Origin of the sequence: Pedobacter sp. UBA4863, assembly GCF_002399615.1 — a bacterium.
Lineage (GTDB): Bacteria > Bacteroidota > Bacteroidia > Sphingobacteriales > Sphingobacteriaceae > Pedobacter.
Genome location: NZ_DHDZ01000015.1, coordinates 16,980 through 74,650, shown reverse-complemented (window position 1 = coordinate 74,650; position 57,671 = coordinate 16,980). Strand labels below are relative to the sequence as shown.

44 protein-coding genes, 1 tRNA gene and 1 pseudogene (1 of these 46 only partly in view) are annotated in these 57,671 nt (G+C 36.7%); 15 read left to right on the top strand and 31 right to left on the bottom strand.

Annotated elements, in window-relative coordinates; genetic code table 11:
• A protein-coding gene (gene topA, locus B3I52_RS02130; protein ID WP_293298106.1) for a type I DNA topoisomerase crosses the window boundary here: on the top strand, positions 1-1,850 show its 3' portion. The gene continues 691 nt to the left of window position 1, outside the view; only the last 1,850 of its 2,541 coding nucleotides appear in the window; its start codon lies off the left edge, out of view; it ends in the stop codon at positions 1,848-1,850.
• Positions 1,851-1,938: 88 nt separating this feature from the next.
• Positions 1,939-2,343 carry a hypothetical protein gene (locus B3I52_RS02125; RefSeq protein ID WP_293298104.1) on the top strand — a complete coding sequence of 135 codons (405 nt, stop codon included), beginning with the start codon at positions 1,939-1,941 and terminating at the stop codon, positions 2,341-2,343.
• A 35-nt stretch (positions 2,344-2,378) separates the two neighbouring features.
• On the opposite strand, the gene B3I52_RS02120 is transcribed toward B3I52_RS02125, so the two are convergent.
• Positions 2,379-2,924: a lipocalin family protein gene (locus B3I52_RS02120; RefSeq protein ID WP_293298102.1), complete on the bottom strand. Its 546-nt coding sequence runs from the start codon at positions 2,922-2,924 to the stop codon at positions 2,379-2,381.
• Positions 2,925-3,138: 214 nt separating this feature from the next.
• Between B3I52_RS02120 and B3I52_RS02115 the strand changes: the two genes are divergently transcribed.
• Positions 3,139-4,539 (top strand): sigma-54-dependent transcriptional regulator, encoded by a 1,401-nt coding sequence (locus B3I52_RS02115; RefSeq protein ID WP_293298100.1) that lies wholly within the window; start codon positions 3,139-3,141, stop codon positions 4,537-4,539.
• 59 nt (positions 4,540-4,598) lie between these two features.
• Here the strand turns inward: B3I52_RS02115 and B3I52_RS02110 are convergent, their stop codons facing one another.
• The 4 genes from B3I52_RS02110 to B3I52_RS02095 form a co-directional block, all read right to left on the bottom strand.
• Positions 4,599-5,141 carry a hypothetical protein gene (locus B3I52_RS02110; protein WP_293298098.1) on the bottom strand — a complete coding sequence of 181 codons (543 nt, stop codon included), beginning with the start codon at positions 5,139-5,141 and terminating at the stop codon, positions 4,599-4,601.
• Between the two features lie 176 nt (positions 5,142-5,317).
• The gene (locus B3I52_RS02105; RefSeq protein ID WP_293298096.1) at positions 5,318-6,919 is read right to left on the bottom strand and encodes a two-component regulator propeller domain-containing protein; all 1,602 of its coding nucleotides are present in this window, start codon (positions 6,917-6,919) and stop codon (positions 5,318-5,320) included.
• A 176-nt stretch (positions 6,920-7,095) separates the two neighbouring features.
• Complete coding sequence (locus tag B3I52_RS02100; RefSeq protein ID WP_293298094.1) at positions 7,096-9,756, bottom strand: valine--tRNA ligase; 2,661 nt, start codon at positions 9,754-9,756, stop codon at positions 7,096-7,098.
• Between the two features lie 270 nt (positions 9,757-10,026).
• A complete protein-coding gene (locus B3I52_RS02095; protein WP_293298092.1) occupies positions 10,027-11,607 on the bottom strand; it encodes a L,D-transpeptidase family protein in 1,581 nt (526 codons plus the stop codon).
• A 265-nt stretch (positions 11,608-11,872) separates the two neighbouring features.
• Here B3I52_RS02095 and hisG point away from each other — a divergent pair, with 265 nt between their 5' ends.
• From hisG to hisIE, 9 genes and pseudogenes are all read left to right on the top strand, one after another.
• Entirely contained in the window at positions 11,873-12,724 is an 852-nt protein-coding gene (gene hisG, locus B3I52_RS02090) for an ATP phosphoribosyltransferase (RefSeq protein ID WP_293298090.1), read from the top strand.
• Between the two features lie 70 nt (positions 12,725-12,794).
• Positions 12,795-14,081, top strand: a complete 1,287-nt coding sequence (hisD, locus tag B3I52_RS02085) for a histidinol dehydrogenase (RefSeq protein ID WP_293298088.1) — start codon at positions 12,795-12,797, stop codon at positions 14,079-14,081.
• Positions 14,082-14,166: 85 nt separating this feature from the next.
• Entirely contained in the window at positions 14,167-15,219 is a 1,053-nt protein-coding gene (hisC, locus tag B3I52_RS02080) for a histidinol-phosphate transaminase (protein WP_293298086.1), read from the top strand.
• Positions 15,219-16,352 (top strand): bifunctional histidinol-phosphatase/imidazoleglycerol-phosphate dehydratase HisB, encoded by a 1,134-nt coding sequence (hisB, locus tag B3I52_RS02075; protein WP_293298084.1) that lies wholly within the window; start codon positions 15,219-15,221, stop codon positions 16,350-16,352. Before hisC ends, hisB begins: the two co-directional genes overlap by 1 nt.
• Before the next feature lie 303 nt (positions 16,353-16,655).
• On the top strand, positions 16,656-17,267 hold the full coding sequence (gene hisH, locus B3I52_RS02070; protein ID WP_293298083.1) for an imidazole glycerol phosphate synthase subunit HisH: 612 nt from the start codon (positions 16,656-16,658) through the stop codon (positions 17,265-17,267).
• Between the two features lie 79 nt (positions 17,268-17,346).
• Entirely contained in the window at positions 17,347-18,096 is a 750-nt protein-coding gene (gene hisA / locus B3I52_RS02065; protein WP_293298082.1) for a 1-(5-phosphoribosyl)-5-[(5-phosphoribosylamino)methylideneamino]imidazole-4-carboxamide isomerase, read from the top strand.
• Positions 18,097-18,170: 74 nt separating this feature from the next.
• A pseudogene (locus B3I52_RS02060) lies at positions 18,171-18,563 on the top strand (endonuclease domain-containing protein); the annotation flags it as partial.
• Between the two features lie 9 nt (positions 18,564-18,572).
• Complete coding sequence (gene hisF / locus B3I52_RS02055; protein WP_293298353.1) at positions 18,573-19,376, top strand: imidazole glycerol phosphate synthase subunit HisF; 804 nt, start codon at positions 18,573-18,575, stop codon at positions 19,374-19,376.
• Between the two features lie 50 nt (positions 19,377-19,426).
• Complete coding sequence (gene hisIE / locus B3I52_RS02050; RefSeq protein WP_293298081.1) at positions 19,427-20,050, top strand: bifunctional phosphoribosyl-AMP cyclohydrolase/phosphoribosyl-ATP diphosphatase HisIE; 624 nt, start codon at positions 19,427-19,429, stop codon at positions 20,048-20,050.
• Between the two features lie 98 nt (positions 20,051-20,148).
• On the opposite strand, the gene B3I52_RS02045 is transcribed toward hisIE, so the two are convergent.
• The 8 genes from B3I52_RS02045 to B3I52_RS02010 all read right to left on the bottom strand — a co-directional run bounded on the left by B3I52_RS02045 (position 20,149) and on the right by B3I52_RS02010 (position 26,176).
• Positions 20,149-20,853 (bottom strand): lycopene cyclase domain-containing protein, encoded by a 705-nt coding sequence (locus tag B3I52_RS02045; protein ID WP_293298079.1) that lies wholly within the window; start codon positions 20,851-20,853, stop codon positions 20,149-20,151.
• Complete coding sequence (locus tag B3I52_RS02040) at positions 20,850-21,332, bottom strand: sterol desaturase family protein (protein ID WP_293298077.1); 483 nt, start codon at positions 21,330-21,332, stop codon at positions 20,850-20,852. Before B3I52_RS02040 ends, B3I52_RS02045 begins: the two co-directional genes overlap by 4 nt.
• A gap of 2 nt (positions 21,333-21,334) precedes the next feature.
• A complete protein-coding gene (locus tag B3I52_RS02035; protein WP_293298075.1) occupies positions 21,335-21,799 on the bottom strand; it encodes an SRPBCC family protein in 465 nt (154 codons plus the stop codon).
• On the bottom strand, positions 21,796-22,323 hold the full coding sequence (idi, locus tag B3I52_RS02030) for an isopentenyl-diphosphate Delta-isomerase (RefSeq protein ID WP_293298072.1): 528 nt from the start codon (positions 22,321-22,323) through the stop codon (positions 21,796-21,798). The genes B3I52_RS02035 and idi overlap by 4 nt, the downstream gene beginning before the upstream one ends.
• The gene (locus tag B3I52_RS02025) at positions 22,323-22,826 is read right to left on the bottom strand and encodes a hypothetical protein (RefSeq protein WP_293298070.1); all 504 of its coding nucleotides are present in this window, start codon (positions 22,824-22,826) and stop codon (positions 22,323-22,325) included. Before B3I52_RS02025 ends, idi begins: the two co-directional genes overlap by 1 nt.
• Positions 22,816-23,670 carry a phytoene/squalene synthase family protein gene (locus tag B3I52_RS02020; protein WP_293298068.1) on the bottom strand — a complete coding sequence of 285 codons (855 nt, stop codon included), beginning with the start codon at positions 23,668-23,670 and terminating at the stop codon, positions 22,816-22,818. The genes B3I52_RS02025 and B3I52_RS02020 overlap by 11 nt, the downstream gene beginning before the upstream one ends.
• Before the next feature lie 3 nt (positions 23,671-23,673).
• A complete protein-coding gene (locus tag B3I52_RS02015) occupies positions 23,674-25,158 on the bottom strand; it encodes a phytoene desaturase family protein (RefSeq protein WP_293298065.1) in 1,485 nt (494 codons plus the stop codon).
• 136 nt (positions 25,159-25,294) lie between these two features.
• On the bottom strand, positions 25,295-26,176 hold the full coding sequence (locus B3I52_RS02010) for a MerR family transcriptional regulator (protein WP_293298350.1): 882 nt from the start codon (positions 26,174-26,176) through the stop codon (positions 25,295-25,297).
• Between the two features lie 145 nt (positions 26,177-26,321).
• Between B3I52_RS02010 and B3I52_RS02005 the strand changes: the two genes are divergently transcribed.
• Positions 26,322-27,221 (top strand): WD40 repeat domain-containing protein, encoded by a 900-nt coding sequence (locus B3I52_RS02005; RefSeq protein ID WP_293298061.1) that lies wholly within the window; start codon positions 26,322-26,324, stop codon positions 27,219-27,221.
• A 34-nt stretch (positions 27,222-27,255) separates the two neighbouring features.
• Here the strand turns inward: B3I52_RS02005 and B3I52_RS02000 are convergent, their stop codons facing one another.
• Positions 27,256-28,335, bottom strand: a complete 1,080-nt coding sequence (locus B3I52_RS02000) for a serine hydrolase domain-containing protein (RefSeq protein ID WP_293298058.1) — start codon at positions 28,333-28,335, stop codon at positions 27,256-27,258.
• Positions 28,336-28,496: 161 nt separating this feature from the next.
• Positions 28,497-30,860 carry a hypothetical protein gene (locus tag B3I52_RS01995; protein WP_293298055.1) on the bottom strand — a complete coding sequence of 788 codons (2,364 nt, stop codon included), beginning with the start codon at positions 30,858-30,860 and terminating at the stop codon, positions 28,497-28,499.
• Between the two features lie 471 nt (positions 30,861-31,331).
• On the opposite strand from B3I52_RS01995, the gene B3I52_RS01990 reads away from it, so the two are divergent.
• A complete protein-coding gene (locus B3I52_RS01990; RefSeq protein ID WP_293298052.1) occupies positions 31,332-31,544 on the top strand; it encodes a DUF3820 family protein in 213 nt (70 codons plus the stop codon).
• A 73-nt stretch (positions 31,545-31,617) separates the two neighbouring features.
• Here the strand turns inward: B3I52_RS01990 and B3I52_RS01985 are convergent, their stop codons facing one another.
• Positions 31,618-33,993, bottom strand: a complete 2,376-nt coding sequence (locus B3I52_RS01985) for a TonB-dependent receptor (protein ID WP_293298049.1) — start codon at positions 33,991-33,993, stop codon at positions 31,618-31,620.
• A 512-nt stretch (positions 33,994-34,505) separates the two neighbouring features.
• Between B3I52_RS01985 and B3I52_RS01980 the strand changes: the two genes are divergently transcribed.
• Positions 34,506-36,779, top strand: coding sequence for a glycosyltransferase family 4 protein (locus tag B3I52_RS01980; RefSeq protein ID WP_293298047.1), 2,274 nt, complete (start codon positions 34,506-34,508; stop codon positions 36,777-36,779).
• 15 nt (positions 36,780-36,794) lie between these two features.
• On the opposite strand, the gene B3I52_RS01975 is transcribed toward B3I52_RS01980, so the two are convergent.
• The 15 genes from B3I52_RS01975 to B3I52_RS01910 form a co-directional block, all read right to left on the bottom strand.
• Positions 36,795-37,178, bottom strand: coding sequence for a DUF3037 domain-containing protein (locus tag B3I52_RS01975; protein WP_293298045.1), 384 nt, complete (start codon positions 37,176-37,178; stop codon positions 36,795-36,797).
• On the bottom strand, positions 37,156-37,959 hold the full coding sequence (locus B3I52_RS01970) for a HipA family kinase (protein ID WP_293298043.1): 804 nt from the start codon (positions 37,957-37,959) through the stop codon (positions 37,156-37,158). Before B3I52_RS01970 ends, B3I52_RS01975 begins: the two co-directional genes overlap by 23 nt.
• Before the next feature lie 281 nt (positions 37,960-38,240).
• Complete coding sequence (locus B3I52_RS01965; RefSeq protein ID WP_293298040.1) at positions 38,241-40,802, bottom strand: right-handed parallel beta-helix repeat-containing protein; 2,562 nt, start codon at positions 40,800-40,802, stop codon at positions 38,241-38,243.
• Positions 40,803-41,179: 377 nt separating this feature from the next.
• Positions 41,180-42,811 (bottom strand): serine hydrolase domain-containing protein, encoded by a 1,632-nt coding sequence (locus B3I52_RS01960; RefSeq protein ID WP_293298037.1) that lies wholly within the window; start codon positions 42,809-42,811, stop codon positions 41,180-41,182.
• A gap of 2 nt (positions 42,812-42,813) precedes the next feature.
• A complete protein-coding gene (locus tag B3I52_RS01955) occupies positions 42,814-44,772 on the bottom strand; it encodes an OPT family oligopeptide transporter (protein WP_293298034.1) in 1,959 nt (652 codons plus the stop codon).
• A 1-nt stretch (position 44,773) separates the two neighbouring features.
• Positions 44,774-46,378, bottom strand: coding sequence for a serine hydrolase (locus B3I52_RS01950; RefSeq protein WP_293298031.1), 1,605 nt, complete (start codon positions 46,376-46,378; stop codon positions 44,774-44,776).
• Between the two features lie 2 nt (positions 46,379-46,380).
• Positions 46,381-47,565 (bottom strand): dipeptidase, encoded by a 1,185-nt coding sequence (locus tag B3I52_RS01945; protein WP_293298028.1) that lies wholly within the window; start codon positions 47,563-47,565, stop codon positions 46,381-46,383.
• Positions 47,562-48,749 carry a serine hydrolase domain-containing protein gene (locus B3I52_RS01940; protein ID WP_293298026.1) on the bottom strand — a complete coding sequence of 396 codons (1,188 nt, stop codon included), beginning with the start codon at positions 48,747-48,749 and terminating at the stop codon, positions 47,562-47,564. The genes B3I52_RS01945 and B3I52_RS01940 overlap by 4 nt, the downstream gene beginning before the upstream one ends.
• Positions 48,750-48,907: 158 nt before the next feature.
• A complete protein-coding gene (locus tag B3I52_RS01935) occupies positions 48,908-50,371 on the bottom strand; it encodes a RagB/SusD family nutrient uptake outer membrane protein (protein WP_293298024.1) in 1,464 nt (487 codons plus the stop codon).
• 23 nt (positions 50,372-50,394) lie between these two features.
• On the bottom strand, positions 50,395-53,355 hold the full coding sequence (locus tag B3I52_RS01930) for a SusC/RagA family TonB-linked outer membrane protein (protein ID WP_293298021.1): 2,961 nt from the start codon (positions 53,353-53,355) through the stop codon (positions 50,395-50,397).
• A gap of 271 nt (positions 53,356-53,626) precedes the next feature.
• Entirely contained in the window at positions 53,627-54,724 is a 1,098-nt protein-coding gene (locus B3I52_RS01925) for a mandelate racemase/muconate lactonizing enzyme family protein (protein ID WP_293298019.1), read from the bottom strand.
• A 132-nt stretch (positions 54,725-54,856) separates the two neighbouring features.
• Positions 54,857-55,879, bottom strand: a complete 1,023-nt coding sequence (locus tag B3I52_RS01920) for a D-alanine--D-alanine ligase family protein (protein WP_293298017.1) — start codon at positions 55,877-55,879, stop codon at positions 54,857-54,859.
• A gap of 116 nt (positions 55,880-55,995) precedes the next feature.
• Complete coding sequence (locus tag B3I52_RS01915; RefSeq protein ID WP_293298015.1) at positions 55,996-56,880, bottom strand: AraC family transcriptional regulator; 885 nt, start codon at positions 56,878-56,880, stop codon at positions 55,996-55,998.
• Positions 56,881-57,077: 197 nt separating this feature from the next.
• Entirely contained in the window at positions 57,078-57,275 is a 198-nt protein-coding gene (locus tag B3I52_RS15940) for an ISAon1 family transposase N-terminal region protein (RefSeq protein WP_422662124.1), read from the bottom strand.
• A 314-nt stretch (positions 57,276-57,589) separates the two neighbouring features.
• Positions 57,590-57,662 (bottom strand) — tRNA-Lys (locus B3I52_RS01910).
• Positions 57,663-57,671: the final 9 nt, after the last annotated feature.

Sequence of the window (57,671 nt, the reverse complement as noted above, 5' to 3'; positions counted from 1 at the left end):
ACTTTAAGGTAAATAACTTAGAAGTTAAACCTGCTAAAAGAAATCCGGCAGCACCATTTACAACATCTACCCTACAACAAGAAGCCTCTAGGAAATTAGGTTATTCGGTAGCGAGAACCATGCAAATTGCACAAAGGCTATACGAGAATGGTAAAATTACCTATATGCGTACCGATTCTGTAAACTTATCGGAAACTGCCATTGCTGCTGCTGCCGCCGAAATTAAATCGGCGTACGGCAACCAATACCACCAACCAAGAGTTTACAAAACAAAATCTGCAGGTGCACAAGAGGCTCACGAAGCCATCCGCCCTACTTATTTCGATAGACATACTACCGACGGCGATAGTGCCGAGAAGCGCCTATATGAGTTGATTTGGAAACGTGCCATTGCATCGCAAATGAGTGAGGCTGTTTTCGAGAAAACGACCGTAGATATTGGCGTAAGTAGCAGAAAAGAAGTTTTCGGTGCAGAAGGCGAAGTGTTAAAGTTTGATGGTTTCTTGAAAGTATATTTAGAATCTACCGATGATGAAGATGACGAAAACGAGAACAACTTGTTACCTCCTTTATCGGTGGGGCAGGCACTTTCGTTAAAAGAAATGGTGGCAACAGAGCGATTCTCTCGCCCACCGGCACGCTATACGGAGGCTAGTTTGGTGAAAAAACTAGAAGAACTTGGCATTGGCCGACCTTCTACTTATGCCCCAACTATTTCTACCATACAAAATAGAGGTTACGTAGTTAAAGAAGATCGAGACGGAAAGAAAAGAGATTTCCTTGCTTTTTCATTAATTAGTGATAAAATAAGCAAGCAACATAAAACCGAAATTACGGGAGCTGAAAAATCGAAGCTTTTCCCTACTGATATTGGCGAAGTGGTAAATGACTTTTTAGTTGAACACTTTAAAGGTATTGTAGATTTTAATTTCACCGCCAAAGTAGAAAAGCAATTTGATGAGATTGCACAAGGTTTACAAGAGTGGACAAAAATGCTTCATTCGTTCTACCAACCTTTTCATAACGAAGTAGAAACCACCATAGAAACAGCTGATAGAGCTACCGGGGAACGTTTATTAGGCACAGATCCAGAAACCGGAAAAAATGTTTATACCAAAGTTGGTCGCTTTGGGCCTTTGGTTCAAATTGGCGAAATTAGCGATAACGAAGAAGATAAACCACGTTATGCCAGCTTAACTAAAACCCAATCGGTAGGTACCATTACCCTACAAGAAGCTTTAGATTTATTTAAACTGCCTTTCCAACTAGAAAATTATAAAGACAAAGAAGTTGCTGTAGGTTTGGGACGTTTTGGTCCTTATGTAAAATGGGGCGATACCTTTATTTCCATTCCTAAAAACGTTGATCCTTTAACTATAGATTACGATAGGGCCACTGCCCTTATCGATGAAAAAATAGACGCCGATGCGCCAGTAGCACATTTCCAAAACTTGCCGGTAACTAAAGGTACGGGGCGTTTTGGCCCTTTCATTAAATGGAATGATTTGTTTATCAACGTACCAAAGGCCTATAACTTCGATCATCTTTCGCAGAACGATATAAAGGAATTAATTGAAAAAAAGATCGAGAAAGAGAACAATCGCTATATTCAGCAGTGGGAAAGTGAGAAAATTGCTATTGAAAACGGTCGTTGGGGGCCATTTATCCGTTTCGGAAAAGAAATGCTTAAATTAAAGAACAACCCTAAAACCAAAGCAAAATATACCGCAGAAGAATTAGCAGAAATTTCTTTAGAAGATGTTAAGAAATTAATTCTGGAACAATTGCCAAAGGCTTTTGATGTCAAGAAAAAAGCACCTGCAAAAAAGGCTACAGCGAAGAAGAAATAATTTAGAACAAAGCGTAAAGAATAAGGAATAAAGACTGAGACTATTAATCTCTCCACGTCTTGTTCTTTGTTCTTTTATCCTTGCCCCGATGAAAAAAGACTTACCTGAAAATATAGTAGAGGATATTGCTGTTGCTGTAGTTTTAATGGGCGAAACACCCGAAGTAAAAAACTGGACAGTTTATCTCATTAATTTAAAGAAAGAAGCGATTACCAACGTGCTCATTACCTCCAAAGGTTATGGCGAAAAAGATGGCAAGCAAGTAAAAACATCATTACTAAGACATTCTATGGGCGATTTAGCTGCCCAGAGCTATGCGGGTATAGAAGCTATAGATCCTGCGGTTTTTGGATTGACAAATGAATACTGGCTAAGCTATTACATTGGCAATACCATTTACGATAAGAAATTTCTTTTTCTTCCAGAAAGTATTGTAGATGCTAACTTGATTAAAATACCCCTACTGAACAAACCGGGGATAATGATTAAATAATAGCTACTTCTCTATTAATGAGTAAAGGAAAAGTGTTATAAATCGTTATGCTCAATCCAATTTAACCTGCTCACATCGTAACCTGCCTTTGTGGCAATGGCTAAATACGCCTCTTTTGTTTCATCCGGAATGGTAGTTTTCCTACTTAAAATCCATAAATAATCTAAACTTTCTCCAGCAACCAAAGCATACTTGTAATCCTTATCTATGGCTATCACATTATAGCCAGAGTAAAAAGGGCCAAAAAAGGAAACCTTTAATTTCGCTTCATTTTTATCTCCAACAAATTTTGCTTTGCCAATACTATTTTTCCATGTTATTTTTTCAAAATCATAACCCTTATTATCTACTTTAACAGAGCCATCCTTATTTAAAGAATAAGTTGCCGTTACATTATTTAATCCTTCTTCGTGTTTAAAATCTATCCTGGCAATTTCGTACCATTTACCTAAATATTTATTTAAAAAGAAGGGTTTAACAGCAACAGCATTTGGCGGAATTGTGGTTTTACACGAGTTTAAGGTCATTAAAGTTATCACGCTTAATATAGCACTGGCTACTAATATTTTTTTTGTTCTCATTGTCGTAAGTTTTTCAACTATTAACTTTAAGAGAGGATAAAATGTTTTAATTTTAATTTAAAAAACACTTAATCAATAACTTAACCACAAAATAACCCAACATTTGTATTACTATCTGAAAACGTTAAAAACATTAACAAGCAACAAATTGTACAAAAAACTATACATTTAACAAAAAACAATATATTCGCATCAGAAAATATACAACCCACTTATGGCAAAACTGTTAATTATTGACGACGAAAGAGCGATAAGAAGTACGCTTAGAGAAATACTAGAGTATGAAAACTATGAAGTTGATGACGTTGACAACGGTATCGATGGATTAGAGATGATTAAGAAAAACGATTACGACCTGGTACTTTGCGACATTAAGATGAACAAGATGGACGGTATGGAAGTACTGGAAACATCATTGGGCATTAAGCCAGATTTGCCTTTCATCATGATTTCGGGACATGGTACTGTAGAAACCGCTGTAGAAGCCAGCAAAAAAGGCGCCTTCGATTTCATTTCTAAACCACCTGATCTAAATCGCCTACTCATTACCGTACGCAATGGTTTAGACCGCGGCTCTTTAGTTACCGAAACCAAGGTACTAAAACGTAAGGTTAGCAAAACCCGCGATATTCTAGGCAATTCTGACACTATCGGAAAAATTAAAGAAACCATAGACAGGGTTGCCCCTACCGAAGCTAGGGTATTAATTACTGGAGCCAATGGTAGCGGTAAAGAATTAGTGGCAAGGTGGTTGCACGAAAAGTCTAGTCGTTCCTACGGACAACTAATTGAAGTAAACTGTGCAGCAATCCCATCAGAATTGATAGAAAGTGAATTGTTTGGACACGAGAAAGGCTCCTTTACCTCTGCTGTAAAGCAAAGAATTGGAAAATTTGAATTGGCTAATGGCGGTACCTTGTTTTTAGATGAGATTGGCGACATGAGCCTCTCGGCACAGGCAAAAGTGTTGCGTGCTTTGCAAGAACATAAAATTACCCGTGTAGGTGGTGAAAAAGAGATTGATGTAAACGTGCGAATAGTAGCCGCAACCAATAAAGATCTCCTAAAAGAAATTGAAGATGGTAATTTTAGGATGGACTTGTACCACCGCTTAAATGTAATTAATATCCATGTACCACATTTAACCGAACGTACAGACGACATTCCGGTAATTGCACAAAGCTTTTTAGAAGAAATTTGTGGCGAATACGGCATGCCTATAAAGAAAATTACCGATGGTGCCATGGAAGCCTTAAAAAGGTTACCTTGGACGGGTAACGTTCGTGAATTGCGCAACATGATTGAGCGTTTAATTATTTTGAGCGACAAGACCATTACCGAACAAGACGTAGTGGTATTTGCCAACCCAGCAGGAGGCACCAATGTAGGCGCTGCTAGTGCTCAACAAAGTAGCAACGGTAATAATGGAGGTAGCTTTAACTATGACGGCTTTAGCAATTTCCAAGAATACAAAGACTTTGCTGAAAAAGAATATATTAAGTTTAAGTTAGAGAAAAATAACTGGAACGTATCTAAAACAGCTGACGATATTGACATACAACGAAGCCATTTATACAGTAAAATTGAAAAATTTGGACTGAAAAGGGCTGAATAACAAAACAGGGCTTCATTGTGAAGCCCTGTTTTGTTTAACCGACAGCTTAATGCCATCATTTATTTAATTGGAGTAGCCTTTGTTACCGAAAAAACATATTTCCCCAAATCATAGCCCTTAAAGTCGGCTACAGCAATTAGCTTAACATCTTTACGGCTACCTTGACGATACATCATTGCATCAAGATGATATTTACCGTCTATTGTTACTTTTTGTGCTATTTCTGGGGGTAAAATACCATCTATATTAATTTGAATATAGTTTAACAACGAGCCTTTTACACGGGTGTTGTCATTATATCCGGCAAATGTTCCTATTTTAAAATTTTGTCCGTTAAGGGTAGTGTCTCTTAATTCTTTTAATTGCAAAGGCATCCCCTTTAAAAAATCTTGTTCGTTGCTCCAGCGCTTTACTTCGTGCTGAAATTTGTCGGTAATTTCTTCATTCACATGGTCCCCATCGGTCCACTCTGGGTATTTTGCAATAAAATCGGTTACTTTTTGCTCTATAAAAATATTTGACGCAACTGACTTTTCTTTGCTTTGATTATTAGTACAAGACAAGCAAACTACAGCTACAAAAAAAATAAATAATCTTTTCATATTCGAAGTTTTTAATTCTGACGATAAAGAAAGTGAGTTTTAGCGTAAAAATGATACTTTACCTGTAAAAGGGTTGATACAAGACATTTCCTTTTTACTTATTCTCTAAAAAACTATTCGAAGAAAAAATGCTAAACCAAAACGGTTTAGCATTTCCAAACATTTTTAATTGTTTGTTATTTAATTTTAAGGGACTTCACTCCTAATTCTGTTACCGTTCCATCTAAATCTACTTGTTCTAATTTCACATAAACCACTTCTTTTTCTTGTGTTTCTGCTTCGATTTTGTCTTTAGCACAAGCAACTAAAAAACATACACCTAAAAGAAGCATAACCATTTTCATCCATTTATTTCTTTGACGAGGAATAAGCAACAAGCCTAACAAACCTAAACCAGCGTACAAAGTATTTTCTATTGGAAAAGAAACGTGATAATCGCCTGGGGTTGCTCTGGCATCAACCTGCTTTACTTTACTGAATGTTTTACCATCGTAAGAAGTAGAGACCATGAAATGACTATTGTTAGTTTCTGCAGAAGTTTTCCAAGATAGGTTTATCATGTCGTCAACTTTGGTTGCTTTTAAATCAGAAAAAGTTACTGGCAGTGCAGTATTTGGTGCAAAACGTGTAACCCTGTGCCAACTATAATCGGTTACCCACAAATATTCGTTTACGGCAATATTAGAAGTATCAAAAAGTCTATTAGCTGCGTAACCATTTGAGCCATGTATAGGATAATTATCATCTAACAAATTGTAACCAATAACATTTATAGCGTTAGCATTGGCATTATTTGTAATTGTATTCGTGTTATAAATGTTTACCTTACTACCAGTATAAGACTGAGTAGCGGCAACGTACAACCTATCCCCATTATCTGTTGCTATACCTGTTAGGTTAACAAAATTATTTGCATTATTGTCGTTGCCAGTTGAGTTCTTGTAACTCGTTCTGCCCATGGTTACACTTGGTGTAGAAGAATCAGTAAAACTGAGACCATCATCAAATTTTAAGACCCTAAAGTTAAGTGCATCTGCAATCCACAATGCGTTGTTTTTATCTATTGAAACCTGAACTGGTTTATTTAATCTAACTTTACTTGATGGGGTATCATAATGTCCATATACAGGATTATTAGCTGCTACAGCACCAATGTAAGCAATAGGTTGTTTCGTACCGCTAGATGTTAAGTCTCTTACATTATACCTAGCAACAATATGATTTGTTGCATCAGCTATTACCAACACTCCAGATTTGACAAATACGCTACCTTTAAAGTTGGTGTATTCTGCAAGACTCGCATCGTATTTTTTTAATTTAAAAGTTGCAGTAGCTGTACTAGAACTAGTTAACGAAGACGCGTTGGTATATTTATACAAATCGTCGCCATAGCTACCATTTGTTGCCACCCATAAATTATCGTCCTCATCAACAAAAACTGAATTAACAACACCTCTTTCTGGCAAAATTATTTTATCTACAACTGCTAGTTTGGTATTATTTAGATTGGTATAATCTTCGTATATATACAATGCGCTTTTACTATTTACCGTTGTTACCGTACCAATAATTACCTTTTTATTGTTTTTGGTAAACGCAACACTTACTGGCCTAACTAGGTTATCATTACTAGCATTACCTATAGTCATTGTAGTAAAACTATCTTGACCATAAACGGCATCGGCCGCTTGGTTGTTTACCCATTGGGCTAAGGAAGAGTTAACTCCTATTATACAAAGAGCAAGTATGCCTAGGTATTTCGTAAATTTTGTTCTCATATTTTTATTAATTACACATTATTTTTGATGCAAATAAAAAAGATATAACAACCCGATATTTACGAATTAAACAAAACACCTACCTACTTTTACCAAAGTATAGTTTTACTTTATTAAAAAACAAAAAAGCCTACCGATTTGCATCGATAGGCTTTAATTTAATATTAAATTTATGCTTATAAAGCAGCTAGGCTATCTTTAATAATCGTAATTTTCGATTCGGCATCAGCTTGTTTATTACGCTCGTTATCAATAATTTCTGGTTTTGCATTTTGCACAAAACGCTCGTTACTCAATTTAGCGTTTACAGATTTCAAGAAACCTTCTAAATACACTAACTCTTTCGTTAAACGTTCTTTTTCTGCTGCTGCATCCACATTTTCTGCTAATGGAATAAAAAATTCGTCTTTGCCTACCATAAATGCAGCTGCACCAACAACTTTATCGGTTACAAAATGAGTTTCGCTTACGTTTGCTAATTTTGTCACCACATTTAGCCAAGCTTTATAATTAGCCCCAGAGTTTGCGATGATGTTTAAAGCCAAAGCTTCTTTTGGAGAGATTTGACGGGTATTTCTTACGTTTCTAATTTCAGACACCAATCCTTTTACCAGTTCTGCTTCTTTTAACAAATTCTCGTTTACCTCACCTACTACCGGATAATCTGCTACAATACAGCAATCCATTTCGGTACGTTTACCAAACAATTCATCGTGGTAAAGCTCTTCGGTAATGAAAGGCATAAACGGATGCAGCAATTTCAAGATTTGTTCAAAGAAATTCACTGTAGCTATTTTTGTTTCCGCGTCAATAGGATGTTGATAGGCCGGTTTTACCATTTCTAGGTACCAAGCACAAAAATCGTCCCATACCAATTTATAGGTAGCCATTAAAGCCTCAGATAAACGGTATTGCTTAAAGTTATGTTCAATTTCAATTAAAGCTTCGTTAAAACGACTTTCGAACCAAGCAACAGCCTGCTCGTTAGGGTTAACTAAACTCGCATCAACTTCCCAACCTTTTACCAAACGGAAGGCATTCCAAATCTTAGAAGCAAAATTTCTTCCTTGTTCGCAATAGGCTTCATCAAACATTAAGTCGTTCCCAGCAGGCGATGACATCAACATTCCTACCCTAACGCCATCGGCTCCGTACTTATCTATTAAACCAATTGGATCTGGAGAGTTACCTAACGATTTAGACATTTTACGGCCCAATTTATCGCGAACGATACCTGTTAGATAAACGTTGGTAAAAGGTTTTTTGCCCGTAAACTCCCGACCAGCCATGATCATACGTGCTACCCAGAAAAATAAAATTTCTGGCGCAGTTACTAAATCGTTGGTTGGGTAATAATAATTGAAATCTTTATTATTTGGATCTTTAAAACCATCGAAAACAGAAATTGGCCATAACCAAGATGAAAACCAGGTATCCATTACATCTTCGTCCTGTTTCAGATCAGAAGGTTTAAGGTCTAAGGGTTTAGTATCTAAGGTTTGCGCCTCCGCAAATGCCTCCTCCTGCGTTTTTGCTATTATATAAGTTCCATCAGGTAAATACCAAGCCGGAATACGCTGTCCCCACCATAACTGACGAGAAATATTCCAATCGCGAACATTCTCCATCCAATGACGGTAAGTATTCTCAAATTTATTAGGAATTAAGTTTACTTCGCCATTCACCACATCGTCTAAAGCTGGTTGCGCAAATTCTTTCATTTTTACAAACCACTGTAACGATACTTTAGGTTCAATAACCGCATCGGTACGTTCAGAAAAACCTACTTGCGATTTATAATCTTCTACCTTCTCCAAATTACCAGCTTCTTCGAGCATTTTGGCAATTTTCTTACGAGCAACAAAACGGTCTTCGCCAACTAAAATCTCCGCTTTTTCGTTCAGTTTAGCATCGTCGTCTAAAATATCTAAGAAAGGTGTAAGGTTATATTTCAACCCTAGTTCGTAGTCATTGGTATCATGAGCAGGCGTTACTTTTAAGCAACCTGTTCCAAACTCCATATCTACATACTCATCCGTCATCACCTCTATTTCGCGACCAATTAATGGAATACGTACCTTTTTACCTACCAAGTGTTTAAAACGCTCGTCGTTCGGGTTCACGAAAATTGCCGCATCGGCCATAATCGTTTCTGGGCGAGTAGTTGCAATAGTAACATACTCAGCGGTTGGATGTCCAACCCCAGAAATATCTTCGTCAGTAGCCACAAAATATTTGATGTAATACAACTTCGAGTTTATTTCCTTACGGATTACCTCTTCATCAGAAATAGATGTTTTACCCTGCGGATCCCAATTTACCATACGATAACCACGGTAAATCAATCCTTTTTTGTACAAATGGATAAAACTATCAATTACGGCATCAGAAAGATCTTCTTCCATCGTAAAACGAGTTCTGTCCCAATCGCAGCTAGCACCCAGTTTCTTTAACTGCTCCAAGATAATTCCACCGTACTTCTCTTTCCATTCCCAAGCATATTTTAAAAACTCCTCACGAGAAAGGTCCTTTTTGTTGATGCCTTGTTCCTTTAACATGGCCACCACCTTTGCTTCGGTAGCAATAGAAGCGTGGTCGGTACCGGGTACCCAACAAGCATTTTTGCCCTGCATACGAGCCTTACGGATCAATACATCCTGAATGGTATTGTTAAGCATGTGCCCCATATGCAATACTCCTGTTACGTTTGGAGGTGGAATTACAATTGTATAAGGTTCACGTTCATCAGGCTCTGAGTGGAAAAAACGCTTTTCCAACCAATAGCTGTACCATTTATCTTCAGTTTCTTGCGGATTGTATTTTGTAGCTATGCTCATTAATTATTATTGAAAATTTAGTGCAAAAATACGTTTTTTGGTGCAGACTTTAAAGCTAGTTATAAGGGTTAAATCATTTCGAGCACACTGTTGGTACAAAAAACTATTACCCTCCTGCTACACTGAAGAAATCTAGCTATATAGGTAAGGAAGAAGTTTAAAAAATCACTATTAATTGATTGGACCCAATTATAAAACTAAAGCATTATGCCTTTAAAAAAACAAAGCGCTTGGAGCCCATTGCCTATCAATTTGAAACGAATCTTAAAATTATAGGTATCTTTTTACTGCTTCCCATAAAATAGGGTCGTAATCATACACGTCGGGCCTAAACTGTACCTTACCACTACCATCGGCCCAAGCCGTATAATAGGCAATAAACACACCTATACTTTTGCGTGGCGCATACCAAGTAGGTTTTAATTTGAATAAATTAAGTGTATCGGTTTTTTTAGCCAGCTTTTTCTTGAAAATTTCATTCTTCGTGGTATCAATTGGTGGCAAATCTATATCCATACGCAACTTGTCGTATTGGTGTTTATCTTTCACCATTAGCTCTGCAAACTTTAAAGGCTGCTCTATACGAATACAGCCATGGCTAATTGCTCTGTTCGCTAATTTAAAGCCATATTTATTGTTCGTGTCGTGTAAATAGATGCTAGAGCTATTATCAAACACAAACTTAAATTTGCCTAGCGCATTGCCCTCACCAGAGCCTTGTTTAAAAGAAAACGGTAATTTTTCTCTCGGATATTTATCCCAATCAATAGTATCTGGATCATCTACTAACTTCCCATCATGATATACCTTGATATTATTATTAGAAAGATAGAAAGAATCTTTCCTTGCCATCCAATAAATCTCACTTTTAGCAATGCTTACCGGAATATTCCAAATCGGGTTTACCTGTATAGCATTAAAAACACTAAATAATTGGGGCGTTTCATGGTTTTTTGGTTTATCATCTAATTTTCCTGATTTCAAATAAACCTTCATTTTTTCGGCATAGGCAGCTTCCCGCTTACTCCCAACACATACATTCATGTGCGCCAAGGTATCATTCTTTCTAAACCAAGTAAGCGTAAAATCAGGTATGTTCACCTCTACCAACTCTTCTGTTTGTAGAGGCAAACGCCAGCGCATGCGCTCAAGGTTGATTTTTATCGTATTAATGGCCGGAGAAGCATCAGAACCTATACTGTCACGATAATGCTTTAATGCCGTTTTTAGAGCTGCATACGATTTTGTAGCTGGCTGCGCCTTTTTCAATTCGGCCGCCAAATTATCCGTATTTAATACAGAATCCATCTTTAAACTATCAGGGCGCAATACTTGGATATAAAAACGATTAAAAAAATTACGGGGATTAATACTCCCGTAGCCCATAAAGTTGGTATATTTATTTAGCGAATAAGCTGCATTTAATTCTAAATCAGCAATCAAATCGTAAACTTCATCAATAGTTTTAAATTTATTTTTGTTCAGTGTTTGTAATTGTTTTTCGTAAACACTAAAATTAAATATTTCAGGATTAAAGCCATCGGCATTGCTTCTAGCAACATAGGCTTTCAGACTATCCAGCTGTCCGTTCACATAAAACTTGGTGATTAAAACAGGTAGATATTCATTTTTCTCATAGAAAGCAGTAATTACTTTCGGGTTTAAGAAATCATTACGCTGTTCTTTAAGCTTAGCTTTAAAAATAGGCAAATAAGCGGCTGTATCAAATTTATTGTATAGCTTATTATCAAAATGTTCAGCCAATACTACAGCAATCTCCGGCTTTTCCTTAAACCAGCTACAAGCACTAAACATTACACTAAAAAGGGCAAAAAGTAGCGTTTTTTTCAATTCAGAAAGATAAAATTTAACATTTTGTTAATTAAGAGACACATTTAATACAAATTAAATGCCATTATTTTTGGATTGTATAGTAAACTAGTATATATTTGCCATATCTTCCGACAAAATTAAGGAAAAGAACTTTAAATGAATCAATTTTTAAACCATCATTTGCATTTCCACCATCGCCATTGTGGCGATATGTAATGTAATATTCTGTACTTCAGAATGGTTTTTAAATAGATTTTATTTTCTTATCCTATAATTTAACAAAGTGAAAACACTTAAAATAGCTATCCAAAAATCGGGTAGATTAAACGAAAAATCAGTAGAAATTCTTAAAAATTGTGGTTTATCTTTCGAAAACTACAAAAGTTCTCTTATCTCCACTGTTACTAATTTCCCACTAGAAATCCTTTTTCTAAGAGACGATGATATTCCGGAATATGTACAAGATGGCATTGCCGATTTAGGTATTGTTGGCGAAAACGTAATTATAGAAACAGGCGCCAATGTATCTTATCTGCAAAAATTAGGGTTTGGAAAATGTTCCCTAAAAATTGCCGTTAAAAATGATAGCGACATTGATACTGTAGCAAAACTAAACGGGAAAGTAATTGCCACTTCTTATCCTGTTATCCTCAAAAAATTCTTAAAAGCAAACCAAGTAGATGCTCAAATTAGAAATATTTCTGGTTCGGTAGAAATTGGTCCAGGTTTGGGCTTAAGCGATGCCATTTTTGATATTGTATCTACTGGTGGAACCTTAAAAAACAACGGGTTAAAGCCTTTCACCAGCGTAATGAATTCTGAAGCTGCTTTAATTGCTACTCCCGGCCTAGAACTCAATACCGAAGTAGTAGAGTTAGTGCAAAGAATACAATCAGTTCTAAAAGCCAGAACCACCAAATATGTAGTGCTTAATGTAGCTAAAGAAAACCTAAAGGCAGTGGTAGATTTGTTGCCTGGGGTAAAAAGTCCAACGGTAGTTCCATTGTTCGAAGAAGATTGGGTAGCCGTTCATTCGGTAATTGCAGAACAAGATTTCTGGATAAAAATCAACAGTCTAAAAGCCGCCGGTGCACAAGGAATTGTGGTAATGCCAATTGAGAAAATCATCACTTAAATAAAGTAAAAAACACTCAAAAACTTTAATTTTCACTATTAACTATTAGTTAATATAAATTATTAAAACATTGAAAATCTACAACTTTAAAGATTTAACTAAACAACAAATAAAGGAACTATGCTCGCGAAGCATTTCTGACGATAATTTAGTTAAATCTCGCACCGAAGAAATCATCAACAACGTAAAAAGCAATGGCGACAATGCCCTGCTGAGTTACACTAATCAGTTCGATAACATTACGCTTTCTTCGTTATTTATTGGCAAAGAAGAACTGGCAGAACTAGCCAAACAAATTCCGGCAGAAGTTAAAACAGCTATCGATACGGCTTATCAAAACATCTACACCTTTCACGCTTCGCAATTAAAAACAGAAAACAGCGTAGAAACCATGCCCGGGGTGGTTTGCTGGAGAGAAAACAGGGCAATTGACAGGGTTGGATTGTACATTCCTGGCGGTACTGCCGTTTTACCTAGCACATTTTTGATGCTGGGCATACCAGCTAAAATTGCAGGCTGCAAGGAAATCGTGGTGTGCTCCCCTCCTCAAAGCGATGGTAAAGTAAATTGCTATATCGCTTACGTTGCCACCTTACTAAGCATAGAAAAAGTTTACCTAGTTGGCGGCGCACAAGCAGTAGCTGCTATGGCTTATGGCACCAAAACCATTCCACAGGTATATAAGATTTTTGGCCCAGGCAACCGTTATGTAACCGAAGCCAAAAAGCAAGTTCAAAATAGCGTCGCTATCGATATGCCCGCCGGTCCATCGGAGGTTTTAGTACTCGCAGACGAAACTGCCATTCCGTCATACGTAGCTGCAGATTTACTTGCACAAGCAGAACATGGAACTGATAGTCAATCTATTTTAGTGATCACTTCAAACAAAACTGCAACAGAAGTAATTACCGAATTAGAGAAACAATTAGTTGATTTACCGAGAAAGGATATTGCGAAGACCGCTATTGATAATTCATATATCATGTTAGTAGAAAATCTAAAACAAGGCATGAAATTCAGTAATACTTACGCTCCTGAGCACCTCATATTAGCGACTGAGAGCTATGAGGAACTTATACCGTTGGTTACCAATGCAGGCTCTGTATTTTTAGGAAACCTTACGCCAGAAAGTGTAGGTGATTACGCTTCAGGAACCAATCATACGTTGCCTACAAGCGCTTTTGCCAAAGCCTATTCAGGAGTTTCAGTTGATACATTTATTAAAAAAATCACCTTCCAACACTTAGATAACAAAGGTTTAAGCAATATAGGAAAGACAGTAGAAACACTTGCCGAAGCAGAAGGCCTGCAGGCGCACAAGAATGCAGTGAGTATTAGACTTAGGAACAAAGAATAACAAGCAAGGAACAAAGAGATAAATATCGGACAGTCAATTTAACTCCTCGTCTTTTATCTCTTTATTCCTTGCTCCTTAATCCAAAATGAAACAACCAATGGACGTAAGAGAATTACAACGAGAAAACATAAAAACATTAAAGACTTATTCTACCGCTAGGGACGAATTTAAAGGACAGGCTAGCGTTTATCTAGATGCCAACGAGAACAGTTTTGGTTCTCCCCTGCCAGCAGATTACAACCGCTACCCAGATCCTTTGCAATTGGATTTGAAAGATGCGATTAGCAAAATTAAGGGCGTGCCTATCGAGAATACTTTTTTAGGCAATGGTAGCGACGAAGCAATCGACTTACTTTTCAGGGCCTTCTGTAACCCTGGAAAAGACAATGTGATTATACTGCCGCCAACCTATGGCATGTACGAAGTATCGGCAAACATCAATGATGTGGAAGTACGCAAGGTGAACTTAACACCCGATTTCCAGCTAGATTTAGAGAAGATCGCTGAAACCATAGACGCGAATACCAAAATTATTTTTATCTGTTCGCCCAACAACCCTACCGGAAATTCTTTGAATAGAAGTGATATAGAAACGATTTTAGCCAACTTTAAAGGCTTAGTGGTGATTGATGAAGCTTATATCAATTTCGCGAAGCAGAAGACGTTTATTCAAGAATTAACAGAATACGCCAATTTAGTAGTACTGCAAACTTTCTCTAAAGCTTGGGGATTAGCCGCACTACGCTTAGGGATGGCTTTTTCATCAACCCATGTGATTGATATCTTGAACAAAGTAAAACCTCCTTACAACATCAATCAGGCCACACAAGATTTAGCTTTAGCTGCGCTCGAAAACATTCAACAGGTTAACGAATGGATAAAATTGACCGTAAGCGAGCGAGATAGACTGGGAAATGCCTTGAGCAGATTGGAAAAAGTGAGAAAGGTATATCCTTCTGATGCCAACTTTATTTTAGCTCAAATAGATGATGCACACAATATTTACAACCAATTAGTTGAACAAGGAATTATTGTGAGGGACCGTTCTAAAGTAATACTTTGTAACGACTGCCTACGTATTACTGTAGGAAACATTGAGGAGAACAACCAACTTTTAACCGCTATAGAAAAACTGTAATGACCAAGATTTTATTCATCGATAGAGATGGCACGCTAAACATAGAGCCAGATGACGAGCAAGTAGATAGTTTCGCCAAACTGAAATTTTACCCTCGGGCATTATACTACCTTTCTAAGATTGCTACAGAGCTAGACTACAAATTGGTAATGGTAACCAATCAAGATGGTTTGGGTACAGCTTCACACCCAGAAGAAAGTTTTTGGCCTATACAAAACTTTATTGTAGCTACTTATGCAGCAGAAGGTGTAGTTTTTGATGAGATAGTAATTGATAAAACTTTTGCGAAAGACAATGCACCTACCCGCAAACCTGGCACTGCCTTACTTACTAAATACTTTGGGAAAGAATACGATTTGAAGAATTCGTTCGTAATTGGCGACAGGCTAAACGACATCGTATTGGCTAAGAATTTAGGCGCTAAAGGAATTTACATCCGCAATAACGATGTTTTAGGCTCTACCGAAAACCTAGATAAATACGAAACGTTAAGTGAAATTATTGCCCTAGAAACCAAAAATTGGGAAGACATTTACACTTTTCTACGCGGTGGTGCCAGAACGGTGAAGCACGAACGGAACACCAATGAAACAAAAATCAGCATAAAACTAGATTTAGATGGTACAGGAAAGGCTAAAATTGAAACTGGTTTAAACTTTTTCGACCACATGCTAGACCAAATCGCTCGTCACGGCGGCATGGATTTAGATATTTTGACCAAAGGCGATTTACATATTGACGAACACCATACCGTTGAAGACACGGGCTTAGCACTTGGTGAGGCTTTTGCAAAAGCTATTGGCAATAAATTAGGCATTGAACGTTATGGTTTCTGCTTACCAATGGATGATTGTTTGGCACAAGTGGCTATCGATTTTGGTGGCCGTAATTGGATTGTTTGGGATGCGGATTTTAAGCGTGAGCGTGTGGGCGATGTACCTACAGAAATGTTTTTCCACTTCTTTAAATCGTTTAGCGATGCTGCAAAGTGTAATTTAAACATTAAAGCTGAAGGCGAAAACGAACATCATAAGATTGAGGCTATTTTTAAAGCTTTTGCAAAGGCAATTAAAATGGCGGTTAAGCGTGATGCGGAGAAAATGGTACTACCGAGCACTAAGGGAGTTTTGTAATTTACGAAGTAGATTTTAAAGTTACGATTTAGCGAGTAGTCTAGTAGCCCCCATTATCGTCTTTTTGATAGCTTGCTCCGACCATTCGGAGAGGAACGAGAAGAAACCTCAGAGTTTGGTCTGCTACAAAACAGATTTCTCACACGCGTTCGAAATGACGGACTATTCAAGTAACTACAAGCCACAAAAAGAAGTTAATTAAACCCGATAGTAGCAAGCATCCCGATTTTATCGGGATAAAGCGAATAGCGGGGCAGCAGTAACTATGAAATACTGACATTCATTTTCAATAAGAAAAACAAAATGGATAACAATACAAAAAACAACAGTATCGGAATTATCAACTACGGTGCAGGAAACATTTTCTCGCTAACCGCAGCGCTAGATAGGCTACAAATTCCATACGAAATGGTAAACACTGAAAGTGATTTGAAAAAGCACAGCCATATTATTATACCTGGAGTAGGCCATGCAGGGGCAGCCATGCAAAAATTGCAACAAACCGGACTGGTGCAAGCCATTAAAGCCTTAACTAAACCTGTACTTGGTATCTGTGTTGGCATGCAATTACTTACGGCTCATTCTGAGGAAGGCGATGCAGATTTATTGCACATTGTCCCCATAAAAACTAGGCTGTTTGACAAAACGCTGGGCATTAAGGTACCACACATGGGATGGAACAATGTAAATTTTACAAACAATCCGTTGTTTAATCATGTTAAACCTCATGCACAATTTTATTTTGTTCATTCTTATTTTATTGAATATAACCCTATTTTTGACATCGCATCGGTAACTTACGGAAATAGGTTTTCGGCGGCTATACAGAAAGACAACTTCTTCGGCGTTCAGTTTCACCCAGAGAAATCTGGCGAGGCCGGAGAGCAACTTTTAAAGAATTTTTCAATGATGTGATGATATGATAATTAGCAAATTAGTCACAAACACTTATAACATATAACCTACAACTTATAACCTTTTTAAACTCAAAAAGATGTACATCATTCCAGCAATTGATATTTTAGACGGTAAGGTAGTTCGCTTACGTGAAGGCGATTACAACCAAAAAACTGAATATAATGTTTCTATCGAAGACATGATTGAGCAATACCGTTCTAATGGTACCGACTTTATCCATATTATTGATTTAAACGGTGCCAAAGGCGATTTCAGCAACCAAAAAGCGCTGTTTGAGATCATCAAAAAAACGGAAATGAAAGTGCAATATGGTGGCGGTATCCGAACTATTGAGCAGGTAACCAACTTGCTGGATGCAGGTATCCATCGTGTAATTGTAGGCACGCAAGCCATCAGCAATCCCGATTTCTTACCTCAATTGAGCGAGGCTTTTGCTAAAAAAGATGATTATGCCAATCGTATTGTAATAGCCATTGATGTTTTAGACGAAGTAATTAAATACTCGGGCTGGATGGAAAGTTCGCCAATAAAATTAATGGATTATGTGGATAAGTGTCTGGCATTGGGATTTTTCCGCTTCTTATGCACAGATATTAATAAGGATGGAAAACTAGGCGGCACAGCTGTTGACCTTTATAAAAAACTGTTAGACCACTCTCCTATGATTAAACTGATTGCATCTGGCGGGGTAAGTTCTATGGATGACATTAAGGAGTTAGCCGAATTACCAATTAGAAGTGTTGTAGTAGGCAAGGCCATTTACGAAAACCGTATCTCGATTGAAGAGGTGAAAGATTGGAATTTACAACAGTTGAGTTCGATATAACCCCTAGCCCCCTAAAGGGGAATTGAACAACCCCTAAATCCCCTAAAGGGGACTTGACTAGATATTTCCAGAGGATGGATTACAAAGAACTTGATGATGACGATTATAATTTACTGAGGTTGAGTGAACCTGGGATGTTTTATGGTGCTTCAAATTTGATTTTTGAAAATGCAAAGAGGTTAAGAAATACACTGACAGATAGCGAGGCCTTGCTTTGGAACCATATCAAAGGTAAACAGCTTGGATTTAAATTCAGACGACAACATCCAATTTCATATTATATTGCTGATTTTTATTGCCATGAGGCGAAGCTTATTATCGAATTAGATGGCAGCATACATGACCAGTCTGAAGTAATACAAAATGATATAGAACGCCAAAAACACCTTGAAGAATTAGGGTTAATGGTGCTAAGATTTACAAATAGCGAACTTTACAACAACACAAATAAAGTTTTGGAAGAAATAAGAAACACCATACAGGCTCAGCGCCATACAGCCTCCCCTTTAAGGGGCGGGGGGGGATTATCTAAACGCATTATCCCCTGCTTAGACGTAAAAGACGGACGTACCGTAAAAGGTGTAAACTTTGTTGATTTACGCGATGCAGGCGATCCCGTAGAATTAGCCGCTCAATATGCGCAACAAGGTGCTGATGAGTTGGTGTTTTTAGACATTACCGCTACCCACGAACGTCGTAAAACGATGATCGAGATGGTTAAATCTGTAGCTAGACAATTGAATATACCGTTTACTATTGGTGGCGGCATTACTGAAATTGCCGATGCAGAAGCTTTGTTAAACGCTGGTGCGGATAAAATAAGTATTAACTCAGCTGCCGTGCGCAGACCTGAACTAATTGAAGAACTGGCAAAAGCCTTTGGAGTTCAGTTTGTAGTGGTTGCCGTAGATACTAAACACGTAAATGGCAGAAACATGGTTCACCTTAATGGCGGCCGTTTAATTACCGAATTACAAACCGAAAGCTGGATTAAACAAGCAGAAGATTTAGGTGCAGGAGAAATTTTGTTAACTTCTATGGATCATGATGGCACCAAAGCTGGTTTCGATTGTGGTTTATTGAAGAAAGTGAACGATATGATTAACATTCCTATCATTGCATCTGGTGGCGCTGGTAGCATAGAGCATTTTACCGAAGTTTTCCAGAAAGCGAATGTAGATGCAGCTTTGGCGGCTTCTGTTTTTCACTACGGTGAGATTTTAATACCAGATTTAAAACAAGAATTGAGCAGGAATAATATACCGGTGAGAAACCCCTAAATCCCCTAAAGGGGACTTTAATACCTAAACCTTACATACAAAGAGTAAAAATGAATTTCAACAAAATAGACGTTAGCCAAATAGACTTTGGAAAAACTCCCCCTTCAGGGGGCTGGGGGGTTCCTGTAATAGTTCAAGACAACCAAACTTTAGAAGTATTGATGTTGGGCTATATGAATGCAGCAGCTTTTGAGAAAACACAGCAAGAAGGTAAAGTAACTTTTTTTTCTCGCTCCAAAAACCGTTTGTGGACCAAGGGCGAAGAAAGTGGCAATTTCTTATTCGTTCAGTCTATTGCAATAGATTGCGACAATGATACGATTTTGATTAAAGCTAATCCAGTTGGCCCAACTTGCCATACAGGCTCTCGTAGCTGCTTTAAAACAGAGTTTAATCAGAATTTTATCTTCGAATTGGAGAATATCATTAACGATAGGTATGAAAACCCTGTAGAAGGTTCTTACATTAACAAGATGCGCAACAAAGGTTTAAACAAAATTGCACAAAAAGTTGGCGAAGAAGGAGTTGAAACCGTAATTGCTGCTTTAGCCGAAACTAAAGAAGATTTGATTAACGAAGCTTCTGATTTGGTATTTCACCTGATGTTTTTACTAAAGGAAAAAGAATTAAGTTTGAAGGACATTGGAGAGAATTTAGAGAAGAGACATAAGTAAAGCTAAATAACTCTTAGCTGTTCCGGATTTGCAATCCGGAACTATCAAATTACGGATTTAAAATCTGCGGCTAATTAAGCATCAGTTTAAGGGACTTGCTAAACTCCCCTACTGTATTTCAATTTCGTTAAAAAACCTTCGTAAAGCAGAATATTCATGCCAATCAAACTCATTCCGTAGAAAACATCTTCAAAAGGAATTGTGTTAATGCGAATACCCGTGATTTCTTCACTATTATACCAAACAATAGGCGCCTCCAATCCTGTTCCGGTTAACACGCCATTAACAATTAAGAAGGGAATAATCATGATGAGGTAAGTGAAATAGAACTGCCCCAACCAGCTTGACTTCTTGATAAATGCTAAATAGGCAATCAACAAGCTGAACATAATAAAGTTCATCACGGGGTATATCTTTTGATAATAAAGCAGCAGCATTATTGCACCAAAAAGCACTAAAATTACAGAAATCGCTTTAGTAGAATACCTTCTTAAATATCGCTCTTTCCAAACTCCAAAACAGTGATAAGAAAACAAGCAAGCATATGGAATACAAAGGAAAAACAGGATCTCTTCGATAGGCAGACCCCAAATAAAAATACCTACCAAATAATCGGGGTTAAACCCCCAAACGCCTTTTTCTGTAAACCAAACATCCCATATTAAAAACAAAACAGTAGTAATGATATTGGCTGGTAGAAATGCTTTAACATTCTTCCAAAACATCAGCTTCGGATGAAAGGAAGCAATAAACGGGATAATTACTGAGAAAAAATTAACGAGTAGATAGGTATATTGCTTCATGATTTTTGCTCCTGTATTTTTTGTTGACGATAAGCCTCTCGAAAATACTTAAACGGCACCCAAAGCATCCCAAAGCATTCGCCCTGGTGTTTGCCCAAATGCTTATGGTGCATTTTATGTGCTCTTCTAATGGCTTTTAAATAGATATTATTGGTATTACGAAACCATTTAAAGCGTTGGTGAATGAAAATATCGTGCACCATGAAATAGCAGAAGCCATAAAGTGTTATTCCACCAGCTACCGACATCATGATTACATTGCCATAAATTGAACCAAAAAGAAACAAAATGATAGCTGGTGTAGCAAAAAGCACGAAAAAGAAATCATTCTTCTCAAAAACCTGTCCATCATCTTTCTTGTGGTGGTCTTGGTGCAGATACCACAAAAAACCATGCATCAAGTATTTGTGGGCTAGCCAAGCCACAGCTTCCATCACAATAAAAGTTGCCACTACACAAGCTATAACTATCCAAACCATTATTAATCCTTTTTAAAGATTTCAAGTATTATTTTCGTTCTGTAGTCGAAAATCTCTGCCAATTTATGTTTCACAATCAATTTATTGACCACCTGGCCCAATATACCAAAGGGTATTGCGTAAGTTACCTTATCCTTCATCAATATCAGTCCTTCTTTTTCTTCGAAAGTGTGTTCATGGTGCCAATAGGCATAAGGGCCTCTTAATTGCTCATCTACAAATGAATATGGCGCATTTACCGAACTAATTTGGCTTATCCACTTTAACGGCACACCAGCTAAGGGCCTCACCACATATTGGATAATTAAACCATTGTGAATATGCGGAGGCAAATATTCGCTTACTACCTTGAAACCCATCTCTTCGGGGGTAATCTTAGAAAGGTTTACCGGATTGCTAAAAAAACCCCAAGCTTCTAACAGTGTAATTGGCAATGTAGTTTCTCGATATAGTTCGTATTTCTTCATTGGGCTACCTTAGCTAATATATTTTTATCTAATACTTCTGCCAAGATAATTTTAAACCAGGGCGTATATTTTGTTGCGTTCACCTTCATATCTGCCTTTAGCGCTTCCAATGTAAGGTACTTCCAATCAGAAACTTCATTTTTATTAGGTTTTGGTTCATCAGAAAATCTCCCAAAAAAGACGTGATCAAGTTCATGTTCAAACAACCCCTGGCCTACATCAGCTTTGTAGATAAAGCTATAAATCCAATTAGTGTCGCAAACAATGCCCATTTCTTCTTGCAAACGCCTATCAACAGCAGCTTTTAAAGTCTCTCCAGCTCTCGGATGACTACAACAGGCGTTAGTCCACATGCCGCCGCAATGGTATTTATCTAAAGCACGTTGCTGCATCAGCATTTCTCCCTTATCATTTAATAAAAAAACAGAAAAGGCACGATGAAGTTGTGCTGTACGGTGTGCCTGCATCTTCTCCATCAAACCTATCTCGTTATCTTCCGTATCTACTAAAATTACTTCTTCCATCACTTGGCTAAGTCGGTTAATTGTTGTTTTTCTTTAGGTGTTAATTTTTGTTGTTTCATAAACGAAATAATGGTTGTAGCCAGTTGCTGATCTATTTCTCCATTATTCAAACCTTTCAAGATTTGTTTTTTATCTATTTCGATGTAATCGTTATATCTTAGTATAGCTGGTGCCAAAACCTGTGTTGCATATCTTAAGAACACCAGTTCTAAATTATTATGATCCTGAATTATTGCTTTATTCAACATTTTTTTTCCTGCATTAAAGTAATTTAGTTTAGTAAAAGGATTGAAAACGTGTTTGGCCATAATCATTTTAGTGGCGCCAGCATAGCCTATCACAAAAGCACTTTGTTCTTGTTTTTCTAATACAGATAGTAGTTTTTGAGCCATCTGTTTACTTTCTACCGATTTCGCATACATGGTTCTAATGTTTTGCCCGGAGGTTTCGGTAGAGATGAAAAAAAGCGTAGAAATAAATAGTAAAATTGGTTTAGCCCACATCTGCTGATAGTTTTTCTGGAGCCTGCGGCACAAAAAGGGCATTTACCATTAGCAACACCTTTTGGAAATCAGGAACTCTAGCCCTTTTTTCCATGATCTGTTTAGCAGGAATTTCCTGTATTTTCTTAAATAATGATTTGTAATAAATATAGGCCAAATACACGCCCTTTTTAGCGTGTTTCGGCAATTTTACAATTCCCTGCAAAGCTTCATCAAACTCGGCTTTTATCTCTTGTTCTATCATTGCTTTATCTTCTTCGGTAAAGCAATTGAAATCCATATTCGGAAAGTACATTCTGCCCAATTCATAATGGTCTGCTTTAATATCTCTCAAAAAATTAACTTTCTGGAAAGCGGCACCCAACTTCATTGCAGCATGGCGCAGTTGGCCATATTCATTATCATCGCCATTACAGAATACTCTCAAACACATCAATCCCACCACTTCTGCAGATCCAAAAATATATTTATCGTATAGCTGTTTGGTATAAACTTGTTTGTGCAAATCCATCTCCATACTATCTAAAAAAGCTTCAATTAATGCTACATCTATTTGGTATTGATGTACTGCTTGCTGAAAACTATTGATGATTGGATTTAAGCTGATTTTATTTTGTAACGCAACATAGGTCTCTGCCCTTAATTGCGCCAAAAGCCCTTTTCTATCATAATCATGAAAAGAATCTACAACCTCATCTGCCAATCTCACAAAGCCATAAATAGCAAAAATAGCTGAACGAATAGTTGGCGATAAAAATTTAATACCTAAGGTAAAAGAAGTACTATATTTTTGCGTAGTGATTTGACTGCATTTTGCTGAAACCTGATCAAATAGTGCTTTCATAACTTATTTCTGATGCTTTACAATGTAATTGGCTACTAATTGCCCGGAAATGATGGCTGGCGGAACACCAGGACCAGGAACAGTAAGCTGACCTGTATAGTATAAATTCTTTATTTTTTTATTTCTGATAGATGGTTTCAATACAGCAGTTTGTGTTAAAGTGTTTGCCAAACCATAAGCATTACCTTTAAAGGCATTGTAATCGCTTACAAAATCAGTATAAGCATAGGTAGTTTTAGAAATGATATTTTCCTTAAACTTCTCGCCACAAAAATCCTCTAACCGCTGTACTAGCTCATTAAAATAGCGCTCACGAATTTCTTCTGTATCTTTAAGGCCGGGCGCTACTGGAATAAGCAAAAACAAATTTTCCATGCCTTCTGGCGCTACAGAGGCGTCAGTTTTAGACGTACAACACACGTAATACAATGGATTTTTTGGCCACGCTGGTTGTTCATAAATTGCCTTTGCGTGCTGCTCAAAATCATTTTCGAAGAATAAATTATGATGTCGCAATTTTGGTATTTTTTTGTTTACCCCAATATAATATAACAAACATGAGGGCGCCATTACCCGCTTCGCCCAATAGTTTTCGGAATAATTACGATGTGATTTTGGTAACAAATGTTGATCTATGTGATGATAATCTCCGGCCCCAATAACTAGATCTGCAGTTATAGCACCATTTGCGGTAATTACTTCAGTAGCTTTATCATTATCTACCTTAATAGCTGTTACGCTAGTACCTAATTTAAATTCAACGCCTTTTTCAATCGCTAAAGCGTGCATTGCTTCAGCAAGTTTACTAAACCCACCTAGTGGGTACCATGTACCTAGCATAACATCAGCATAATTCATCATGCTATACAATGCTGGTATCTTTTTTGGCATAGCACCAAGAAATAAAACCGGAAACTCCAAAAGCGTTAATATTTTTGGCGAATTAAAATAACGACGAACATGTTTAGAAAAAGGCTGAAGTAAATCTAACTTTGTAAGGGATTTTAACACTTTTAGGTGCGCAAACTCTAAAATACTTAGCCCAGGTTTCTGCACAAACTCATTAATACCCATTTCATATTTGTATTTGGCCTCTGCTAAAAACTTATCCAGCTGATGGGCGCTTCCCTGCTCTATTTTTTCAAGGGTATCTTGTAATTTTTCATAATTTGCCGGAATGGGTAGCACCTCACCGTTTGCATAAATTACTTGGTAAGATGGATCTAACCTTATAAGTTCGAAATAATCTGCAGTTGAACGTCCAAATTGATTGAAGAAGTTTTCCATAACTTCTGGCATCCAATACCAACTAGGCCCCATATCGAAAGTAAAACCATCTTTTTTGAGTACTCTTGCCCTTCCTCCAACTGTAGTGTTTTTCTCAATAACGGTAACTCTATGGCCTTTATGCGCCAAAGTTATAGCAGCACTTAAGCCTGCAAAACCTGCTCCAATAATAATAGAATGTGTAGGCATGTTAACTGTCATCTTTCTATAAAAACGAACAAACATACATTTATTTTGTTTAATTTTTTTAAAAAAAAGTTAAACAAAATAAAATATTACACAAGCGCATTACAGTGGATAAGTGTTTTTCACAAAACTTAAGGTAATATAACTAATGTTAAAACTCGTCCTTTAAGCTTTTTAGGCTTTCAAATATTTTGAAATTTGCAGCCAGGTGTGGCTTTTCTTCAAAAATATCAACGCTAGCTATATATATATGTATTGTAGCAGGTACTATCTTCAATTTATCGATAAAGGTGTCCATATCGCCCATAGACATCGAATTAGAAACATTCGCCACCAAAATATCGGGGTTACTAATCTCCAATATTTTTTGTAAATCTGTTAATGGAACTGCTTGTCCTAAATAAATAGTACGGTAACCTTTATTTTTAAGTAGATAATTTAGAAAAAGCATACCGAGTTCATGAAGCTCATTTTCTGGCAAGAACATTAGCACCTTTTTAGCAGAAGCGCTAATCTTTGTAGGGGTTTTATCTATAGCGACAATCAATTTCTGTCTCACCATATTGCTAAGAAAATGTTCTTGCGCAGGGTTAATCGCATCAATTTGCCACATAATTCCAATTCTGTTAAAAAACGGAAAAATGATGTTATTGATAGCATTTTCAAAACCCAATCGAGCAACAGCTTCATAAAATGTTTGATGAAACAGGATTTCGTCCAGATCAATCATACTGAGCATTAAACCATCGAAAAGATCATCATCCCCAGTTTTTACGAAGCTCAAACCTTTTACCTTTTCAGACATTTCGTATGAACTCATTTTGGCTATATGAGATATTTTGATGCCGTTCCTGTTCAGGATATTTACATTAAGCAATAACTTAAGATGCTCATTGCCATAATAGCGGATATTTGTTTGTGTTCTTAAAGGTTTAATAATTTCATATCGCTTCTCCCACATCCGTAGCGTAGCCGCACGAATGCCTGTCAAGAGCTCGAGTTCTTTTATAGAATACTTAGCTGATACCCCCATCAATGCAGTATGTTTTGTTTAAGTTAAAAGAATACAAATTTAAACAAAAATTGTTTTTAGATGAATAATTCATTAGGAATGACAATGGCTTGTCAAAAACTATCCTCTTTTGCTAAAATTACTTTTAGAAGATTACTTTTGTATTATGCTAAAACACCTACACACTTTTACCGGACACCAAAACCCTGTTTATGCTTTAGTAAAATCTGACAAAGAAGGGATTTTCTTTACCGCCGGAAACGATAAAGGTGTAGTAGAATGGTCGTTGAATAAAATGGCTTTTGTGATGGTAAAAATGCCTGTACAGAGTTCTGTTTATTATTTGCACAATTATAACAATCAGTTATTTATTGCCGAAAGAAGTGGTGCTTTTTCGGTATTTGATTTTATAAAACAAGAGGTAATTGCTAGAGTAAACGCTCATCCGAAGCCTATTTTTGCGATGACAACGCTTGCACAAAAAAAAGAGTTGCTCACCAGTAGTGAAGACGGCACTGTTGCAATTTGGTCTCTTCACGATTTTAAGGAACTGTATAAACTTCCTATTTCGTCTGATACGGTACGCTGTATGGCCGTTTCTCCAGATGAAAAAGAAATTGCCTTTGGATGTAAAGATGGCACGATACATATTTATAACTCTCACGATTACAGTTTAAAACAAATACTAACTGAGCATACGCTTGGAATTACTGCGTTGGCCTATCATCCTAAAGGGGAATACCTAATTTCTGGAAGTAGGGATGCGCAATTGAAAGTTTGGCGTTTACCGAACTACGAATTAAGTAAAAATATCCCTGCTCATCTGTTTGGTATTTACGATATTGTTTTTCACCCTAGCCTAGCCCTTTTTGCTACGGCCAGTCAAGACAAGAGCATTAAACTTTGGGACGCGGAAAATTTTAAACTTTACAAAATCATTAACATAGAAAAAATGGGTATTGGACACAGCCATTCTATCAATAAATTAACATGGAGCCACGATGGCAGCAAATTAATTTCTACTGGCGATGATAAAAAAGTAATGGTTTGGGAACTAGAGAGCTAAGCACCTCCATGATTACAGTGCCGCTCCATTATCATTAATCAAGTTCTCCGTTTCGCCATTTATAAGCCCAAAAGGTTTGCCCTTTCGCCAAAAAAGCTTCCATTAAAGCATTAAAAGCAGGCATTCCGCTATCAGCATTGCTAAAACCTACCAAACTCTCTTTTGTTTTGGGGTTAACGATAAAAAAGCATCTAAATCCAGGATTTGATCCCGTATGCCACAACCAAGTTCCAGTTTCGTTGTACTGTATCCTCATTCCAAGGGCCACTGGTACATGTTTATCGTCTTCACTTAAAACACCTACTTCTTTTTGTGCTTCGTTTGCCTTGTTCACCATTAATTGATAGGTTTTTGGTTTTAGGCCTTTACCCAGCACCAAAGCCTGCTGTACAAATTTAGTATAGTCTGTTGCGGTGGTGTATAAAGTATATGCGGCATTGGTATAACTCCATTTGGCTAATCTTCGTACTTTTTTTGCATCGTAATGCCCGTAAGAAAAGTCTTTAAATTTCTCGTCGTTCCATTGCATATCAGAATTTTTCATCCCTAAAGGATCCAAAACCTCTTGTTGCACCAACTCCCTAAAAGATTTTCCAGTTACTTTTTCCATTACTAACTGTAAGTAATAAAAGCCTTCGCCAGAATATTTATATTGTGCACCAGGCTCAAACTGATTATTTAAAGGCGTTTGGTACCAAGCAGCACTGCCAACTGGCCCTTCCCAATTTAAGAAACCCGTTCTATGGGTTAGTACCATTCTAGCAGTAACCAACTTCCCCGCTACATTATTTGCCAAACGGCTATATGTAAAATAAGACGCTAGCGGTTGATCTAATTTTATTAAGCCTTGGTCATACAACCTGAAAAATGTATAGGCAGTAATTACTTTGGTTAACGAGGCGGCCTGAAAAACCGTATGCTCGGTAATAAGTGCTGTAGAATCGGTGTTCTTTTTACCGTAAACCAAAGAGCGTTGTTTGCCTTTTTTTACATGAACTACCTGCATTCCGGGCAAGCCATATTCTTGTGCAATAGTAGCTAGCCTTTTCTCTTGCGCTAACGTAGTTAAACTCCAAAGAGCAACTATCGTTAAAAAGAATAGTTTTAATTTCATACGGCAAGTTATTAATTTTAAATAGCTTGAAAAACTCCGTATGAACAAATTTGCTATTCTTTGGTTTAAGAAAACACGTTTTAGTTGCGCTGTTCTATCAATAAAATGATTTAGCGTAGCACCGCCAGCAAATTAACCTCTACTGGCGGCAACACTATGTTTTATTTCTTTTTTACCTCGAAAAATTTTTCGCCATATATTACTTGTGTATCGGTAATTCCTTGCACCACTACCCTAAACTTACCCGTAATATCTGTACTATAAAAATCTAGACTAGCTTCTTTATTTTTGTCTAAAACCAATGCATATTTCCAAAACAGCGTGGTGAAATAGGCAGGCTCAACAGGATCTTTGTAGCTATCTACATAAAATTCTTTATGAATATGTATGCCTTCGGTTTTAAAGAAAATATTGTCATCGGTTACGTTACAGCCCGGATAGGCCCTAGATACGCCGTCTATTCTATAAACCTTACCTGGTATTGGCTGTGTAATGTTGTTATCCCCATAGTGATTTCTACAATTAAAGACACCATAACTACAAACATAATCTCCACAGGCATTAGCCCCCCGCAGTCCCCTACCAGAGTTTTTTCCGGTAATGGTTACCTCTTGTAAACGGATAGATTTTTCGTTTGATTTTACAAAAAGATCGATATTACTCTCCATTGGTGCAATGGCTTGTTTTGCATAAGCATTTGGATTTAGGGCAATTTTCTGGCTAGCATCTAACAATTCATTCTCTACACCAAACTTTAGGGATGGGTCTTCGTTTTTGCTTAAGAAAAAAAACATCTTCTTCCCTGCAGTGGTGTACAATTCTGGGACATTAAAATTAAAAACACCTTTCTTATCTGTGTCAAGAAGTCTCATTCTTTCATCACCTAGGGCACCTATAGAAACAGACTTGTTTATAGGCTTTCTTGATTTTGTTAAATACCCCATTATGTTTAGGTTATTCGTCTTTTTTACAGTATCGGTTGCCTTAGCTGCCAATAACTCGCTCCACTTGTATCTTCTCCAACCCTTTACCAATAACAATTCTTCTAAATATTGTCTGTCTTTCAATACACTGCCCTTTGAATTATTGAAGATATCAGCCAGTTGACTATTCAAATAAGTATAGCTCTCTATGTCCGTCATTTTTTCTTGCGCTATTCTAGCATCTTGTACAACAGCAATAGAAACCAATGCTTTTTGGTCTATACCTTTTATTCCGAGTTTTAAATTTATTTTTTCTCGAGGACCATAAATTGCTTTATCTACAGCTATTCCAAGCCTGTCTGAATTAGTATAATGAGCAAAGAAAATACGCTCTGCCAATGGGCGTTCTTCGCCGTCGGTTATAGTAATGCTTGCCAAACCTTTAGGCACCTGATTTAAAGGTATTTTTAGCGTTCTTAAACCTGCTTGTGCGGTATATTTTGTATATAAAAAGCTTGTTTTAAAATTGTGTACCCTTATGCCTATTTCTTGTTGCGTTTTTGCTCTCATAGTAATTTTGAGCGTATCGTTAACAACCGCATTGGTTACATTTAATACAATACCGTTTTCTATAGGTTTAGGCAAATAAAACAAAGTGTCTTTTAAGTTTTTACCGATTACCTTAAAGCTATATTTTGCGCCTGTTTCTACAAATAACTGAAATGTTCCTAAACCACGTGCATTGGTACTAATTGAAGAATCTACAGGTATATCGTTTTTAAACAAATAAGCTTTTACTGCAATGGGGGTTTCCTGATGGTTTTTTACTTCTAAAGCCACATTATTTATCAATCCTGTAACTAAATTACCTCCTTCTGGATAAAACTTCACACTAGCTGCAGCTTTATGTTGCTGCTGCAAAGGCATATTTAAAGAAGTGCTGTCTTTGCCATACCTTAACTTCACGTAAAGTGTTGGATCGGCTAAGCTTTCTGTGGTAGCTAGGGTAATAATGGCCTGTCCCGAACCATCTGTTTTTACGGTATTTTCAACTTTGCCATATTTATAGTTAATATCTGTTGGTTTTGGCAAAAATCTATTGTCGGCAGTAGTGGCCGAAACCAATATTTTTGTTTGATCGGCATTGGTTTCTAATATTTTCATACTAGCTTTAAACGGAGGTTCTAACACAGATTTAATAGTAATGGGCTGCGAAAACATTACCTCAGGTTGTTTATTTATTTGATAATCTGTGATGGCGAGTAAACGGTATTGCCCGGGCGGTATAGAATCTGGAATAACAAGGTTACCATAAGAAAGCCCGTTTTGCATAAGAAAGCGATCTTCTAACACTACTTTTTGGTCATCATTCTTAATTAAAGAAACTGACATTAATTTATGCCTGTTAATGTTAGACGTGGTAATTAAATAACCTGTAAACCAAACAGTCTCATTACTCGAATAAACGTTTTTATCGAAATGAACAAACAAGTTGGTTGCATTAATTGATTTCGAGTAAAAAAGGAACCTTTCTGTTAGGGGATCTTGTGCAAAAACATTTATTGCGAAAAAGCTTAAAATAACTATTAATAATTTCTTCATAATATGTAAAATCGTGTGATTACTATATAGACGGTAAATTTAAAGAAAGAGGCTACATTATTTGTAAATAGTTACAATAACCTCATAAACTACCTAAATTGCCTAAAAAATTTTTAGGCTTATGTACTTACTTAGAATTATTAAGTAGTAAAAATAGCAATACTATACCCGTTGTGCATTTGGAAGATGTATCCCGAAAATTGGCACAGATGTGCGGTTAAATTTACAAGAGGTTTATTTTTATCAAACTCGGATGAAATTTGGGTAGAACATAAATAATATACCTGTTTAATCTGTATTTACTCTGTGTTTGATTTTAGTTTGATTTTTTTTAATTGAAAATCTGAGTTCGATTATTAAATACGCTAAAACAAGCCGTTAGCCTTTTTAAAACAGGTTCTTAATCACTACTAACTCATGTGTAATTAATTTATAATGATGGGCCAAAAAACATTTTATTAACTTTAAGCCATGAACCCAGAACTGTTAAAAGAGCTCGTAACGATGAGAATGCCATACGGTAAATATAAAGGTTGGTTACTATGCGACCTACCCGAATTTTACCTAGTTTGGTATCATAGTAAAGGATTTCCGACAGGAAAAATGGGGATGTTACTGGCCACGCTGTACGAGATTAAGCTAAATGGCTTGGAGTATTTGTTGCAGCCGCTGAAAAAAAGGTAAAAATTTGTCTGGCTGAGCTTGTCGAAGCCCTTTTGTAAGAACATTTCAACAAGCTCAATGCGACAAGTTTCTATCAGAATTTCAAGTTCAAGCTTAATAAGAAGTTACGTGTAGCTTGTGGATAGAAATATTCATATCTACCAAAATAACCATTTGACAAATAAGCACCACTACCACCATTTGCTTCGTAACGCACATTAAAAACATTATTTACCAAGAAATTTAAGCCCACATTTTTAATTCCCAATGCTTTTACATTATAGGTTAAACGTATATCGTTAATAAAAAATGCATCTAATACTCTTTCTTTCGATGAGGTGTTATCTAAATTTTGCTCACCAACATATTTACTAATTAAAGCAATACCTGCATTTTTAAAGGTGTAAGCAAATTCGTTTGAGGCTATAAAACGTGGCGAACAAGCAATGTTCGTGTTATTATAATCGAAAGTTAGCAAATCTCCAATAATGGTATCATCATAAACGTATTCGGTAAAGTTTTTAATCTTGCTTTGACTTAAAGTTGCTGTTGCTGTCCAAGAAAAGCTCTTCACAATTTGCCATTTAGCATCTAATTCTAAGCCAATACGATAACTATCTGGTACATTTTGGCGTGTTTGGCCACCAACTTCGTTTAACTTACCTGTATTAATTAACTGATTTTTGTACAACATGGCAAAACCATTGGCACCAACATTAAAGTTAGATTGCTGTGTACGGTAACCAAACTCTATATCTGTTAAATTTTCGTGCTTAGGTCTGGTACTTACGTTAGAGTCTGTAAAATCTCTACGATTAGGCTCTTTATTACCCACTGCTACCGAAGCATACACATTACTTCTGTTGGTTAGGTGATAAGTTAAACCAAATTTTGGATTAAAAAACTCTAAACGAGCATTTTGTTGACCCGGGTTTGCATTAGCATCTAAGCCAAAGTATGAGTAGAAAATATTACGATACTGCAAATCGGCATAGATATTTAATTGATCTAACTGATAATTCACCCTTCCAAAAACATTAAAATCGCTTTTAAAAGCATCGTTATCATCATATCTGTGGCGCATAGAGCCAGCACCATCGTAATGGGCAAATTGTGCCCAAATTACTTCGTCGAAATGTTTGCCTTCGTAACGGTTATAGGCTCCACCTAAAGTAAAGTTTAAATTACTTGCAGGTGTGTATGCCAAAGAATACGTTGTACCGTAAAAATCATTATCTAACCATAAACGACGTACCAAATCAGATTTGGTGATGGTTGTACCGCCCATCACTACAGGATCAATGTTATAATCGGCAAGGGTCCTGTTTTCTTTAAATTCTTCGTAATATCCTCTACCATAAGTATAATGCAAAGCAGCATTGGCCACCAATTGCTTACTTAAATTACGGGTATAAAACAATTGATAATGATCTTGCTGGTAGTTATCCGTCTGGTTATCATAAGTAAAATCATTATGACGACGGTTAGTTTTCAGCATATCTCTATCTATACCGTTCCAAGCCTGATAGGTCTTTTCTGTACCGCTAAACACATTGAGGCGTAAAATATCATTTTTACCATAATAAGCTCCCGTTACAAAAAACGATTTCAAATCTGAAGAAGCTCTATCCACATAACCATCAGATTTAATACGCGACAGACGAGCATCGAAACTAAACTTGTTGTTGATTAATCCTGTACCAGCGCTTACTGTGTTTCTCCATGTTTCGAAAGAACCGTAAGTATTGTTTAGCTCGGCATAAGCAGAATCACGTCTAGTGGTAGTTTGAATGTTTAAACTTGCGCCAAAAGCACCCGCACCATTGGTAGATGTACCTACACCACGCTGAATTTGGATATTATCTACTGATGAGGTTAAATCTGGCAAATTAACAAAGAAACTGCCCTGACTTTCGGCATCGTTCAAGGGAATACCGTTTAAAGTTACGTTAATACGCGTGGCATCGCTACCTCTAATACGAATACCGGTATATCCCACTCCTGCTCCGGCATCAGAAGTAACCACCACAGAGGGTGTTTGGTTTAGCAAATAAGGTAAATCTTGCCCTTGGTTGGTTTTGTCTAAATCGGCTTTGCTTAAGTTCTTGTAAGTAAAAGCAGCATTTTTGGCTACCCTAGTAGCGCTTACTACCACCTCATCGGCAACGAAAGACAGCTGTTGCAAGGTAAAATTGGCTATAGTATTGGCACCAAGCGTTACTTTTTTCTCTTGTGTAGCAAAGCCCAAATAACTTACTACCACCGTGTAATTACCGGCAGGCAAATTACTAAACTCGTAAACACCGTTAGTGTTTGTTCCAGAGGTAAATCCCTGTGTTTTTAATTTCACACTTGCACCAGAAAGTGCATTTCCACTTGTTTCGGTAACCATTCCCGAAATCTTGAACTGTGCAACCGCCAAAAACGGACACAGTAATGCAGTTAAAACTGCAAATCTTAATTTTTTCAACTTATTGTTGTTTTTTAGTTAAACCCATCGGTTGTAGGGGTTACGCCCGATCTTAGTTAAACTTCATAAACCATCCCTACGCCAGCATTACCTGGATCAGGTGCATTTAAGTTTAAAGTTGGAGGTTTAAAGTTTGAAGTCTGATTTTGCCAAACTTTACACTTTTCACTTTTTCACTTAAAATGGGTATGATCTCAGCCTTTATTTGTGTTTTATGCAAAACAAGGCACCCCTTATTGATGCTGCAAAGGTATTATTCTTTTTTGAAAACCCAAACTGAATATGCTTTTATGAAAACAGTTTGTACGTTATTGGTTTGTACTGCCTTAAAATTTCAAATAGTAGAATACATTCACATAGCAGTCACTTTCTAGAAACTTACAACTTTTTTGATGCACAGCAAAACAACTAGTTACTAATCATCTAAAATAGCTTTTGTGTTAAAGGCTAAACTTTTATGGCTGTTTTGTTGTTCATTTTATATACCTACCTTTTTTAAAACTACAAAAACAATGAAAATAGCTTATATCAGCACTTCACTTCCTAACGAATGCGGCATTGCCACCTTTAATGACAACTTGTTTATGGCAATAAATCAGCATAAAAACGTGGCTAAAGATAGCTTTATAATTGCCTTGAGCAATGCTGAAGACTTAGACACTTACACTTACCCCAGCAATGTTAAATACATTATTAGGCAAAACAATCAGAAAGACTACCTAAAAGCAGCCGATTATATTAATGCAAGCCAAGTAGATGCCTGTGTAATACAACACGAATTTGGTATTTATGGTGGCGAAAGTGGCTTACACCTGCTTACCTTATTGGCCAGAATAGATAAGCCCATAATCACTATTTTACATACGGTATTAAAGCAGCCCACCTACATACAACAAACCATTATACAACAAATTGCCAAACGTTCTTTCAATATTGTAGTGATGAGCCAAAAAGCTATCGGATTTTTGACTAGCATTTATGAAGTTCCTAAGGAAAAGATCAGATACATTGAACATGGAGTGCCAGATTTAGAACCTGCCAAAGATAATCCTATAAAAAAAGTTTATCCTTTTAAAGACAGGAAAGTACTGCTTACTTTTGGTTTAATTAGCAGAGGCAAGGGGCTAGAAACCGTTGTAGAAGCTTTGCCAGAAATAGCAAAACACCATGCGAACGTATGCTATGTGGTATTGGGCAATACACATCCAGGGGTAGTAAAAAGCACAGGCGAAGAATATCGCGATAGCTTAAAAAAATTGGCTAAAGAGCTAAACGTAGGAGACCATTTGATATTTGTAAATAAGTTTGTGGACGAGCAGGAATTGCATCATTACCTATCGGCTGCAAGTATTTACATTACTCCCTATTTAAACGAAGCACAAATTACCAGCGGCACCTTATCTTATGCTATTGGTGCGGGTGCAGCGGTAATTTCTACCCCTTATTGGCACGCCCAAGAACTGTTAGCTCAAAAGCGTGGTCTATTATTCGATTTTAAAGACCACCAGCAATTGGCACAATTAACTATCGAATTATTTAATGAGCCCCAAAAGTTAAAAGAACTAAAATGCAAGGCCTACCAATATGGTTTATCATTACGTTGGCCCAGTATTGGCAAAAAATATATTGATGTGTTAGAGAACGCAATATTGGCTAAAGAAAAGGCCAATTTAGAAAACAGAAATATTATTGATGTAGATAGTATTCCAACTTTTAATTTAAGCCATATTCGTCGCTTAACAGACGATACAGGAATTGTACAGCATGCAAAATACGGTATTCCGAATTTAAAAGAAGGTTATTGTTTGGATGATAATGCCAGGGCCCTGATTATGGCCTTAATGGCATTTGAGCAACATAAAAGCAAAGAAGCTTTAGATTTATTACCGATTTATCTTAGTTATATCCAATATATGCAAAAGGAAGATGGGAATTTTCGCAACTTCTTAAGCTTTAACAGAAACTACCTAGATGAAGTGGGTTCTGAAGATTCTTTTGGCAGAACCATTTGGGCCTTGGGTTACCTCGTCAATTTCGCCCCAAACAACTCTTATAAAGAATTTGCTACCGAACTTTTTCTTAAATCGGTACCACACTTTATGCAATTATCGCATTTAAGAGGCATTGCAAATACCATAATTGGCATTAGTCATTATTTAAAAGCCAAACCTCATGATAATAGCATTGCTTACCAACTTAACCAATTGGCCCTACCCTTGGTTAATGCTTACCAAAAAAACAAAGAAAACCATTGGCATTGGTTTGAGCAGCAACTAACTTATGATAACGCCATATTGCCTTTGGCGCTACTTTGCCATTACGAAATTAGTGGAGACCAACTGTCGTTAAATATTGCTTTAGAAGCACTTACTTTTTTAACCCATAAAACTTTAACTTTTGGGTTTTTAAACCCAATTGGCAATGATGGTTGGCTAGAGAAAAACCATACAATGGCACTTTACGACCAACAAGCCATAGAAACCATGGCAATGGTGCTAGTTTATTTTAAAGCTTATGAAATAACCAAGAACGAAAAATACATGCACCACCTGTACCAGAGTTTTTTATGGTTTTTAGGCGAAAACAGCTTAAATCTGCCACTTTATGACCACGAAACTAAGGGTTGTGCTGATGGCCTACAACCACACGGAGTAAACAGAAACCAAGGAGCAGAAAGTACTTTGGCTTACCTCATCTCGCATTTGGTGGTATTTAAAGCATTAGAAATCGAATATCGCTATTTGACAGACCATAATAAATTACACGTCGATATTTTAGAAAATTAATGAAGCATCTCCATTTTATAAAACCAACTCGTTCATTAGTTTATGGAAAGTTTCTTGTGCATTTATACAAAATCCCGGATGAACTTTTGAACATTGCACCACCGTACTTCTTGTTGCCGTTAGCCACCTAAAGCGACTAGCCATATCTAATTCGCCTATTGGCCCTGCCGTTTTTCCGCCTTTACATATATTTACAATAGCGCTTAAGTTTTCTGCAACTACTTCTATTTCTAAATCGCAGCACAGTGCTTTTAATTTAGCCGGCACCAGATGATAATTGGCATTAAGGTATTTTAATTTCTTGCAGTACATTATAACACCCACATTAATAAACTCTTCGCGTTCTACCCTAGGCATTACCCGAATTACCGCATATTCAAATAAGTGTCTGTCTTGCATTTTCGGCTTCGTTAACAAAAACTGAAGAATTTTCAATTCGAGTATTTAAGAAATAGGCATAGGCTTTACGCTGTGCCTCGGCGGTTTCAAAGCTACGTTCATCTAACCATTCGTCGGGTATTAAAGCTAGAATTTCGCTAATGAGCTGTGGTGTTAAAATAGCTTTTAATTCGGCGTCAACCTTCGCTATCTCCGTTGCTTGAGCTAATAAAACATGGTCTTTTACCAAGGTAAACGGCCGTTTTGCCTGTTCTTCCCAATTTTGCCACGAGTGGTGAAAATACAAAGACGCCCCGTGATCTATTAACCAAAGTTCTTTATGCCAATACAACATATTGGTATTTCTGGCGGTACGATCCATGTTGGTTAACAAACTATCCATCCAAACAATTTTAGAGGCCAAAGTGGCATCTATTTTTGTTACTGTCGAATCGTAAGTTATTGCGCCCGAAAGATAATGCAATGCTAAATTTAAACCTACGCTGGCTTTCAAAAGATCTTGTATTTCTTCATCGGGTTCTGTTCTGCCAAAAGCTTCATCTAAGTTGGCAAATACCAGTTCGGGCATGTTAATACCTAAGGCACGGGCAATTTCGCCGCCAATAATTTCAGAAATTAAGGCTTTATGTCCCTGTCCTGCCCCCTTAAATTTAAGCACATATAAAAAACCATCGTCTGCCTCGGCAATTGCGGGCATAGAACCGCCTTCTCGTAAGGGCGTAACATAACGAATAACGTTAACAGTTCTTAGTGCTAGTTCATTTTTTATTGCAGCTGCCATATAGGGCAAATATAACTTAAATTTGTACCGTGTAAGAGGAATACTTTCATTGCGAAGATTTTTCACAACTTATTGAGGTTATAACATAAGATTTGTAAAGAAAGGTTTTATATAAAAAGAGGGTACCTTTTCAGACACCCTCCTTAATTATAAGAAAACTAAAAAATACCCTAACTATTAAAAAAACGCTATAAAGTAATTGGGTCATTAAATTTGTGAGGGCACCAAACTTTATAGGTGGGATTCATAATACTTTTATTAAAATTTAACCACCTATTAATTTACTGTTTTATAACACGATGTGTTTCTACTTGCGAATTTCCATTCAGTATCCTAATTAAATATAGCGAAGGTGGCAAATCTTCAAGATTGATTACATGTGTGGTTGCGCCTTTTTTTACTTTTTCTTTCTTCATCATCATACCATTTGTATTAATCACCTCTATTCCAATAGCATTTTGAGATGCGAATAAAACTTGCACTTTACCAGATGTGGCGGGATTTGGATACAATTTAGCAGTATGTTGTGTCGTTAACCTAAACTCTACTACTCTAACACCATAATCAGTTACCTTTCCATCAAGATCTATTTGTTTTAAGCGATAATAATTTAAACCGGGCTGTGGTTTCTGATCTAATAAATAGTAGTCAGACCTTTCAGAATAAGTACCCTTGCCTGCTAAGGTAGCCAATGTAGAAAAATCATTACCGTTAAAGCTACGTTCTATAAGAAAATAAGCATTATTTAATTCACTCTGTGTACCCCAGTCTAAACGAATATGGTTTAATTTAGCTTTTGCAGTAAAACTAGTTAGCACAATTGGTAATGGTTCTATCCCTTGATTTTCAAAAGCGCCAATATCAATAGTGCCATTGTTATATCTTCTCGGATTTCCTGCCAAGTCCAAATTCACAGACGGCAAATACCCATCATCTCCATGATCAATAGCTGGACTTGTTAAGCTCAACATTAAAAAATTACTTGCTGTAGATGAAATATTAGCAAATACTGGATTTACTCCTACCATTACGCCGTTCACACCATTAGTTCCAAATTGCTGGGTAATGGAAGAAAATAGATTAAGTGTGGCTAACGCACCTTTGTGAATATCAAGAGCAGCAGCATCGTTAGAGGTATTTGCATAAAAAATACAGTTTGCCACAGTTGCCTGAGTTGCCGTAGCAGAAAACAGTCCTAAAGCTCCTCCTCCAAAAACCGCGTGGTTCTCATAAAAAGTACAATTTTTAATGGTGGGCTTTGCTCCATTAGAAACATAAATACCTCCACCTCCAAGTGTTGCATTACTTGCGGAATTTTTATAAAACAGACTATTTTCTATAATATTTGTTGTAGCAGTACCAAGTAGAAAAATACCTCCGCCAGCAGCGGTTGCAATATTTTCATAGAAGCGATTATTTTGTACAATAGAACTTATACTAGCATTAAGGTACATACCTCCACCACTAGCACCGGATGTATTCTTTTTAAAATTGTTATCCTCTATTGTAATGGTTACACCTGTGATGTATGTACCGCCGCCACTGCCGTTAGAGACATTTTCACTGAAAGAATTGTCCTTTAGCGTAACAGTAGCACCCGCAATGTATGCACCTCCACCATTTCCTGTAGCAGTTGCATTAGCCAAATTTAATTTAAACGAATTATTTTCAACAGTTGCATTAACATTACTGTTGATGAATAGTCCGCCACCATCTCTGGCTGTGTTACCAGTGAACGAACTGTTTATAAGCTGTATTTCTGTTGTTAGGTCAGTTGTTACTCCCTGCACAAAGATAGCCCCACCACTTATAGCATGGTTATTTGTAAAGTTTACAAAGTTTAAAACCGCATTATTTCTATTGTGGATATAAATTGCTCCTGCACCGGCAGTAGCTGCGTTAGCTACATTTCCAGAAAAATTTACACGTAGCAAATTGAGTTCATTCCTGTTGGTAGCAACGCCTGTTGAATATACTGCTCCTCCATGCGTAGCAGTATTTTCTGAAAATGTTACATCCGTGAATGAAGCGGTTGAATAGCTACTTAAATTAATAGCGCCAGCCGTACCAGTACTTATGTTTTTTGAAAGTAATGAATTTTGTTGAATTGTAACTGTAGCCACACTATCTACGGTACCAAAAGAAAATATACCCGCTCCAGTTGCAGATTTATTATTAGAAATTTCAGAATTATTAAATGTAGGTTGACTAGAACGTACATATATTCCTCCAGCACTTAACGAACTCTCATTATTATATATTTTTACATTATTCAATACCAGTGCGCTACCTCTAAAATACATTCCCCCTCCTGCTGTACGGGGAATGGTCTGTCCATCAACAAAAACACTACCTGTTCCGTATGCATAGCCCCCTGTTATAGATACTCCGTCCAAAAGTGTATTAGAATCATTATTTACAGAAATTACCACGTGGTAAGCATTATCGGTAACATCATTAGGCGTACCTAAATCTCCACTTAAAATAGTGATATTGCCTGCAGTTCTCTGAGTTAGCAAAGTTTCGTCGCCAAAAAAACCACCATATATTTTAACACCACTTTTTAGCACAAAACTAACATCTCTGGCAACAAGTGAACCTGTTGATGTAGCCATTCCTCCAGTTAAAGAATTTGGTTTGTATGTACCGAAAGCTACCCATATTTCATCGTTATATGTAGCGTTATCAATAATGCTTTGTAGATTGGCAGATGCATTATTCCAATCGGTGCCGGAGCCATTTCCTGTTGCCACCTGCTTTACGTAAAAACGGGCTGCAAAAACATTTATTCCTCCAAAATAAAATGCAATAAAAACTACTAAGAACGTAAAGGTTTTTTTCATAATTGTTGGGTTTATTAGGTTAAAAATTGAAGAAGTATTAAAAAGATTATCAGTTTTTTTTCAGTCTCAGTTTTGATTAAAAGCAACAAGTAAAACACACTTAACCAAATCATTATCTTACAGTTAAAACAAAAGCAACTTACCAAAGGTAAACCCCTTTAACACAATAGTATTCTTGAAAATTGTTCTAATCATATCAAATATTGTGAAGGATGGTCATAATGATATCACTTAGAACTAACACTAAAAAACTTATAAAATGCAATGCACAAAAAAGGCCGCTTCGATAATTGAAACGGCCAAAAACTGGTGAGTAATGATTACTCACGCACCCACTTTAACACAATAATTAAAATGAGGTTGAATATGCTAATTGACTATTTATTTTTCACGAAAGCAATGCCTAATGCTCTTGGCATGCTTACCTGTAAATCTCCCCTGGTTGTATCGAAATCAAACATTACCATAAGGCCATTATCTAAACCAGAAAAACCAACGATGTTTCCATCTTTATAAGATGGTCTGAGATAAATGTATTTGTAACCATTTCTGGTATATCTTAAAGAGTTTTTATATACTGTAAGGGTAATTTTTGTATCAGCGTCTGCACTGTAATATAATCCTGTGAGCTTGTTAAGCAATGTTGAATCTGGAGTTAGGGTTTCCACTTTTTTATAGGTAACCAATGCTTCCTCATCGGGCAATAGCAAATTATTTCCTTGAAATTGATACTTATCATCACCCGTTACTAAGGTATTCTTATTCAATGCTTTTAATTCGCCACCATTTTTAACCCTAAGCTTCCCATCTACAATAACTAGCTCTACAGTACGTACACCGAGCGTATTTTTATACAGACCTACTTTTTGCTGTACTTCTTGTGGAGATAGTTTTACATACTTAAGTTTTGTACTATCTGTTTTTAATGGCTTTACTCCACTGTATATCTCCAAAAGCTGATCTGCTACTTTAGGAATAATCAGTTCTCTGGTATTACTTAAAAAGGTTACAGACAAGTCTATATCAGGATAATAAGAAGTAATAGCCCTATAACCTGCCAATAAACCTCCATGCGTTATCAGTTTTGAACCTGGCTTGCTATAAAAATGAACTCCGCCCAAAGCATAACTAGTTTCTGTTCCGTTCGTCAAGACATAATGTTGTAAACGTAGTTTTGCTAACGTAGGGCCAAACTTACCGTCTTTCCACCATGCAATCCATTTCTGCAAATCTTCGGTAGTGGTAAGTAAGCCTGCCGCTCCGTTGGTATTATCTAAAGGCATTTGCGTAATAAAATTACCTTTTACCCCCATGTAACTTTTTGCTCTATTTTTTATTACTTTTCTATAATCTGTACGCCAAGTAGAATTAGTCATACCAAGAGGTTTTAACATTGTTCTGGTAGAAAAATCAATAAACTTTTCTCCCGATACCCTTTCTACTAAAAGTGCCAACAAATCGTAATTAGAATTACTATAAGAATATTTTGTGCCGCTTGGAAAATTTAATCCTTTTTGCCTAAAAATAACATTAAGTGCATCTCCATCACCATATACAAAACTCTGATTAACCAAATCGGTAACGTAGCCAACATTTCTCCAATCTCTTAAACCACTTGTATGGGTAAGCAATTGGGCTATGGTGATAGGCTTGCCATAATCTGGTAATTCTGGAATATATTTACGGATATCGTCTTCAATTTTAATTTTACCCTGTTCTACCAACATCAATACAGCTGTAGCCGTGAATTGTTTAGACACAGAAGCTGCTTCAAAGACACTATTTTCTTTTAGTTTTACGCCTAATTCCAAATCTGCCAAACCAAAAGCTTTTTGATATACCAAACTACCTTTATGTATTACATGAACAACAGCACCCGGCACTGTATCATCGTATTTTTTTAATGCACTATCTATATAAGCTTTGGCCCTACTGTCCAGATTTTGTTGTGCATAAATAGGAGTTATTAAAACAGTTAACGAAAATATAATTAGATTTTTTCTTATCATGATCATTGATTTACTTCAGATTTATTTTTAGATATTGCGAAACGATAAACAACAATGCACAGCAATAAAAATATCGCTGCTGCAATCAGGTCTCCTAAAGGCCCCATTCCCTCACCAATCTTCATATTGAGTTTATCAGCAAGTGATACACCCGGGGTACCAGAATTTGTTCCGACAAGAATAGCTACAATAATTCCGGTAAGTGCGCCACCGGCAATTAGCCCAGAACTAAACAATGTTCCTGCCCCCGCTTCCGATTCTGCTTCGGTTTTTGGTTGTTTACGTTCTGCAATTTTTCTCACCATACCACCTACAAAAATAGCCGACGTGGTAGATAAAGGCAGATAAGTACCTAAAGCAAAAAGTAATGCATTTACGCCGCACAATTCCATAATAGCCGAAATACCCATGCCTGCAATTACCAGCCCCCATGGCAAGTCTTTACTTAAAAGACCTTTAATTACGGTAGCCATTAAAACCGATTGAGGGCCAGGTAGTGGATTTGGATGCGCTTCGGTAACTACTGCAATACCTACGTTTTTTTGCAATAATAGAATAGTAAAACCAACAGTTACTACAGCCACAACAACGCCAATAATTAATCCGATTTGTTGTTTAAATGGCGTAGCTCCTACTAAATATCCTGTCTTTAAGTCTTGCGAAGTTGCACCTGCATTTGCTGCTGCAATACATACAATGGAACCTACTACCAGCACTATTGGTTGATAATAATCACCAGTCCAGCCCATGCCTATAAAAATTAAGCAAGTTGCCATTAAGGTAGCTATGGTCATTCCAGAAACGGGATTGGCTGAAGAGCCTATTAAGCCTACAATACGGGATGAGACGGTTACAAAGAAGAAACCGAAAACTACAATCATCAAAGCAGACAGCAGATTTGTAGGTATATTAGGTATAACCACCATAAATGCTACCAGACCAATACTACCCAGTACTACCCAAATCAATGGAATTTCTTTCTCGGTACGTAATATCTCGCCATCCCCTTTAGTTTTTTTTCTTAAATCTTTAACGGCATCACCAAAGGCGCTTACGATAGTTGGTAACGATTTGATGAGAGTAATTAAACCACCAAATGCTACCGCTCCAGCTCCAATGTACCTGATATACCTGTTCCATATTTCATCGGCACTCATTTGTGCTATTAATTTAGTCTTTTCTGGTAAAAATGGTACACTTAATTGATCGCCAAGCATCGTAATCATTGGAATTAGAACAATCCATGAAAACAAACCACCACCCAACATCACACTACCTACCTTTGGCCCAATGATATAACCCACGCCCAATAATTCAGGCCCTACTTCAGTTTTAATGGTGGCATTAGGCAGCACAGAGGTTTTAGAAAAGATATATGAGGGTACTTCTTTCCAAAACCCCAGGATTGACATTAATAGTTTATATAATATCGCGATACCTAAGCCATAATAAACTTTTTGAGCTAAGTTCCCGCCTTTTTCCCCTGCAATTAGCACATCGGCACACGCAGTACCTTCTGGATAGGGCAAATTTTTATGCTCTTTTACTATTAGTGATCTGCGTAAAGGAACCATGAACAAAATTCCCAACATACCGCCTGTAAAGGCCAGTACAAAAATCTGGAAATATTTAAAGTAGTCTTCTCCGCCAGGCAAAAATAATAGTGCAGGAATAGTAGTAATTACCCCAGCTGCTACAGATTCGCCTGCAGAACCAACGGTTTGTACCATATTTGACTCCAAGATAGTGGCTTTGCCCAATTTCTTAAAGATGGATATTGCCAAAACCGAAATAGGAATAGATGCACTTACGGTCAATCCTATTTTCAAACCTAAATAACAAGATACCGCCCCAAAGATAACACTAAATATTGCCCCCATAATGATGGCTCTAAGCGTAAATTCGGGGATGAAGTCTTTAGCAGATATATAGGGTTTAAATTCTTTTTCTTTGATGGACATCTTACTTTTTATCTGATTTAAGCGGCTTTAACAATAAATTATGGAAATCATAACTAGGATCGGTAACCGGAGAAATGGCTTTCATCTTGGCCTGTTCTATACTGCCATCTGGATTTAGCGAAAAAGTGATAAAGGCATCTGCTTTTAATTCTCTGTTTTTCCAACGTACCACAAAGGTATCGTACTGCCAATGCTCCAAAACACCTTCCATTCCTTTACTGTGCGTAAAATTAATCAGTAAGCGGTCCGCATCTTCCTTAATGCTAATGTTACCATACCAAGCATCCTTGTAATTATTTGCATAGGCAACTAATGGCAAAGAAGGTTTAGAATTAGCATTTCTGGCAGTAGAGGTACTTTGATCTGCTTTTTTAACGTTTAAAAGTTGTGTTTCCTGCATTTTTTTATAACCAGCAACCCAATCGAACGTTGGCGCTTTAATAAAATGATCTACTACATGATTAATGATAGCAGAAATTGCCCCTCCTTCTTCTTGATTGGTTAAAATCGTAATTCCGAGTTTTCTGCCGGGTATCATAAATACCCTAGAAACAAATCCATCTAACTTTCCACCGTGAACCACCGCTCGTTCTGATCTATAATTATAGGTATAAAAGCCCAAAGCATAGAGCTGATATTCCATTTGCGCTGGCTTTATTTCTGCCGCTAAGTTTACCACCGGCATGGGTGTAACCCCTCTCCAAAGCATAGTTGCCGTTGATGGTTTAAATAAACGTGACCTATTTTCTAACCTGCCCGAATCGAGTTGTGTAATCATCCACCTAGACATATCAACCGAGTTAGATGCAATACCACCTGCCGGATTGGTAATATCGCCAATGCCAGCTTCAGAAAAATTAGTTACTTCTTTTACTATTCCATCAAATCGGGCATGAGAAGCCGAAGTATTATTTTTAGTTTTAAAAAGCGATGCTCTGGTAATGCTGCTTGCCATGCCCACTTTATCCAATATTCGTTGCTTAACAAAGTCTTCCCACGATAAGCCAGATACTTTTTCGATTACCTCTCCTGCTAAAAGATAAAAAATATTATCGTAGGCGTAGCTGTTTCTAAAGCTATTAACTAATGGCAGGTATTGTATTTTACTTACAATTTCTGCCCTTGTATAATTAGAGGGAGGAAATTGTAATAAATCCCCCGCATAAGCTCCTATTCCACTTCTGTGTACCAATAAATCTTTAATGGTCAATTGGCTGGTAATATAAGGATCGCCCATTTTAAAAGTTGGTATATAATTTATTACAGGAGCATCCCAAGCAATTTTACCTTCTTCTACCAATAAAGCTAATGCTGTTGCCGTAAAAGCTTTTGAATTAGAAGCAATAGGAAATAAAGTTTGTTCATTAACACGATCTTGGTGTCCCATTTTCTTTATACCATATCCTTTGGTTAACAAAGGTTTTCCATCTTTTACAATGGCAATGCTCATTCCTGGAACTTCGAAAGTTTCAAGTACTCTTTGAACATATCTGTCAAAGTCTTTAGGCAACTGTTCGTTTCCTTTTTGCGCATAAAGATCAGATGTCAAGACTAAAATCAGCACCGTTAAGGGTGCCAGCATCCTCTTTTTTAGTATATTCTTCATTTTTATATTTCGTTAGCTTTTAAGACCCTCAATAAGTTTTCACCTAATATTTTCTTAATATCTTTTTTGGTGTATCCCCTTTTCATTAGTTCTTCGGTTATTAACGGATAATCCCTTACATCGTCCAAACCTAATGCAAAAGATTCTGCTCCATCAAAATCTCCACCAATACAGATATGATCTATCCCAGCCAAACGTACCATCCTATCAACGTGGTCAATCATCATGGCAATTGGAGGTCTAATTGAGTTCACTTCAGTTTGGGATATTTTCTGAAATAATGCCCTAGCGATATAACCTTTACTGCTATATTGCTTTGCAAGCTCGGCTACCATTTCTGGATATTTGGCCATTAATCCATCTATTTTTTTATGATAAGCACTATCTATAAAACCAGAATAGAAATTGATACCGATAACGCCACCGTTTTTAGCAATAGCTTTAATTTGTTCATCTTTTAAGTTTCTGGGATGTGGCGCTATTTCGTGGCAATTGCTATGGGAAACAATAACTGGTTTTTTTGTAATAGCCAACACATCGTAAAATGTTTGCTCGCCAACGTGAGAAAGGTCTGGAATAATGCCATAGTTGTTTAACCTTTTCACAATTTCCTTTCCTCTGTTGGTCAGCCCTTTTTGTATTAGGTTTGGATTATTGGTTTCGTCGGCAGCAGAAGTGGCCCACTCTGTACTGTTATTCCAAGTTAGGGTGAGGTATTTGATACCACGCTTCGCAAACTCATCTAAATAATCGAGATTATTTTCTATCATATGACCACCTTCGACCCCCATTAAAGCAGCAATTTTACCAGAATTAATGATTTTTCTAATGTGCGTTACATTCGTCGCTAGCGCTATTTTATCTGCATTTCTATCAGCAATATGCTTCAAAGAATCCATCATAGCAATAGCAAAAGGGTATGCCTTGCCTTTCCCATAGGTTTCATTGCAGAAAATAGAAAAAATCTGAAGATTGACACCTCCTTCTTTTAACCGAACCAAATCGGTATTACCACGATTTGTTTTTTCAGAAATATCGAAACCTTTCATGGTTTGCGCCCATATCACATCATTATGAGCATCGGCCACTATACTTTTATAATGTAGCTTTTTATAGGGTTGTGCATATAAATTATTCAATACACTACTCAGCATTCCCACTAGCATTAGTTTTAGTAGTATTTTCATGGATAAAACAGATCTTTAGTTGGCCAAGGAGTACTTGCATTATTTACTGCTGGCCATATCAGTTTATCTAAATCGGTGTTTAAGTTTCCAGAAGCACTGGTATTAATGAGAATTGCCCAGCTAAAGCCAGTTGTGGTTTTTACCATCCAAGCTCTTGTACCCGTTAAAGTACCACCGTGGTACCAATTTCCGTTATTGCTTACCAAAAATCCGCAGGCATAGTTACCGCTGTTGGCAGTTTTGGCCGACATGATGTTCAACGTTTGTGGTGTTAATATATCTGACACAGTATCAAAACCATCAACCCTTACCAAAAAGCGCATCAAATCTATCGGGCTGGCAATCCAACCACCTACACCGCCCAAACGGGTAATGGCATTGGCATGATATCCATAAGGATTTGCGGTACCTATACCATAATATTTTACTTCATTCGGCTTTCTACCTGATAAGGCCGAAGTACCAATCTGCATGTTTTTTATCCCGGCAGGTTTAAAAATGTTTTCTCTCACATATTGTTCGTAAGGTTTTCCCGATATTTTTTCGATAATTCTGCAGAGAATGCTGAAACCTACATTCGAGTAGTCTAAAACTGCTCCTGGCTGATTGATCAAAGGAACGCTGTTCAACACCCAACTGATATGGTCATCGGCATTAAGTTCAGGGCTTGAAAACATGGGATCATTTGAAGAATTACCCCAACCTCCAGCTGTATGGTGCAACAAATCATTTACCGTTATATTTGTAATATTTGGCCCATAAGGTTGCGTGCCATAAGTGTTCCCCAAAATGGCACCTGTACCAAATACTTTATCGTTTACTGTGAAATTACCTTCTTGAACCAACTTCATAATTGCAGTCGAAGTAATCCATTTACTTAAGCTTGCAATACGGAATAAGCTACTGGTATCTACATTTGTAAGCGTCTCTTTATCAGCTAAGCCATATCCTTTGGCATATACCAATTTTCCACCTTTAACAATGGCTATAGAAACCCCTGGAAGTTGATATTTTGCCACAAAGTTATTCATATCATCATCTACCTGAGGTAGAGAAATACCTTGACCAGGGGGATTTACCGGAGGATTAACAACTGGTGGTAGAGGAGCTGGACTATCTTTCTTACATGCGAACAAGCAAGAAACTAAAATAACCAATAAGAAGGTCTTTAAATTTACTCTCATAATTTTTCTTTATATAAAATCAATCTTAATCTCTAAAGGTATTACACCATAGAGACTAAGATTTTACAAGTTATCAATTCTGATTATTAAATATTATCCAAATATTAAGCTCTAATAATCAAATATTACCTGTGTGATTTTATTTACTAACTAACTTATTATTGTACCCATCCAGGATTTTGTTTAATATTTGGATTTGCTGTTATTTCTGCGAAAGGAATAGGATATACGAATTTTTCGTTCGGATATGTAAATGTTACTGGCGGCGTTGGCAAGGTTGGCGCAGTAGGGCTTAAATTTGTTTCTGAAACCCAATGGTCAACATTTTTCTTTCTTCTGGTAAGATCAAAGAAACGGTTACCTTCAAAGGCCAATTCTTTTCTTCTTTCTAAAAGGATACGCTCCACCAAATCGTCGCCAGTTAGACCTGCTAAAGCCAAAGCAGCTGCATCTGCACGTTGTGCTATCATATTAAGATCAGATAATGCACCTGCATTTTTAGTAGCGTCTGCTCTGCCTAGTTCTGCTCTAGCTTCTGCCCTAATTAAATAAACTTCTGATAAGCGCAATACTTTCAAATTATCGTCTCTAGTTGATGTTCCTTTAGGATATTTCTTAACAAAATATGCCGGGTTTTCGAAAGTTACACTTCTTACACCAACTTGAATTAATGACCTACGAACATCTGAAGCAGTATATTTCGAATAAAGGTCTTGAGTTGCCAAGCCTTCTCCATAACCTGCTTGTTCGTAAAAATAACCTATAGAATTTGCCGCAAGGTTATCGGTAGTTAAAGTACCTACTTCAAATAACGATTCGACTGAAAATTTGTTAGCCCAACTGGTTACATACGCTGTTCTAGCCAATAAGGTATAGGGGCCAGCTATAGCATCTGTTGCATACTTTTCGGCGTTTTCCCAATCTTCCATGTAAAGATAAACCTTAGCTAACAAGCCATTTGCCGCCGTAGGTGTAAATTTAGCTGGCTTTTGCGCAGTAGTCATTAAGGTAAGCGACTTCTTCAAATCTGAAACGATTTGGTCATACACTTCGGCAACTGTAGACCTAGCAGGCTTAATTAACTCGTCTTTACGTTCTAACACCAATGGAACACCCAAATGTGAAGCATTTGCAGTAAAATTATAAGGCTGTGCAAACAATCTCACTAAATCGAAATAAGCCAAGGCCCGCAGGGCATACATCTCACCAATCACCTGGTTATGAGCTGCTAAAACTGGTAATTTTTCTCCCTCTGTAATGGTAATATTTGCATTAACAATAGTACGGTACATTGCCGCCCAAGCACTAACACCCACACCGCTTTCGCGGGTAATGGCCAGAAGGTTTTCTTCCTGATATCGACCACCGTTAGATCTGCTTACAAATGCGTTATCACCAAATAACTCGGGTATAACCAAAAACGATCTGCCGTAATAATTTACATCTTTTAGTTGTGCATAAGCACCATTACCTGCCGTAGTTAATGTTGCCAAATCTTTAATGGTACCATTTAAGGGTAATGATTGTGGATTTTTCAAATCCAAAAAACTGTCTTTACAGGCACCTAAACTAAGCGCCAATGTAACCAGTAGAATATTTATATGTTTGATTGATGATTTCATGAATCCAAAATTTAACAGATGAATTAAAATGTAATATTTAAACCTAGTAATAGCTGGCGGGCGATAGGTAGATTTTGATCTAACTGGCCACCAATGAATACTTCTGGATCATTTCTAAGTCTGTCATCCTTAGTGTAAGTAAGTAGGTTGTTACCTCTAAGATAAACCTGTGCGTTGTTTAAATACTTCTTGTTAATTGGAAGCTCGTACGATAGCGTAATATCTCTCAATCTCACATAAGTACCATCGTACAAGAAACGTGAAGAGTGCTGACCAGAAAGTCCTGTTTGCGAACCTCTAAAAACCATTTTCGGCGATGTTGCATTATCTCCAGGTTTTTGCCAACGGTTATCATAATCTACCCTGGCAATAGCTCCGTAATCAGTAATACCACTACTAGCATCATTTGATGTAAACGTACCCCAACTATCGTAGATTTTACCGCCTACGTTAAAGTAAAGCATAAACGACAGGGAAATTTTCTTATAATCAAATGTATTGGTTAAACCTCCAAAAAATTTAGGTAATGCACTACCTTGCGCAAAAGAACCTGCAGAATTATAAGTATTAGTGGTTGCAGTTTTTGTTTCGTCGGTGTACCATAAACCTTCACCATTGGCTGGATTTACGCCTGCCCATCCCGGCATGTAGAATTCGTAAAAATCACCACCTTTATTTCTTACATATCTGCCCGAAATAATTTGGTCGGTGCCACTCAGCTCAATAATTCTATTCTTAATTGTTGAGATATTGAAATTAGTTTTCCAATTAAAACCTGCTGGACTTGAAGATTTAATATTGTGCGAATTTATCGCGAACTCTAAACCTGTGTTTCTAAATGAACCTATATTTTGATCTTGAGAGCCCAATCCGTTAGTATATGATATTGGAGCGTTCATCAATAATTTTCCAGTTACACGATTGAAATAATCTAAAGTAAAAGTTAAACGTTGGTTAAACATTGCAACATCTACACCAACATCAAAAGGTTTATTGGTTTCCCAAGTTAAGTTATCATTTTGAATTTGAGCTAGTACATAAGCCGGACTACCGTTGTAAACTGCTCCAGTAGAATAAATACCTGGCACGGCATACCATTCTGCATGTTGGTTACCATTAATACCATAACTGCTTCTCAGCTTAAACTCATCAACAAACTTTACATTTGCCATAAAGTCTTCTTTATGCATGTTCCAAGCCAAGCCTACCGAACCGAACTTACCATAACGTACATTTTTTCCAAATCGAGATGAACCGTCAGTTCTTCCTGTTAAGTTTAAAAAATACTTTTGCTTATAGTTAAAACTGGTATTAAGAAAATAGGAAGCCAAAGTAGATTCGCCACTGCTGCTCCATGCTACAAATGGTGTAGAAGTACTTGATAAATTATACAGATATTGCCCAGCAAAATTCTGTCCTTGCGTACTCACAAATTTTCTGGTAATCTTTTGAGCCTCTTGACCTAAAGTAGCTTCTAAACCAAAATCGTTTAGCTGTTTACGATATTTCAATAAGTTAGTGATGTTCCAGTTTACGTAAGTAGAGGTATAGTGCATGCCCCTACCGTTTACAGATGCACCGTCTACCCAAAGTGGGCTCCAGTATTTATAGTCATCTGCATAGCTTACATCAATACCTACTTTACTTTCTGCAGAAAAACCGTCAAAAAACTTGTATTCTGCACTAGCATCACCCAATAAAGCATATATTCTAGTATCGTTAACGTTCTCTAAGCGTTGCAATTCGGGATTATATAAAGTACTACCATAAGTACCATCTGCATTATAAGGTGCTACCCAAGGTACCAATCTATTTAATGACCTTACCGGATTTGCACCTGTACCAGAACCTACTATCGTGCTAAGTTTTTGAAAATTTGGTGCAAAACCTAAGTTAAGACTTAGCTTGTCTGTAGCCTGGTTTTTTAACCTAAGTCTGGCTGTAATTTTCTCGTAGTTTTGACCTTTGGTAACCGCATCTTGTTTATAATAACCTCCTGATGCGAAGAAGCTAGTTTTTTCTGTTCCACCAGCGGCACTAACATTATACTGTGCATATTTACCAGTTTGTGTAATTACATCTAACCAATCGGTATTTATATCTGGTTTTAAACCTTGGGTTAGCAAATAGTTATAGGCAGCTGTTGGATCGTTAATGCCCGCTAGCGCTCCAGTGGTATTATTAATTACACCTTCTATCAATAGCTCTGTCATTTCAGAAGTATTTAAAGGCCTATTTCTATCCTTATCTGTAATTTGATTAAGACCTTGTTGTACAGATGCATTTATTTTAGTCTTACCTGCAGCACCACTTTTAGTGGTAATTAAAATTACGCCATTAGCCGCTCTAGAACCATATATAGAAGTTGCCGAAGCATCTTTTAACACGGTTACATTTTCAATATCGTTACTGTTGATACCAGCTAAGGTATTAGAAGTTTGTGCCAACACCGTTGTTGCACCATCTACTACTGGTACACCATCTACAACATATAATGGAGAACTACCAGCACTATAAGAACCAATACCTCTGATCCTTACATTCAAACCTCCACCTGGTTGGCCAGAACCTTGACTTGACTGCAAACCAGCTACATTACCCTGTAAACTTTCTTGAAAAGAAGCCCTAGGTTTACCTTCTAAATCTTTAGCTCGTAATGTAGTTGCCGAACCAGTGAAAGAAGCTTTTGTTTGACTACCATATGGCACCGAAACAACTACTTCAGATAGAGAAGAAATATCTTCTTCTAACTTTACAGTTAAAGATGATGATGCTTTAACCTCTTTAGTAACGTAACCAATATATGAAAGTACCAAGGTAGCATTTGCATCAACAGTAATTAAAAAATTACCATTATTGTCTGTTTGTGTAGCATTAGACTTATTTTTCTCCTTAATTCCAACACCTGGTAAAGGAATATTTTCTTTGCTGCTGACCACTTTCCCCTTAACAGTAATCTGTTGCGCATAAGCATTGGTGCCCATAAGAAGAATCAGTAAGGACCAAATTACTGGCTTAAGAAATTTCCTACTGCATTTACAGTAGTCTCGAATTGGATAAAAGTTTAACATTAGTTGTAAATTGTTTAGTTATGATTGCTAGATAATAGGTTGTTTTTTTATTAAACTGTGGTTAACAATTTGTTAAACCAAAATTAAGTGCTGCTACTGCGAAGTTGCCATGTATATTGTTCGGTTAATATCAAAAATTGTCAAGGTGAATAAAGATTTATAAAATTCGAGTGTTCCATAAAAATTAAACCACCCAGTTTTCGCATCTTTTCAAATACAATGGATCCACATCGGCACCTATACCAGGCGTATCTAGAACATCCACAAAAAAGCCATTATAGTTGGCACCACCAATCACAGGATTTTCAAGATGTCCCACCAAACAGGTATCCAAATCAAAAAACATCACAGTAGATGCTGCATACGCTAAATGTACTTTGGCGGCCAAGGCCAATCTCGTTTCTAACATTCCTCCTATCATACATTTCATACCTACCTCTTCGGCCACTTTGTTAATTTTTAGTGCTTCGTTTATACCTCCAGATTTGGCCAATTTGATATTTAAATAATCGGTAGCATTAGTATTAATTAATCTAATGGCATCATGATGGTTATAAATGCTCTCGTCAGCCATGATTTTTATCGACGACTTTGAAATTAATGAAGGTAATAGATGATCGTCCCAAGAGCGCATGGGTTGCTCACAAAACTGTAAATCTAAATCAGCCATTTCATTTAAAACAAAAACAGCTTCATCAAAACTATAACCTTGGTTGGCATCTATCTTGATTTTAATGTTTTCACCTACTGCAGATCTAATTTTCTGCATTCTCAGCACATCTTGTTTAGGATTTTTACCTAGTTTTACTTTCAGCATTGTAGCACCATTGGCAATATATTGCGCTGCTTTGTCCGTCATTTTTTCTGGAGTATCAATACCAATAGTAATATCTGTTTCGATCTGTTTTTTCTCTGCACCTAAAAATTGATACAAAGGCATATTTTCTGCTTTTGCGGCAATGTCATACAAGGCCATATCAAATGCACTCTTGATGGTGCTGTTTCCAGCTATAGCACTGTTTAAGATGGCTAAGTTGCCGTCAATATCTAAAGCATTCTTTCCTTTCAGAAGTTTAGCAAAATCTTTAGCAACTACTATACAAGTGTCTTGTGTTTCTCCTGTTATTACTGGAAAAGGAGAACATTCTCCCCAACCGTATATACCTGTTTCAGTATTTATTTTAATAAGTACGTTTGGAGCTACAGTCATGGTGCCAGTAGCAATAGCAAAGGGTTCCATTTTAATACTGAACCTAAAAATTTCGATATTGGTGATAATCATGTTTAAGGATTAAATTTTTACGATTAAGGGAATAGGTAATATCGAGTTTCATTCCAATACACTGCCTATTGAAATGAAACCATGATAACTTTAATGGCTTAAAAATTAATTTTTATATTAGTAAGAAATAGATTAAACCAATACATTACTGTGTTTTGCAGCATTACGATAAATTGCGGCCTCTAACTGAGCCGTATAGATTGCTGTAATGTCTAAGGATGCTGCACTGATTTGCTTTGGCACAAAACTATGGTCTGTTTGCCCGGGAATGGTATTAATTTCTAGAAAGAAAAAACGACCACTATGTTCCTCAATAAAAAAATCTACCCTTACAATTCCAAAACAATTTAGGCGTTGGTAGATTTTCTTCACCACATTTTCCATTAAGTCAATTTCTGACAGACTTAAACGGCCAGGAGTAAGTTCTTTCAATTTATTATTGAAATATTTTGTTTCGAAATCAAATAAATCTCCTTCTATCACAATTTCGGTAGCGGGTAATACCTTTATATCGCTACCGTCTTTATATATACCTACCGAAAATTCCCGTCCAACAATCATTTCTTCTATGAGTACTTCATCACATTCCAAGAATGCCTTATCTAGCGCAGTATCCAATTCATTATAATTATTGATTTTACTAATACCAATGCTACTGCCTCCGTTATTGGTTTTTACAATAAGAGGAAAAGCCAGCCCCAATTCAGTTTCGTTAGAGAAGCTGATCTTATTTTTATATAGCTGAAGTTCTTTTGCCAGATATAGGTTTTCAATATCGGAAACAATCTTTTTTGTAAAGCTTTTGTTCATGGTAAGTGCTGAGCTCAATTGGTCACAACTCGTATAAGGGATATTCAACATTTCCAAATAACCCTGAAGTTTCCCATCTTCACCTGGAGAACCATGAAGAACAATAAAAGCTACGTCAAATAATATTTTTGTACCGTAAAGTGTTAGTGAAAAGTCATTGAGATCTATTTTAAAAGTCTCATCCTTTTCATTATCTCGATATATCCAACCTTTTTTAGTAAGAGAGATAATATATGTGTCATATTTTTCTTTATCAATCTTTTGATAAACATTTTTGGCACTCTTTAAGGATATTTCCAACTCGCCAGTATAACCTCCAGTAACAAGTGCTACTTTTTTCTTCATCAATAACAGGGTAAAAGTTAATAATTAACAATTATTCAAACATAGCTCAGTATTAGCTCATAATTGCGTTACTGATTAGTCTGTTGTTATCAAAAATTAACTAATTAAAATTGAAGCTAGGCATAAAGCCGGTGGTCCCGAATATCCATTAAACTTTCTCGTTTTTGAAACTCTTCCTTATACTCTGTTGGAGTTATGCCCATTGCCTTTTTAAATACTCTATTAAAAGTAATGATACTACTAAAACCAGTGCGATAGGCAATTGCTGAAATACAATCATACTTACCTGACAGTATTTTCTTGCAGGCTTCACCAACCCTGTACTCATTTAAGAAATTAAGATAAGTTTTTCGGGTATATTTTTTAAAATATTTACAGAAGGCATGTGGTGTCATACAGGCATGAGACGCAATAACCTTTAAAGTAATGTTATTATGGTAATGTTCAATAGTGTATTTGTAGATACTTTCTAAACGATCTGTGCCATCAAAAGAATAATTATACAGTCCTGTAGAAAGAGGTTTCCAGCCTGAGATTAATACCAGTTGTTTAAAAAAATTCAAGGTTTCCATTAACCTATCTAAACCTGATAATTCTTCTATTTTTCTAATGGATTTAATTGCTGTATCTGTATGTTCTTTTGGAATTCTAAAACCATAGTCAGCATTTTCTAGAAATTTCTTAATTTGCTGCATTTCTGGTATAGAAAATAAATCTGCTAGATTACCTCGATGGTTTAAGTAAACATTAACGGCCTTAGTATTTTCTTGTTCCGAATCTGCAGACTTAAACATATGAGGCTGATTTTCTCCTATTATATACACCTCACCTGCTTCAAACTGTGTAATATTATTTCCAATAATTAAAGTTCCGTGTCCTTTATATATGTAAGCAATCTGTAGCTCTTTATGGCAGTGCAAATAATCTACAAATGTTATATCTTGTACAATTATAGATTGCTCATCGGCATCAGACATTGTTATTTGATTCAAAACTTTCATAACGATAACTTTAATATATAAGTGGCAAAAATTAAGTTTTATAGCATGTAAACCTTAACTCCAAACTACTTAAATTATCCAAACACCTTTAAAAACATGACAATTTTTGATTATTAACGACTAATCAAGTATAGTTTAGACATGAATTGAGATTAAAAGGACCAATAATATGGGGTTTTCTTAAAAAGATAATAAGGTCATTGCTTCTTCTTAAGCATAATATCAAGTCCTGTATCCTGGTTCAACCACCTGCACCGTTTTACATGCAGATAAAGCTCTTGGCCACGAATGGGGAAGTCCTGCAGTATGACCTCATCGAAGAAACCATTAAAAAGAAGCTTATTGTGTTGATATTCAAACGGAACTGAGTTCAGTTCTTCAAGATAGATATGGATACCGGTCGTATCTTTTTTATGTCCAGAAAGTGCAAAATAACCTGATACACCCTCGGGATGATCATGGGAAGTAGAACTTTAAACGAATCGTGTATTTAATATAAATTTTAACGCACGAATATCTAAAATTTATCCCCGAGCCCACAACTTTAGTACATGATCCCTGATCTGGCACCAATAAAGGCACCAATACGTTTAAGTAATTTCAATCTATTTCAACCAATATTGAAAATGCTAACAAACAAAAAATGCCTTAAAACTAAATATTTTAAGGCATTTTAATTGATTTGAACCAATTTTAAGAATTGGTTCTGTGATCCCGCTGGGATTCGAACCCAGGACCACTACATTAAAAGTGTAATGCTCTACCAGCTGAGCTACGGAATCTTCCTTTCT

What these genes read in the sequence shown, in the direction of transcription:
- B3I52_RS02125 (WP_293298104.1), top strand. Translation starts at nt 1,939, where the DNA reads ATGAAAAAAGACTTACCTGAAAATATAGTAGAGGATATTGCTGTTGCT.
- B3I52_RS02120 (WP_293298102.1), bottom strand. Translation starts at nt 2,924, where the DNA reads ATGAGAACAAAAAAAATATTAGTAGCCAGTGCTATATTAAGCGTGATA.
- B3I52_RS02115 (WP_293298100.1), top strand. Translation starts at nt 3,139, where the DNA reads ATGGCAAAACTGTTAATTATTGACGACGAAAGAGCGATAAGAAGTACG.
- B3I52_RS02110 (WP_293298098.1), bottom strand. Translation starts at nt 5,141, where the DNA reads ATGAAAAGATTATTTATTTTTTTTGTAGCTGTAGTTTGCTTGTCTTGT.
- B3I52_RS02105 (WP_293298096.1), bottom strand. Translation starts at nt 6,919, where the DNA reads ATGAGAACAAAATTTACGAAATACCTAGGCATACTTGCTCTTTGTATA.
- B3I52_RS02100 (WP_293298094.1), bottom strand. Translation starts at nt 9,756, where the DNA reads ATGAGCATAGCTACAAAATACAATCCGCAAGAAACTGAAGATAAATGG.
- hisC (WP_293298086.1), top strand. Translation starts at nt 14,167, where the DNA reads ATGAAACAACCAATGGACGTAAGAGAATTACAACGAGAAAACATAAAA.
- hisB (WP_293298084.1), top strand. Translation starts at nt 15,219, where the DNA reads ATGACCAAGATTTTATTCATCGATAGAGATGGCACGCTAAACATAGAG.
- hisH (WP_293298083.1), top strand. Translation starts at nt 16,656, where the DNA reads ATGGATAACAATACAAAAAACAACAGTATCGGAATTATCAACTACGGT.
- hisA (WP_293298082.1), top strand. Translation starts at nt 17,347, where the DNA reads ATGTACATCATTCCAGCAATTGATATTTTAGACGGTAAGGTAGTTCGC.
- hisIE (WP_293298081.1), top strand. Translation starts at nt 19,427, where the DNA reads ATGAATTTCAACAAAATAGACGTTAGCCAAATAGACTTTGGAAAAACT.
- B3I52_RS02045 (WP_293298079.1), bottom strand. Translation starts at nt 20,853, where the DNA reads ATGAAGCAATATACCTATCTACTCGTTAATTTTTTCTCAGTAATTATC.
- B3I52_RS02040 (WP_293298077.1), bottom strand. Translation starts at nt 21,332, where the DNA reads ATGGTTTGGATAGTTATAGCTTGTGTAGTGGCAACTTTTATTGTGATG.
- B3I52_RS02035 (WP_293298075.1), bottom strand. Translation starts at nt 21,799, where the DNA reads ATGAAGAAATACGAACTATATCGAGAAACTACATTGCCAATTACACTG.
- idi (WP_293298072.1), bottom strand. Translation starts at nt 22,323, where the DNA reads ATGGAAGAAGTAATTTTAGTAGATACGGAAGATAACGAGATAGGTTTG.
- B3I52_RS02025 (WP_293298070.1), bottom strand. Translation starts at nt 22,826, where the DNA reads ATGTGGGCTAAACCAATTTTACTATTTATTTCTACGCTTTTTTTCATC.
- B3I52_RS02020 (WP_293298068.1), bottom strand. Translation starts at nt 23,670, where the DNA reads ATGAAAGCACTATTTGATCAGGTTTCAGCAAAATGCAGTCAAATCACT.
- B3I52_RS02015 (WP_293298065.1), bottom strand. Translation starts at nt 25,158, where the DNA reads ATGACAGTTAACATGCCTACACATTCTATTATTATTGGAGCAGGTTTT.
- B3I52_RS02010 (WP_293298350.1), bottom strand. Translation starts at nt 26,176, where the DNA reads ATGGGGGTATCAGCTAAGTATTCTATAAAAGAACTCGAGCTCTTGACA.
- B3I52_RS02005 (WP_293298061.1), top strand. Translation starts at nt 26,322, where the DNA reads ATGCTAAAACACCTACACACTTTTACCGGACACCAAAACCCTGTTTAT.
- B3I52_RS02000 (WP_293298058.1), bottom strand. Translation starts at nt 28,335, where the DNA reads ATGAAATTAAAACTATTCTTTTTAACGATAGTTGCTCTTTGGAGTTTA.
- B3I52_RS01995 (WP_293298055.1), bottom strand. Translation starts at nt 30,860, where the DNA reads ATGAAGAAATTATTAATAGTTATTTTAAGCTTTTTCGCAATAAATGTT.
- B3I52_RS01990 (WP_293298052.1), top strand. Translation starts at nt 31,332, where the DNA reads ATGAACCCAGAACTGTTAAAAGAGCTCGTAACGATGAGAATGCCATAC.
- B3I52_RS01980 (WP_293298047.1), top strand. Translation starts at nt 34,506, where the DNA reads ATGAAAATAGCTTATATCAGCACTTCACTTCCTAACGAATGCGGCATT.
- B3I52_RS01975 (WP_293298045.1), bottom strand. Translation starts at nt 37,178, where the DNA reads ATGCAAGACAGACACTTATTTGAATATGCGGTAATTCGGGTAATGCCT.
- B3I52_RS01970 (WP_293298043.1), bottom strand. Translation starts at nt 37,959, where the DNA reads ATGGCAGCTGCAATAAAAAATGAACTAGCACTAAGAACTGTTAACGTT.
- B3I52_RS01965 (WP_293298040.1), bottom strand. Translation starts at nt 40,802, where the DNA reads ATGAAAAAAACCTTTACGTTCTTAGTAGTTTTTATTGCATTTTATTTT.
- B3I52_RS01960 (WP_293298037.1), bottom strand. Translation starts at nt 42,811, where the DNA reads ATGATAAGAAAAAATCTAATTATATTTTCGTTAACTGTTTTAATAACT.
- B3I52_RS01955 (WP_293298034.1), bottom strand. Translation starts at nt 44,772, where the DNA reads ATGTCCATCAAAGAAAAAGAATTTAAACCCTATATATCTGCTAAAGAC.
- B3I52_RS01950 (WP_293298031.1), bottom strand. Translation starts at nt 46,378, where the DNA reads ATGAAGAATATACTAAAAAAGAGGATGCTGGCACCCTTAACGGTGCTG.
- B3I52_RS01945 (WP_293298028.1), bottom strand. Translation starts at nt 47,565, where the DNA reads ATGAAAATACTACTAAAACTAATGCTAGTGGGAATGCTGAGTAGTGTA.
- B3I52_RS01940 (WP_293298026.1), bottom strand. Translation starts at nt 48,749, where the DNA reads ATGAGAGTAAATTTAAAGACCTTCTTATTGGTTATTTTAGTTTCTTGC.
- B3I52_RS01935 (WP_293298024.1), bottom strand. Translation starts at nt 50,371, where the DNA reads ATGAAATCATCAATCAAACATATAAATATTCTACTGGTTACATTGGCG.
- B3I52_RS01930 (WP_293298021.1), bottom strand. Translation starts at nt 53,355, where the DNA reads ATGGGCACCAATGCTTATGCGCAACAGATTACTGTTAAGGGGAAAGTG.
- B3I52_RS01925 (WP_293298019.1), bottom strand. Translation starts at nt 54,724, where the DNA reads ATGATTATCACCAATATCGAAATTTTTAGGTTCAGTATTAAAATGGAA.
- B3I52_RS01920 (WP_293298017.1), bottom strand. Translation starts at nt 55,879, where the DNA reads ATGAAGAAAAAAGTAGCACTTGTTACTGGAGGTTATACTGGCGAGTTG.
- B3I52_RS01915 (WP_293298015.1), bottom strand. Translation starts at nt 56,880, where the DNA reads ATGAAAGTTTTGAATCAAATAACAATGTCTGATGCCGATGAGCAATCT.